General features: G+C 69.1%; 39 protein-coding genes, 1 tRNA gene and 1 other RNA gene (1 of these 41 running past the window's edge). 17 read left to right on the top strand and 24 right to left on the bottom strand.

Going from position 1 to position 42,730, the window contains the following annotated elements; all coding sequences use genetic code 11:
• The 3 genes from BLQ73_RS35070 to BLQ73_RS22010 form a co-directional block, all read right to left on the bottom strand.
• The coding region (locus tag BLQ73_RS35070) for a helix-turn-helix domain-containing protein (protein ID WP_143020371.1) at positions 1-265 on the bottom strand (265 nt) is incomplete at its 3' end.
• Between the two features lie 231 nt (positions 266-496).
• Positions 497-871, bottom strand: coding sequence for a VOC family protein (locus BLQ73_RS22015; RefSeq protein WP_093172867.1), 375 nt, complete (start codon positions 869-871; stop codon positions 497-499).
• 69 nt (positions 872-940) lie between these two features.
• A complete protein-coding gene (locus tag BLQ73_RS22010) occupies positions 941-1,243 on the bottom strand; it encodes a hypothetical protein (RefSeq protein WP_093172865.1) in 303 nt (100 codons plus the stop codon).
• A 184-nt stretch (positions 1,244-1,427) separates the two neighbouring features.
• Between BLQ73_RS22010 and BLQ73_RS22005 the strand changes: the two genes are divergently transcribed.
• Positions 1,428-2,105 carry a hypothetical protein gene (locus tag BLQ73_RS22005; RefSeq protein ID WP_093172863.1) on the top strand — a complete coding sequence of 226 codons (678 nt, stop codon included), beginning with the start codon at positions 1,428-1,430 and terminating at the stop codon, positions 2,103-2,105.
• A 78-nt stretch (positions 2,106-2,183) separates the two neighbouring features.
• Here the strand turns inward: BLQ73_RS22005 and BLQ73_RS22000 are convergent, their stop codons facing one another.
• From BLQ73_RS22000 to BLQ73_RS21990, 3 genes are all read right to left on the bottom strand, one after another.
• Positions 2,184-2,498, bottom strand: a complete 315-nt coding sequence (locus BLQ73_RS22000) for a type II toxin-antitoxin system VapB family antitoxin (RefSeq protein ID WP_093172861.1) — start codon at positions 2,496-2,498, stop codon at positions 2,184-2,186.
• Between the two features lie 77 nt (positions 2,499-2,575).
• The gene (gene ypfJ, locus BLQ73_RS21995) at positions 2,576-3,505 is read right to left on the bottom strand and encodes a KPN_02809 family neutral zinc metallopeptidase (protein ID WP_093172859.1); all 930 of its coding nucleotides are present in this window, start codon (positions 3,503-3,505) and stop codon (positions 2,576-2,578) included.
• 261 nt (positions 3,506-3,766) lie between these two features.
• Positions 3,767-3,852 (bottom strand) — tRNA-Ser (locus BLQ73_RS21990).
• Between the two features lie 83 nt (positions 3,853-3,935).
• On the opposite strand from BLQ73_RS21990, the gene ffs reads away from it, so the two are divergent.
• An RNA gene (ffs, locus tag BLQ73_RS21985) (signal recognition particle sRNA small type) lies at positions 3,936-4,031 on the top strand.
• A 15-nt stretch (positions 4,032-4,046) separates the two neighbouring features.
• Positions 4,047-6,260: a DNA polymerase III subunit gamma and tau gene (locus tag BLQ73_RS21980; RefSeq protein ID WP_093172857.1), complete on the top strand. Its 2,214-nt coding sequence runs from the start codon at positions 4,047-4,049 to the stop codon at positions 6,258-6,260.
• Between the two features lie 98 nt (positions 6,261-6,358).
• Here BLQ73_RS21980 and BLQ73_RS21975 read toward each other — a convergent pair whose 3' ends face one another.
• Positions 6,359-7,840 (bottom strand): GAF domain-containing protein, encoded by a 1,482-nt coding sequence (locus BLQ73_RS21975; protein WP_093172855.1) that lies wholly within the window; start codon positions 7,838-7,840, stop codon positions 6,359-6,361.
• Positions 7,841-8,231: 391 nt separating this feature from the next.
• Between BLQ73_RS21975 and BLQ73_RS21970 the strand changes: the two genes are divergently transcribed.
• The 5 genes from BLQ73_RS21970 (at position 8,232) to BLQ73_RS21950 (ending at position 12,180) form a co-directional block, all read left to right on the top strand.
• Complete coding sequence (locus BLQ73_RS21970; RefSeq protein WP_093172853.1) at positions 8,232-8,579, top strand: YbaB/EbfC family nucleoid-associated protein; 348 nt, start codon at positions 8,232-8,234, stop codon at positions 8,577-8,579.
• Positions 8,580-9,179 carry a recombination mediator RecR gene (recR, locus tag BLQ73_RS21965; protein ID WP_093172851.1) on the top strand — a complete coding sequence of 200 codons (600 nt, stop codon included), beginning with the start codon at positions 8,580-8,582 and terminating at the stop codon, positions 9,177-9,179.
• Positions 9,172-9,702, top strand: a complete 531-nt coding sequence (locus tag BLQ73_RS21960) for a DUF5063 domain-containing protein (protein ID WP_093172849.1) — start codon at positions 9,172-9,174, stop codon at positions 9,700-9,702. The genes recR and BLQ73_RS21960 overlap by 8 nt, the downstream gene beginning before the upstream one ends.
• 133 nt (positions 9,703-9,835) lie before the next feature.
• Entirely contained in the window at positions 9,836-11,125 is a 1,290-nt protein-coding gene (locus BLQ73_RS21955) for an aspartate kinase (RefSeq protein ID WP_093172847.1), read from the top strand.
• Positions 11,122-12,180 carry an aspartate-semialdehyde dehydrogenase gene (locus BLQ73_RS21950; protein ID WP_093172845.1) on the top strand — a complete coding sequence of 353 codons (1,059 nt, stop codon included), beginning with the start codon at positions 11,122-11,124 and terminating at the stop codon, positions 12,178-12,180. Before BLQ73_RS21955 ends, BLQ73_RS21950 begins: the two co-directional genes overlap by 4 nt.
• Before the next feature lie 51 nt (positions 12,181-12,231).
• Here the strand turns inward: BLQ73_RS21950 and BLQ73_RS21945 are convergent, their stop codons facing one another.
• Positions 12,232-13,125 carry a hypothetical protein gene (locus BLQ73_RS21945; RefSeq protein WP_143020370.1) on the bottom strand — a complete coding sequence of 298 codons (894 nt, stop codon included), beginning with the start codon at positions 13,123-13,125 and terminating at the stop codon, positions 12,232-12,234.
• 680 nt (positions 13,126-13,805) lie between these two features.
• Between BLQ73_RS21945 and BLQ73_RS21940 the strand changes: the two genes are divergently transcribed.
• Positions 13,806-14,552 carry a bestrophin-like domain gene (locus tag BLQ73_RS21940; protein WP_176955592.1) on the top strand — a complete coding sequence of 249 codons (747 nt, stop codon included), beginning with the start codon at positions 13,806-13,808 and terminating at the stop codon, positions 14,550-14,552.
• 77 nt (positions 14,553-14,629) lie between these two features.
• Here the strand turns inward: BLQ73_RS21940 and BLQ73_RS34685 are convergent, their stop codons facing one another.
• Entirely contained in the window at positions 14,630-14,761 is a 132-nt protein-coding gene (locus BLQ73_RS34685) for a hypothetical protein (protein WP_275936310.1), read from the bottom strand.
• A 151-nt stretch (positions 14,762-14,912) separates the two neighbouring features.
• Positions 14,913-15,218 (bottom strand): hypothetical protein, encoded by a 306-nt coding sequence (locus tag BLQ73_RS32610; protein ID WP_176955590.1) that lies wholly within the window; start codon positions 15,216-15,218, stop codon positions 14,913-14,915.
• Between the two features lie 636 nt (positions 15,219-15,854).
• Here BLQ73_RS32610 and BLQ73_RS21930 point away from each other — a divergent pair.
• Together BLQ73_RS21930 and BLQ73_RS21925 are read left to right on the top strand one after the other, a co-directional pair.
• Positions 15,855-16,145, top strand: coding sequence for a hypothetical protein (locus BLQ73_RS21930; protein WP_143020369.1), 291 nt, complete (start codon positions 15,855-15,857; stop codon positions 16,143-16,145).
• A 727-nt stretch (positions 16,146-16,872) separates the two neighbouring features.
• Complete coding sequence (locus tag BLQ73_RS21925) at positions 16,873-17,295, top strand: YkvA family protein (protein WP_093172884.1); 423 nt, start codon at positions 16,873-16,875, stop codon at positions 17,293-17,295.
• 49 nt (positions 17,296-17,344) lie between these two features.
• Here BLQ73_RS21925 and BLQ73_RS21920 read toward each other — a convergent pair whose 3' ends face one another.
• From BLQ73_RS21920 to BLQ73_RS21910, 3 genes are all read right to left on the bottom strand, one after another.
• Positions 17,345-18,541, bottom strand: a complete 1,197-nt coding sequence (locus BLQ73_RS21920; protein WP_093172835.1) for an amidohydrolase family protein — start codon at positions 18,539-18,541, stop codon at positions 17,345-17,347.
• Positions 18,542-18,630: 89 nt separating this feature from the next.
• Positions 18,631-19,200 carry a putative glycolipid-binding domain-containing protein gene (locus BLQ73_RS21915; RefSeq protein ID WP_093172833.1) on the bottom strand — a complete coding sequence of 190 codons (570 nt, stop codon included), beginning with the start codon at positions 19,198-19,200 and terminating at the stop codon, positions 18,631-18,633.
• 69 nt (positions 19,201-19,269) lie between these two features.
• Positions 19,270-20,193 carry an SURF1 family cytochrome oxidase biogenesis protein gene (locus tag BLQ73_RS21910; protein WP_093172831.1) on the bottom strand — a complete coding sequence of 308 codons (924 nt, stop codon included), beginning with the start codon at positions 20,191-20,193 and terminating at the stop codon, positions 19,270-19,272.
• Positions 20,194-20,809: 616 nt separating this feature from the next.
• On the opposite strand from BLQ73_RS21910, the gene BLQ73_RS21905 reads away from it, so the two are divergent.
• The 3 genes from BLQ73_RS21905 to BLQ73_RS21895 all read left to right on the top strand — a co-directional run bounded on the left by BLQ73_RS21905 (position 20,810) and on the right by BLQ73_RS21895 (position 23,258).
• On the top strand, positions 20,810-21,415 hold the full coding sequence (locus tag BLQ73_RS21905) for a TetR/AcrR family transcriptional regulator (RefSeq protein ID WP_093172829.1): 606 nt from the start codon (positions 20,810-20,812) through the stop codon (positions 21,413-21,415).
• A 377-nt stretch (positions 21,416-21,792) separates the two neighbouring features.
• Positions 21,793-22,755, top strand: a complete 963-nt coding sequence (locus BLQ73_RS21900) for an ATP-binding protein (protein ID WP_093172827.1) — start codon at positions 21,793-21,795, stop codon at positions 22,753-22,755.
• Positions 22,756-22,871: 116 nt separating this feature from the next.
• Complete coding sequence (locus BLQ73_RS21895) at positions 22,872-23,258, top strand: SCO5389 family protein (protein ID WP_093172825.1); 387 nt, start codon at positions 22,872-22,874, stop codon at positions 23,256-23,258.
• A 224-nt stretch (positions 23,259-23,482) separates the two neighbouring features.
• On the opposite strand, the gene BLQ73_RS21890 is transcribed toward BLQ73_RS21895, so the two are convergent.
• Positions 23,483-24,151 carry a ribonuclease HII gene (locus BLQ73_RS21890; protein ID WP_093172823.1) on the bottom strand — a complete coding sequence of 223 codons (669 nt, stop codon included), beginning with the start codon at positions 24,149-24,151 and terminating at the stop codon, positions 23,483-23,485.
• Positions 24,152-24,162: 11 nt separating this feature from the next.
• Positions 24,163-25,110 carry a LysR family transcriptional regulator gene (locus tag BLQ73_RS21885; protein WP_093172821.1) on the bottom strand — a complete coding sequence of 316 codons (948 nt, stop codon included), beginning with the start codon at positions 25,108-25,110 and terminating at the stop codon, positions 24,163-24,165.
• Positions 25,111-25,422: 312 nt separating this feature from the next.
• Between BLQ73_RS21885 and BLQ73_RS21880 the strand changes: the two genes are divergently transcribed.
• The gene (locus tag BLQ73_RS21880) at positions 25,423-26,721 is read left to right on the top strand and encodes a pyridoxal phosphate-dependent aminotransferase (protein ID WP_093172819.1); all 1,299 of its coding nucleotides are present in this window, start codon (positions 25,423-25,425) and stop codon (positions 26,719-26,721) included.
• 485 nt (positions 26,722-27,206) lie between these two features.
• A complete protein-coding gene (locus BLQ73_RS21875; RefSeq protein WP_093172817.1) occupies positions 27,207-30,305 on the top strand; it encodes an AfsR/SARP family transcriptional regulator in 3,099 nt (1,032 codons plus the stop codon).
• Between the two features lie 360 nt (positions 30,306-30,665).
• Here BLQ73_RS21875 and BLQ73_RS21870 read toward each other — a convergent pair whose 3' ends face one another.
• Complete coding sequence (locus tag BLQ73_RS21870) at positions 30,666-32,096, bottom strand: DUF7059 domain-containing protein (protein ID WP_093172815.1); 1,431 nt, start codon at positions 32,094-32,096, stop codon at positions 30,666-30,668.
• Between the two features lie 410 nt (positions 32,097-32,506).
• Here BLQ73_RS21870 and BLQ73_RS21865 point away from each other — a divergent pair, with 410 nt between their 5' ends.
• Positions 32,507-32,737 carry a hypothetical protein gene (locus tag BLQ73_RS21865; protein WP_245691262.1) on the top strand — a complete coding sequence of 77 codons (231 nt, stop codon included), beginning with the start codon at positions 32,507-32,509 and terminating at the stop codon, positions 32,735-32,737.
• Between the two features lie 58 nt (positions 32,738-32,795).
• Here BLQ73_RS21865 and BLQ73_RS21860 read toward each other — a convergent pair whose 3' ends face one another.
• From BLQ73_RS21860 to BLQ73_RS21825, 8 genes are all read right to left on the bottom strand, one after another.
• On the bottom strand, positions 32,796-35,003 hold the full coding sequence (locus BLQ73_RS21860; protein WP_176955589.1) for a tetratricopeptide repeat protein: 2,208 nt from the start codon (positions 35,001-35,003) through the stop codon (positions 32,796-32,798).
• Positions 35,004-35,875: 872 nt separating this feature from the next.
• Positions 35,876-36,292, bottom strand: coding sequence for an RrF2 family transcriptional regulator (locus tag BLQ73_RS21855; RefSeq protein WP_093172809.1), 417 nt, complete (start codon positions 36,290-36,292; stop codon positions 35,876-35,878).
• A 9-nt stretch (positions 36,293-36,301) separates the two neighbouring features.
• On the bottom strand, positions 36,302-37,183 hold the full coding sequence (locus tag BLQ73_RS21850) for an ABC transporter permease (RefSeq protein WP_093172807.1): 882 nt from the start codon (positions 37,181-37,183) through the stop codon (positions 36,302-36,304).
• 26 nt (positions 37,184-37,209) lie between these two features.
• On the bottom strand, positions 37,210-38,001 hold the full coding sequence (locus BLQ73_RS21845) for an ABC transporter ATP-binding protein (RefSeq protein WP_093172805.1): 792 nt from the start codon (positions 37,999-38,001) through the stop codon (positions 37,210-37,212).
• Entirely contained in the window at positions 37,998-39,071 is a 1,074-nt protein-coding gene (locus tag BLQ73_RS21840) for an ABC transporter substrate-binding protein (protein ID WP_093172803.1), read from the bottom strand. The genes BLQ73_RS21845 and BLQ73_RS21840 overlap by 4 nt, the downstream gene beginning before the upstream one ends.
• Before the next feature lie 278 nt (positions 39,072-39,349).
• On the bottom strand, positions 39,350-40,720 hold the full coding sequence (locus tag BLQ73_RS21835) for an LCP family protein (protein WP_093172801.1): 1,371 nt from the start codon (positions 40,718-40,720) through the stop codon (positions 39,350-39,352).
• A gap of 111 nt (positions 40,721-40,831) precedes the next feature.
• Entirely contained in the window at positions 40,832-41,752 is a 921-nt protein-coding gene (locus BLQ73_RS21830; RefSeq protein WP_093172799.1) for an NAD-dependent epimerase/dehydratase family protein, read from the bottom strand.
• Positions 41,749-42,730, bottom strand: partial view of a class I adenylate-forming enzyme family protein gene (locus tag BLQ73_RS21825; protein ID WP_093172797.1) — the 3' portion only. The gene runs 488 nt beyond the window's last position; 982 of the gene's 1,470 nt are visible here — the last part of the coding sequence; its start codon lies beyond the right edge, outside the window; it ends in the stop codon at positions 41,749-41,751. The genes BLQ73_RS21830 and BLQ73_RS21825 overlap by 4 nt, the downstream gene beginning before the upstream one ends.

Here is a 42,730-nt window from a genome sequence, read left to right as displayed (position 1 = left end):
CGGCCTTCGGCCTGCCGATACGGCCGGTGTCGTCCAGGCCGGCCAGTCGCTGTCCGGCGAACTGGCGCCGCCACTTGGCCACCGTCTTGACCGCGACGCCGACCTCCCGCGCCGCACCCGCGTTCGACATGCCCTCAGTACAGGCCAGGACAATCCGGGCCCGCTCAGCCAGACGCCTATCCGATAAACCGGCCCGGCGAACCAACTCGGCACGCTCGTCCTCCGACAAGGCGATCTCGACTGCGGCAGGGCCTGGATGCGACATGGCAACAGGGTAGAGATTTACTGCCTAGATTTCAGGTGCGGGACACTAGTGCCGCAGCAGGCAACGTTCGCCCTGTTGTGATGTGATGCGCCGCCCGGACTCTGTATGTGATGCGCCGCCGGACTCTGTATGTGATGCGCTGCCGGACTCTGTCGCGCGCGGCGCGCGGCGCGCGGCCGTCATGCTGTGCGGGTGGCAGAGCTTAAACGGACCGAGGGTGGCATGGGTAGCTTACGCCTCAGCCCAGACGCCCAGTTCGTTCCCGCTCGGATCAGTGAAGTGGAACCGGCGTCCACCGGGGAACTCGTACGGCCCGTTCACCACCTGGCCGCCCGCGTTCTTCACAGCCTCCACAGACCGGTCCAGGTCGGTGGAATAGAGCAGCAGAAACGGGCCGCCTGCCCGCACCTCCTGGCCTGTGCGGAGACCGCCTACTTCGGGTGCGGCTTCCCCCTGCGGGCTCTGGATGCCGGCGTACCCTGGCCCATAGTCGTTGAATCGCCAGCCGAACGCTTTGGTGTAGAAGCGCTTGGCCTGCTCAAGGTCGGTGACCGTGAGCTCCACGTAGTCAATGGCATGGTGTCGGTGCGGAGATAGCTGAGTCATGTGCTGCATTATGTGCTTCGGCTACGACATCGTGCGCTGACAACGCCAGCTCGCGTCGCCGAGCGCCGGTCAGGCCAGGTCGGGCATCTGCCCGCTGCCCGCGCAGAGCAGACACGGCACGTTGACGTTGGTGACGACGGTGCTGCCGGAAGCGGACCTGCTCTCGCGCCGCTCGGTCCAGCCGCCGGTGCCATCGCACAGGTCGCACGGGCCGTTTTCGGGGCTTGTCCGGGGCGCCTCAGGCAGCATCGCGCGCATGTCGGCGAAATCCGCGTGGACGGCATCGGCCTGCTCACGCGTCAGGAAAGGCAGGGCGACCTTCGTGCCCGCCGCCGACTCGATGCCGACCACATGGATGCCCTGAGAGCTCATGCCTTCACGTTAATGCCTTCCCGAGGCGGACCGGTGTGCCCGCACCGAGAAGCACCCTTCATTACGTGATCATCCGGCAAAGCCCCCGGCGTGCCTGATTCCGTGTTTTCGCAGGTCAGCAAGGCTGGACGTGACCAGAACCGATGCTGGGCCGCATCCGGGCCAGACGAAGATCGGAGAGATCATGCAAGCTTCTCGTGCCCTCGTCGTCGCCGCTTTCGCCGGAACGATCGCCCTCGCGCCTGGGCTCGCCGCGGGTGCCGCGGGCGCCGAGTCCGCCAAGCCGCAGAAGACGTGTGCCGCCTCCCAGGTCGAGTGCACGGTGTTCGACCTGCTGAAGGAAGCCCTGCACTACCGCGTCGCCTTCAACCGGGCCTGCGCGGGAGTGAGAGGGGTCAAGGTGCCGACGGTCAGGCAGGTCCTCCGGTTCCGCAGCGACCTGCTCAACGTGTGGAAGGACAGCGTTCCGGCCGAGCTGAGCGAGACCGTGAACGACGCGCTCGTCGCGGCCGGCCAGAGGGTCCCGGCCGGAGGCGTCTGCAAGTCCCCGTCGTTCTGGGAGGTCGCCGCGCTGGAATGGCTCAAGATCTTCAACGACCGCCGCGAAGAGCTCGCTCCGCTCATCAGGGCCAACCTTTGCAAGCTGGTGGAGGCCGCGGGCAAGAACCGCGTCGCCACGACCCGCGTCCTGCAGGACTGGATCCGCAGCATCCCCTCCACCCCCGCTGCCGTGGCCACTGGCAGGATCGCTGGTACGGCGTCGGCCCCCATGAGCTTCACCACGACCAACCCGACGATCCACATCAAGATCGGTTCTCCCGGCAAGGAGATCACCGTGGTGACCGAGGCTTCCCGGGACTGAGCCCGCGCGTCCCCGCGACCATGCGAGTCGGCCCCGCGGCGTATGCGCGGGGCCGGGCTCGCGGCAGTCAGGAGCCGGTCAGGTGCCGGGCTGCGGTTCCTCCAGCAGGGACAGGACTCGGGCGTGAAGCACCGACCGCTGATGCAGCGCCGCGCGCAAGGCCCTGTGGAGCCCGTCCTCCAGGTAAAGCTCACCCCGCCACTCCACGACATGCGGGAACAGATCGCCGTAGAAGGTGGAGTCCGCGGCGAGGAGCGAGTGGAGGTCCAGCATCGCTTTCGTGGTGACCAGCGAGTCCAGCCTGACCTGGCGGGGCGGTATCTGAGCCCACTCACGATGGGTGAGGCCGTGTTCGGGATAAGGCCGTCCGTCGCCGACCAGCTTAAAGATCACCCTGAGAATTTTAGGAGAAAGACCGGAGTTTTGCCTTCTTCGCCACTCCCCGTCCTGGTCGGGATGGTCTGTCTGGTTCAGATCGCACCCGAGAACGTGTCGCAACGCCTGGGATCACCTGTCTGATATCCGGTGCCGAACCACCTTTCCCGCTGCACCGAGGTGCCGTGGGTGAAACCATCTGGGTTCACCCGGCCCTCTGTTCGGCGCTGGATCGTGTCGTCGCCGACCGCCGCAGCCGCGTTGAGCGCCTCGGTGATGTCCTCCTCGGTGAAGGGGCCCTGGTAGAAACCGGTGTCCACGGCGTTCTTCGCCCACACGCCGGCGAAACAGTCCGCCTGCAGCTCCAGCCGTACGGAACCGCTTGTCGCGCCATAGCGGTCACCGCCGACGCGGTTCAAGGTTCCGGTGAGATTCTGGACGTGATGGCCGTATTCATGGGCGATCACATAAGCCTGGGCGAAAGGCCCGCCCGCGGTGCCGAAGTCACGCTGCAGCGTGCTGAAGAACGTGAGGTCCAGATAGACCTTTTGCTCCATGGGGCAGTAGAACGGCCCCGCGGCGGTGTCGGCGTAGCCGCAGGCCGTATTCACCCCGAGTGAGAACAAGACCGTCTTTGCCTGCTCATACCGCTCCCCGCGCCGACGGAACTCCCGTGTCCAATAAGCCTGCACGCTGTTGACCACGCCCACGATGCGGCAGTCCTGCGACTGGTCGGCGTCCGCCCCCGTCCGGCACCGGGCGGCCAGATCGCTCGTCGTGCGCAGCGGCAGGCTCGGCTGCGGCCTCGCCGACGTCGGCCGAGGTTCGCCCTCGATGAACTGCAGCGGATTGGCCTCGAAGATGAACAACGCCCCGATCGCGAGCAGAGCCAACAGGCAGCCCCCGCCCGGCCCGCCGAACCACAGGCCCCGACACCCCGGCCCCCGGCCGTCCTGTTCAGAGCCCGCCGCCCGGATGTCCTCCACCTGCGAAGGATCGAGCTCCGCCTCGTCGTCGAACCGCATCGCCGCCTCCCGTGCCGTGTTACGGGTCATTCCCTGCGGCGAAAACGACTACGCTCCGTAGTCGCCTGTCTGAGGACTGCGTACGGCAAAAGACCTAGGCGCGGAGGCCCTGGGAGTGTGTGTCCCGTGCGGCCGGTGCGGGCTTCGGCGGCGTGCGGGGGCGGGTCGGAACGGCAACCGCGACCACGGAACGATGAAGGTCCGGACAGCAAGAAGCCCGGTCTGGATGGGACCGGGCTTCTGTGCTGCCTCAACCAAGCGCGGAGGATGCGAGATTCGAACTCGCGAGGGGTTGCCCCCAACACGCTTTCCAAGCGTGCGCCCTAGGCCAACTAGGCGAATCCTCCGCCGAGAAGCTTACCGGACTTCCGGGGTCGCTGTGACCGGTAATTCGTGGGACGCGGCGGTGCCGTACGGCGCTAGACTGTGTCAGGACCCCTCGCGCGGCGTCATCCTGTGAACCTCCCCAGGGCCGGAAGGCAGCAAGGATAAGCGGGCTCTGGCGGGTGTGCGGGGGGTCTCTTAGCTGGAGGGCAGCCCCATGAGCCTCGCGCTGTACCGCAAGTACCGGCCCGGGACGTTCGCAGAGGTCAAGGGCCAAGAGCATGTGACCGATCCGCTGCGGCAGGCGCTGCGGAGCGGGCGCATCAACCACGCATACCTGTTCAGCGGCCCGCGCGGGTGCGGAAAGACCTCCAGCGCGCGCATTCTGGCGCGTTCCCTCAACTGCGAGAAGGGGCCGACGCCCGATCCGTGTGGTGAGTGCGAGTCCTGCGTGGCCCTCGCGCCGACCGGGCCGGGGCACCTCGATGTGATCGAGATCGACGCCGCGTCGCACGGCGGCGTCGACGACGCGCGCGACCTGCGGGAAAGAGCGTTCTTCGCCCCCGTCTCGGCGCGCTACAAGATCTACATCATCGACGAGGCGCACATGGTGACCCGCGAGGGTTTCAACGCGCTGCTCAAACTCGTCGAAGAGCCTCCGCCGCACCTGAAGTTCGTGTTCGCGACGACCGAGCCGGAAAAGGTCATCGGCACGATCAAGTCGCGCACGCACCACTACCCGTTCCGGCTGATGCCGCCCGCGACCCTGCGGGCGCTGCTGGAGGAGATCCTGGTCTCGGAGAAGGTGCCGTTCGAGCCGGCGGCGCTGCCGCTCGTGGTTCGCGCCGGGGCCGGGTCCGCCCGTGACTCGCTGTCGATTCTCGACCAGTTGCTCGCGGGGGCCGACGAGCAGGGCATCACCTACGGCCGGGCGGTGTCGCTGCTCGGATACACCGATGGCGACCTGCTCGACGAGATGGTGGGGGCGTTCGCCTCCCGCGACGGCGGGGCGGTCTTCCAGGCGGTCAACCGCGTGATCGAGGGGGGCCACGACCCCCGCCGCTTCGCCATGGACATGCTTGAGCGGCTCCGCGACCTCGTGATCCTCGCCAATGTGCCGGAGGCGGCCTCAAGCGGGCTGCTCGACCGGCCGGGCGACGAGCTTGAGCGGCTGGTCGGCCAGGCGGCGTCGATGGGCCCGGCGGAGCTGACCCGGGCGGCCGAGCTGTTCAACGTCGGCCTGACGGAGATGCGGGGAGCGGCCTCGCCCCGGCTGGTGCTTGAGCTGACGTGTGCGCGGGCGCTTCTCCCCGCCGCCGAGCAGGGCGAGACGGCGCTGCTGGCCAGGCTCGAACGGCTTGAGCGCAGCGGTGTGTCCCCGGCCGCCGCGCAGATCGCGCACGTGCCGGTCCAGCCCGTGCCGACCCAGCCTGGGCAGCCCGTGGCGGCGCCGCCCGCGCCGCCCGCGCCTCCGGTCCACCAGGCCCCGGCGCCCCCAGCCCAGCCGTCTTCCCAGGCCGCCGCGCCGCAGGACGCGGCGCAGGAGCCCGCCAGGGCGGGCGGCGACTGGCCGGCCGCGGTGCGCCCCGGCGCAGACCCCAGGCCGCAGGCCGCCCCGGCGGCACCGTCCGCGCCGTCCACGCCGTCCGCGCCGCTTGCGACTCCCGCGGCGGCGGGCGGAGCGCCGGGCAGCCTGCAGCAGCGGTGGGCCGACGTGCTGGCCGAGCTCAAGCGGCGCAGCATCGTCGTCTGGGCCAACGTCAACACCAACGCCCAGGTCGTGGGCGTCGAAGGCAACACGGTGACGCTCGGCTTCGCGCAGGTCGGGGCCATGAAGAACTTCATGGGCGGCGGCAAGGACTCCGTGGTCGCCGCCGTGCTGGCCGACGTGCTCGGCGGTCGCTGGCGGGTGGAGGCCGTCGTGGGCGGATCGCCGGGAGGCGCTCCGCATGCGAGTGCCGTACGGCAGACGCCCGCCCCCCGAGGTCCCGCCCCCGCGGCCTCCCAGCCTGCCGCGTCCCAGCCCTCGGCCTCCCAGCCCGCTACGCCCTCGTCCCAACCCGCCGCGCCCCAGCCACGACCGGCCGCTTCGCAGGCCACCGACGAGTCCTGGCCTGACGCTCCGAGTCCAGACGACCCCGGCACCCCGCCGGCGAGTTCCCCGTCGACGAGTTCCCCACCGGCGAGTTCGGGGCTCGCGGCAGCGCGCTCGGCGGCCAAGGCCGCCGCGCAGAGCGGCCCCCGCCAGGGCGGCGCCTCGGCATGGCCGGACGCCGTCCCCTCCCGCCAGGCCCAGGGGCCGGAGTCCGACGAGGTCGACCCGCTCAACGACGCCGACGCCGACGCCGGCGACGTGGATTCCGTCACCGGCATGGCCCTGCTCCAACGCGAGCTCGGCGCGCAGGTCATCGGCGAGATCGACCACACCTAGCGCCTGCTCCCGCGCCGCCGCCGGACAAGGGCGGTGGAGGTGGGATTGCAACCCGCGGTCGAGCCTCTGAGCGCCACCCAGGCGGGCCGGGGGCGGGGTTAGGCGCGGAGGCGGATGCGGGCGGCGACGGCGCGGTGGTCGCCGGGGGGCAGCATGGCGTTGACGCGTTCCAGCACTTCGTAGTCCTCGCGCCCGCCTTCGGTCTGGGCGTAGGTCCACAGGTCGTCGGCGGCCCCGCTGAGGAGCAGACGTGCCCGCACCTGGCCTTCGAGCTCGTCGCGTTCCCTGCGGATCTCAGGGGCCTCGGAACGCGGCAGAAGCGGGCCGGTGTAGGCGCGGGCGACCGCGGTCGCGTCCTTGTCGGACAGGAGGCGCTGGAGGTCCAGGAAGTCGGCCTGTACGGATGTGGCGAGCCGGTACGGCTTGGCCGCGACCGCGCCGCCGAGCTGCGCCCGCAGGCGGTGGATCTCCGCGCGGATGGTGACGGGGTTGCCGTCGTCGCCGTACAGGTGGAAGGAGAGCTGTTCGGCCGTCATGCCGCGCGGGTTGAGCGCGAGCAGGGCGAGGATTTCGGCGTGGCGCAGCGACAGGATGACGCGGCGTCCGTCGATCCACGCCTGCGGGGGTTCGGTGCCGAGGAAGGCGAGGCGCAGCGATGGCGGCGCTCCGGTGCGGTCGGGGGTGCGCAGCAGGAAGCCCTCTCCGAGGGGTTCCAGGATGCCGATCTGCCCGTCGAGGCGGGTGACGCGGTCGCCGACGATGGGGAGGTGGATGCGGTCGCCCCAGTGTCCCGCTGGGTCGCCGGCGATGACCCGGCCGGTGCGGGTGACCAAGGCGAAGGGTTCGTCGCGCCGTGACCGTATTTGAGCCTCGTAGCGGGCACGTAGCCGGTCGTCCCGTTCGCGCATCCGGAGTTCGAGGTGGCTTTCCGCCAGGTGCGCCGCCGCGCTGACCAGGGCCACGGTGGCGGGGTGCAGGCTGCGTCGGGTGCCGCTGATGTCGATCGACCCGAGTAACTCGCCGGTGTCGGGGTCGGTGATGGGCGCCGCGCTGCACGACCACAGGTGGAGGGCGCGGATCAGGTGCTCGGTGGCGTAGACGTGGACGGGCCGGCGTACGGCGAGAGCCGTACCCATGCCGTTGGTCCCGATGGCGCGTTCCGCCCAGTTGAAGCCGTCCGTGAGGCCGACCTGGTCGGCGCGGCGCATGCTGTTGTGGTTGCCGTCGCGCCACAGGATGCGTCCCTCGGCGTCGGTCACGACCATGATGTGGCCGGTTTCGTCGGCCATGCCGAGCAGTGTGTGTGCCAGCACGGGCAGCAGCGGATGCAGGGGATGGGCCGCGCGGACGTCGCCGAGGTCGCCGTGGTCATAGACCAGCGACGCGGCACGGCTCTCCGGGTCGACTCCCGCGGCGAGGGAACGCCGCCACGAGGCCGAGATCAATCCGCGCGGCCCGTCGCCGGCCGCGCACATCTGCGTGGGGCCGTCCGCCACGGCTGACTCGTGCGCGGCGCGGACGCGCTCGCCGTACGCCTCAAGGTCGTGGCGGGTCCCGCTGTGCAGGTGGCCTGTGCTCACTCGCCACCCCCAATTCTTGACTTCTTGGGCGAAGCATCCGGGTTACGGACCCCTTCCCGCAACCGATTCGGCCGATCCGGGTGTGCGCGAAGGGTGATTGGATGGTCGCAACGTGTGTGCAACCCCGCCCCACGTAGATTTCTTTCCGACGCGCCGCCGTAGTGCGGCCGCTCCGGTGCGCGTCAAGGCCGGGTCCCGGACGTTGGAGGGGGGCCGGGACCCGGCCTGGGGGATCTTCGCCCGCGTTGATGCGCGCAGCCGTCCGCGGGCCCCGTCTCGCCGCGATTCACGAGGCTCGCGGGATCGCATGGGGACGCTCAGTGCAACTGCCGACCTGAACACCGTAGGCTCGGGAAAGTCACGGACGCGGAGTTATGAGGAGCGCACGACGGTGAACCCAGGGGATGTCAACCTGCAGCAGTTGCTGGAGCAGGCGCAGCTCATGCAGCAGCAGCTCGTCAGCGCCCAGCAGGAGCTCAACGACGCCGAGGTCGAGGGCAGGGCCGGTGGCGGCCTTGTCGTGGCCACGGTCAACGGCTCGGGCGAGCTGCTCGAACTCAAGATCAGTCCGGAGGTCGTCGACGCCGCCGACCCGGCCGAGACCGCGGACACCATCGCGGATCTGGTCATCGCCGCGGTGCGTGACGCGGTGCGCGCGGCGGCCGACCTTCAGCAGGAGAAACTCGGTCCGCTCGCGCAGGGGCTGGGCGGCGGACTCGGACAGCTGCCGGGATTCTAGATGTATGAAGGGGTCGTCCAAAATCTGATCGACGAGCTCGGGATGCTTCCCGGCGTCGGTCCCAAAAGCGCGCAGAGGATCGCGTTCCACCTGCTCGCGGCCGATCCCGCCGATGTCAAGCGGCTGGCTCACGTGCTGCTGGAGGTCAAGGCCAAGGTCCGGTTCTGCCAGGTGTGCGGCAATGTCGCGGCCGAGGAGCAGTGTCGGATCTGCCGTGACGCGCGTCGCGATCCTCACGTCATCTGCGTGGTGGAGGAGTCCAAGGACGTCGTCGCGATCGAGAAGACGCGGGAGTTCCGCGGGCGCTACCACGTGCTCGGCGGTGCGATCAGCCCGATCGACGGCATCGGCCCGGACGACCTGCGGGTGCGTGAACTCATGACCCGCCTGGCCGACGGGGTGGTGACCGAGCTGATCCTCGCCACCGACCCCAACCTGGAAGGGGAGGCCACGGCGACCTACCTCGCCAGGCTTGTCAAGCCGATGGGGTTGAAAGTGACGAGGCTCGCCAGCGGTCTGCCTGTGGGCGGTGATCTCGAATACGCCGACGAGGTCACCTTGGGCCGCGCGTTCGAAGGACGGAGGCTGCTGGATGTCTGATGAGTGGGATGCCCTCGCCGAACGGGTGGCCGGGCACGCGCGGAACTATCTCGACGGGCTGACCCGCCTCGCCAGAGGCGAGGGGGGCGACGCCACCTTGCCCTTGCTGCTCATGGAGGTCTCCCAGGTCAGCCTGGCCGGTGCGCAGCTCGGCGCCAGCCGGGACGTGATCCTGTCCGGCAACTGGGAGCCGCACCTCAGCGAGGACCCGGACCTCGATGAGATCCGTACGGCTCTCGCCGAGCGGCTCGGCCCGGTCGACGACTACGCCGAGGTGTTCGATCCGTACAAGGACACCTCGGTCACGCCGTACCGGCTGTCGGATGATCTCGCGGCGGTGGCGGCCGACCTGATCCACGGGCTGCGGCACTACCAGGCGGGACGCCCTCTTGAGGCGTTGTGGTGGTGGCAATACTCGTATTTCAACACCTGGGGCAATCACGCCGGGGCCGCGCTCCGGGCGCTCCAGGCTCTGGTCGCGCACACCAGACTCGACGTCGTGGAGGAGCGCACGACCGCGTGACACGGGGCGGGGCGGTCGCCTGGATGTACCGCCTGGTAGTACGCCGATGTCCACATGCTGGTATCCCCAGAGGGGTCATAAACGAGCGCCACTAGACTGTGGGCTCCACATCTCTGAGTGGGGAGACAATCTCGTGGCGCTCGTTGTGCAGAAATACGGTGGTTCGTCCGTCGCCGACGCGACCAGCATCAAGCGGGTCGCGCAGCGGATTGTCACGACGAAAAAAGCCGGCAACGACGTCGTCGTGGTCGTTTCAGCCATGGGTGACACGACCGACGAGCTGCTCGACCTCGCGCAGCAGGTGTCTCCATTGCCGCCGGGGCGCGAGCTCGACATGCTGCTGACCTCGGGTGAGCGCATCTCAATGGCGCTGCTCGCGATGGCGATCGCCAACCTCGGCCACGAGGCGCGCTCGTTCACCGGCTCCCAGGCCGGTGTGATCACCGACTCCAGCCACGGCCGCGCCCGCATCATCGACGTCACCCCCGGGCGCATCCAGGGGGCTGTCGACAACGGCCAGATCGCGATCGTGGCGGGTTTCCAGGGGGTGTCCCAGGACACCAAGGACATCACCACGCTCGGTCGGGGCGGGTCCGACACCACGGCCGTCGCGCTGGCCGCCGCCCTCAACGCCGACGTCTGTGAGATCTACACCGACGTGGACGGCATCTTCACCGCCGACCCGCGCATCGTGCCGACCGCCAGGAAGATTCCGCGGATCTCCTACGAGGAGACGCTGGAGATGGCGGCCTGCGGCGCGAAGATCCTTCACCTGCGCTGCGTCGAATACGCGCGCAGGTTCAACCTGCCGATTCACGTCAGAAGCTCGTTCAGCCACAAGGAAGGCACGTGGGTGGTCTCCGGCGCCGCGACACGTGACGAAAACAGCGAAGGAATCGAGATGGAGCAGCCCATCATCTCCGGTGTCGCCCACGACAGGAGCGAAGCCAAGATCACTGTTGTCGGGGTCCCCGACAAGGTCGGAGAGGCTGCCGCGATCTTCAAAACACTGGCCGAGGCCGGTGTCAACATCGACATGATCGTGCAGAACGTCTCCGCCGCCGCCACTGGACGCACCGACATCTCCTTCACCCTCCCGGTGACCGACGGGTCGGCCGCGCTGACCTCGCTGAAGAAGATCCAAGACCGCGTCGGCTTCGAGTCGCTGCTCTTCGACGACCAGATCGGCAAGGTGTCGCTGATCGGTGCCGGCATGCGGTCGCACCCCGGTGTGACGGCCAAGTTCTTCGCGGCGCTCGCCGACGCGGGGGTCAACATCGAGATGATCTCCACCTCGGAGATCCGTATTTCGGTCATCGTGGGACAAGACGAGGTCGATACCGCGGTCACCGCCGCGCACCGGGCGTTCGACCTCGACGCCGACCAGGTCGAGGCAGTGGTTTACGGAGGTACTGGACGATGAGCAAGCCCACCCTGGCGGTCGTCGGAGCAACCGGTGCGGTCGGCACCGTCATGCTCGACATCCTGACCAACCGGCCCGACGTCTGGGGTGAGATCCGCCTGATCGCCTCACCGCGGTCGGCGGGCAAGGTCCTTCGGGTCCGCGGCGAGGACGTGGTCGTGCAGGCCCTGTCGCCCGAGGCCTTCGACGGGGTCGACGTCGCGATGTTCGACGTCCCCGACGAGGTGTCGGCCGAGTGGGCGCCCATCGCGGTGTCCCGGGGCGCCGTCGCCGTCGACAACTCCGGAGCCTTCCGGATGGATCCCGACGTTCCGCTCGTGGTGCCCGAGTGCAACCCCGAGCAGGTGCGCAACCGCCCCAAGGGCATCATCTCCAACCCCAACTGCACGACCCTCTCGATGATGGCCGCGATGGGAGCTCTCCACCGCGAATACGGCCTGCGCGAGCTTGTCGTGGCCTCCTACCAGGCCGTGTCCGGGGCGGGCGTCGTCGGCAGCGACCGGCTCTACGACGAGGTCCAGGCCCTCGCGGGTGACCGTACGATCGGCACCGTCGCCGGTGACGTGCGCAAGGCCGTGCCCGACCTTTCCGAGTCGCCGTTCCCGGCGCCCATCGCGTTCAACGTCGTGCCGTGGGCCGGCTCGCTCAAGCAGGACGGCTGGGCCTCCGAAGAGCTCAAGGTGCGCGACGAGTCCCGCAAGATCCTCGGCATTCCCGACTTGAAGGTGTCGGCCACCTGCGTGCGGGTCCCCGTCATCACGACCCACTCGCTGGCCGTCCACGCGACCTTCGAGGGCGCCGTCACCGTCGAGGCCGCCCGGGCCATCCTGGAGGCCGCGCCTACGGTCGTCCTCCTCGACGACCCGGCCGAGGGCGTCTTCCCGACGCCGGCCGACGTCGTCGGCACCGACCCGACCTACGTCGGGCGGATCCGGCAGGCTCTCGACTTCCCCAACACGCTCGACCTCTTCGTGTGCGGCGACAACCTGCGCAAGGGTGCCGCCCTCAACACCGCGGAGATCGCCGAGCTGGTCGCGGTCGAGTTCACCGGCTGACCCGTTTCAGGCCCGGCGCCGCCGCCCCCCGTGGGCGGCGGCGCTTCGCTGTCACCAGACCAGGATGTCCCAGTGGGTCGGCTCGTTGGCGTACACGTGGCCCTCTCCGGTGCGGTACAGCTTCGCGCCATCCCCGCGGGTGCGGAAATACTTGAACTTCTTCTTGACGTAGCGGTCGACGCAGGCATTGTGGGCGATGTCGATTTTGTAGCCCGTACCGTGACTGTATGGCCCAGGCGCATGCCCCACCTCGGTTCCGCCGGTGACGACGACACGACAGCCGCTTCGCTTCTTCAGTTGGATGGCCTCCGACAGCGTGGCCGTGCGCATGGCCTCAAGCGATGTGCAATACCGCAACCACCGATGCGTACACCCTTGAGAGGAACGCCAGCCGAGCCCGGCCCGCTTCAGCTTGTACATCGCCGCGCTGTGCGCCAGCCGCCCGGCCGCAGCCTTCGCCGCTCGACGCGGGACCGCCCGCTTCAACACCACGGGTGTCGCTTTTCGTGCGGCACGGGCCTTCGCGGCCTTTTCCGCCTTCTTCGCGGTTTCTATCGCCACGACGTCGGCCTCGCTGGCGTAGGGAAGCACGTAGGCGTACTCGTCGGGGTGCTCTAGGTCGAGCTGTGCGACTTCGACGAGGTCACCGAGGTCGTAGGTCAGACTGATCAACGACCCTGCGGGCGCTGCACCCTTATGGGCACGAGGTAGGTACGGCGGGCTCACGCCGGGTTTTCGCTTTGTCCTGGCCTTGCCCTTCGCCTTGCTCTTGGTCTTGGCCTTGGCCTTGCTCTTGGCCTTGGCCTTGCTCGGGGGCGAGCCCGCGGGTGTCTTCGCGACAGCGGGCTCGCCGGTCGATGCGATGGTGATGATCGAAATCTGCATGGCGAACAGCGCGGCGATCGTCAGCCGAACTGACCCCCGACTGCAGGGACGTGTCCACATATGATCCCTTTTCACGGTTGCCCTTCCGCCAAGACGATCAATCCCACGATTTCGCGGGGATGATCCCTCTCGCGTAGCAGTCTTTACCGGGGCATGGGCATCACCGTGCGTATGGATGACCGAGGCTTTCGGTTTGGCTCGCGCGTCGCTTATTGACGGACGCTAATTGAGCGTCCTCGGTTCGCCGGCGGGTCGGTTGCCTGGGTCGTGCTCATGAGGGAGGCGGCCGGAGGCGGCGGCGAGGGGGGAAACATTTAGTTTTACGGCTATAGCGTGGTGTCGTAGGTTTTATAAGAGATGTGCTTTATGGGCTGGTTTGTGGCTACAGGGCGCTTCGTCCGGATGTGAGGTGGCGGGGGCTGTATCCGGGGTGAGGGAAGGGGGCGAGGCGGAGGTGAGGGCAGGGGTGGGGCTTGGGCCGTACGGGGGCATGGGCCGTACAGGGCGTTGTCACGAAATATCGGGATAAGGGTGGGCAAGGTTAATTTGGGGGTGCTTTTCGCGGGAGGTGTGGGGTGTCCGCAGGGTTTGGAGAGCCGGGCATCGTATAACGATTTTTGCCCGTAGCTGGGAGTTCCAGGGAAAGATTGAAGAACTATCGTTCTGGATGTGCCGATCCCCTTACTCTCGGTGATGACGAACCGAGGAGGGGACTAAGGGTGATAGGAATAATCATCGGAGTGACAGTGGTCGTGTTCCTGCTCGCGCTTCTGCTCCTCAGACGCAGAGGTCGAGAAAAGGATGAAAACGGCTCTGTCGCCCTTGACTTTGCCGCCAACCTGGCGCTTGCCGTCTATCTTCTCGTCCTCGCATACGCCGCCGTCCTGTGCCGCGACGCCATCACCGCGGCCGACACCGACGCGTCCGCCGAGGCCGAAACCCTGACCGAGCTCTACTGGTCGATCGCCCCCGTTCCGGAAACCGGGGACATCCGCGACCAGATCAAGCAGTACACCACGCAGAGCATCACCCTCGACTGGCCGCTCATGGCCGAGGACAAGCTCTCGCCGGTGCCCGGCGCAACCCTTGAGCACCTACGCGCGTCTCTGCTCAAGGTCAACCCCACCGACGAGATCGCGCGCAACCGCCACCAGGACGCCCTTGCGCGAGCCTCCGAAGTCAGCCACGCCCGAGTGATCCGTGCCGACGACGCGAGCACCCATCTGGAGAGCATCTTCTTCGTGGCGATGCTGGTGTCGGGGATGTTCGTCATCGCCCTGCCGTGGTTCAACGGCGCCAGGCCCACGATCGCGTCGATTATCGGCGACGTCGTCAGAATAGTCGTGGTGCTCTTCGGCGTTGTCTTCATCCAGCTGATCAGCCACCCCTACAGCGGTGCCAGCGCGGTCGAGCCCACCGCCTTCCAGGAGGCGATGGAGCAATACAGCCGGATCGACTCGCAATTCCCGGTGAAAATTAATCCGTGACGTAAATCACAGGCGGCTGCCCGGTCCGATCGGACCGGGCAGCCGTTTTCGCATGTATGCGGTGGTGTCTTCCCGTATCAGGGTCTGCCGATAGGGCCTCTAGCGGCGAAGGCGGACACGGTGAGGGCGACTACTGTGCCGGTGAAGACGACCACGACGGTGGTGCGGTCCGTGCCTTTCCGGCGTTCCTTGAATCGGTCCAGCACCACGTTGCCGTCCATCGCGCGGTAGGGCCGCGGCGTCGGCGTCGGGGCCTGCGTGGGAGTCGGCTTCGGTTGAGGGGGAGCCTTCACCCTCGGGGGAGCGACAGGTGCCGGCGGCGCAGGGCGCGGCACGGGCGGCGGCGCGATCCGCGGCGGATCAGGCATCCGCGGAGGAGGCGGCGGCGCCGGCGGAGCGGGCGGCTCGGGCGGATCCGGGATGTCCGGAGGCGGCGGTGGGTCCGGCGGAAGCGGTACGAGCGGAGCCACCGCGATCGGCAGTTCCGCCCGCCGGACAGGCTCCTGCGTCGGGGTGACCGAGGGCGTCGGGGTGGGTGTCGGCGTTGGCGTCGGCGTGGGTGTCGGCTCGGGTGTGGGTGTGGGTGTTGGTGTGGGTGTCGGCTCGGGCGTAGGGGTGGGTGTGGGTGTCGGCTCGGGCGTCGAGGACGGCTTCGGCCACGGCCAATGCGGGTGATGGTGATGTGGTTTGTTCGGTTGGTGAGCCAAGGTCGGCACATTCGCCTTGGCGTCCTTCACCGCCTGCACAAGCTGCCCGGCCAGGTCGCCGAGCACCGGCACACGCGGCGTGCCGTCGGCAGGGGACTGCCCCATCCGGCTGCCATCCCCGCCATTCCGGGCGCGGTCTCCGCCGGGGGAGCCGGCCTGGGCGGCGGAGGGCTGGTCTGCCCGGTCTATGCGGGGAGTCCCGTCATTGGGCGAGTGAGCTTGGTAGGTCCTGTTGAACCGGTTGGGGGAGTCGGCCTGCTGGGCTGGGGCAGCGGCACGGTTATCGGACCGGCTGGGCTGCGTGTCTCGTTTGTCGATGGTGTCGACCTGGCTTGCCCGGCGGAGGGCGGCGGTGGGAGGTTGGTCGGCTGTGCCGTACCGGAGGTCGCCCTTGTGGGGGGAGTCGGCCTGGCCTGTCCGAATGTCCTTGTTGTTAGGGCTGTCGGCTTGGTGGGCCGTGCTGGGCCGAGTGTCGTTGGGCCGACTGGGGGGCGCGTCGCGCTTGCCGGTGGGGTCGGCTGGGCCGGCCGGGGGTGTGTCGGGGCCGTTCGGGGTGGCCGGGGTGGCCGGGTCATTCGCAAGGGGAGCCGGATCTGTGGGGGGTTCGCCGGGGTCGGGAGGTGTGATCGCGGTCGGCGGCGCGGCCCGGGAGTGGTGTGCGGCGTCGAGCGACGGGTCGCTCGGGGTGAGTGGGGCCGCGGCGGGGAAGTTCGCCGGGATCACGGATCGCAGGGTGGCCGTGGTCGGCGGCTCTTCGGGTACGGCGACCGCGTCGGGATCGGGCGACTCCGCCAGGGAGGGGATCGGAGAGGTGGCGGAAGCGGGGGGTTCCGCCGGGCTCCGGCGTACGGCGGAGCCGGTGGCCGCGTCGCCCGGAAGCCCGTAACGGCGATCGCAGACATTTCCTGAAATAGGTGGAGAAATCCGGCTTTCCTCGGTGGCGCGGGCAAACCTTGCCCGCTCCGAATGGCCCGTCGAATCCTCCGGCGCCCCGGCGAGACCGCTTATCAATTGCGGGGAAAGCACCATGGGAAGCACGCCGGGAGGCCGGAGGGCGACGTCCCGGGATTCGGGGGGAGCCGCGCCGCGGGCTGTGCCGTACGAGGGGGAAGGGGTATGGCTGAAAGGCACCGGTGAAGTGCCTGATGGAAGACAGTTTTGGGGAATGTGAGGTATGTCGCTGGGGGGCGGACCGCCGAAGGCGTGCGCCGCGTTGATGACTCCGGTGAGCATGGGGGCCGCGAGGCTCCCTGTCAGCACCACCGCGCCCAGCAACCCCTTGCGCCGCGTCATGCGAAGAGTAATAGCACGTTACATATGGCCATCGGGGGCATCTTCAGAATGCGAGAGGAAACACTCAGGTAGCGCTTGTCGTATAGAGGAATGCCGCTTTGCGGAGACGTCATATGGGGAGATGCCGGGCCGGTGGATAAACATGTCTTTACGGTAAATGACCAATATGTCGGACCAGGTGCCACGCGCCCACGCCGGGCGGTGCAAGCCGGGCGTGTGGAACCAAAACCGACACCTCGCGCGTTGAGAGATTGCAACGGCCGGGTAGATCGCACTTGGACTGGGTTTCAGTCGACCGGACGTGGCAGAGAGGTGCCGTGATGGCGAAGACAGGTCGCGCCGCAGCGGTCTGGCGCGCATACCGCGATGTGAACAAGCCGGGGTCCCCCCCGATCGGTGCGCGTATCCGGGCGCTTCCACGACTGGTCAAGGGCGTGGCCCAGGGCCGGTATCCGCACATGGGCCGAGGCAGACTCGCAATGATGGCCCTCGGCGTGCTCTACATCATCTCCCCGATCGACCTGATCCCCGACTTCCTGGCACTTGTCGGGGTCGCCGATGACTTCGGTCTTTTCCTGTGGCTTGCCGGATCGCTCCTCGGCGAGAGCGGGCGCTACGTGCAGTGGGAGCAGCAGGCCCAGGCCCCTTACCCGGGAGCCCCGCGCATGGAGACCCCCTACCCGGGGAGCGCTTACCCGGGGAGCTCTGGCCCGGGCACGCCCTACCCGGGGGCACGGGACTAAAGCCGCCAACCTCGTTGTCGGCGGCGTCGTCGGCGGCCTTGAGCCGTGGTCAGATCTGCTCCATCCGGAGCCACGCCCGCGAGGGCAGGGGGTGGCCGAAGAGCCGGGCGGCGTTGCCGTACGCGACGCGGGCGATGTCGGCGGGTGGGAGAGTGCCGAGATTGCGGGCGATGGAGCGCTGCGTGTCGGGCCAGGTGGAGTCGGAGTGCGGGTAGCCGCTTTCCAGCAGGACCCGCTCCAGGCCGACGGCGAGACGCACGCCGGAGAGCGCGTGGTCGTTGAGCGTCCCGAAGTAGAAGTTGCGGCGCAGCACCTCGCTGGGCTTCAGCCCACCCTCCCAGGAGGTCTCCTGGGCCACGGGGTGGTCGAGGGCGTGGTCCGCCCGTTCGGCGAGCATGGGGAGCCAGCCGACGCCGCCTTCGACGATGAGGATGCGCAGGTTCGGGAACCGCAGCGGCACGCCTGACCAGAGCCAGTCGGCGCAGGCGAACATGGCGCTGGCGGGGATGAGCGTCGTGATCGCCTCGATGGGGGTGTCGGGCGAGGGAACGGGGGCCCATGAGGCGGCGCCGGCGTGGAGGCAGACGACGGTGCCGGTCTCCTCGCAGGCGTCGAAGAACGGGTCCCAGTAATTCGTATGAATGGACGGCAGACGCAGCCGTGACGGAAACTCGGGGAACAGTACGGCCTTGAAGCCCCGTGAGGCGTTCTCCCGGATCTCCTTGGCGGCTATGTCCGGGTCCGAGAGCCAGGGGAGCTGCAGGGCGATGATGCGCTCGGGGTAGGTGCCCGCCCAGACATCGACATGCCAGTCGTTCCAGGCTTTAAGTACAGCAAGGCCGAGATCCTGGTCGCGCGTCTTGGAGAAGAGCATCCCGGCCTGCCCGGCGAGCATGCCGGGGAAGCAGAGTGAGGCCCAGACGCCGGCCCGGTCCATGTCCTCGATCCGGGCCTCGATGTCGTAGCAGCCTTGGCGCATGTCCTCGAAGCGCACCGGGTCGAGCGTGCGTTGTTCGCTGGGGAGTCCCGCGCCGACGTCGAGCCCGGCGCACGAGTAGGTCGCTCCGCCGTATCGCCACACCTGATGCCCGGACTCGGTTTCGACGACCTTTGGGGCCAGGTCAACATACTTTTCGGGCAGGCGATCGGTGAACATGTCCGGAGGCTCGATCAGGTGATCGTCAACCGAAATGATCACATAGTCCCGCCGCCTCGGTTCGGGGTCAGCGGGCAGCGGCGTAGTCACAGTAAAACCGTACGACGCTGGCATAACACCTAACAACCTGCGAGGTCTCCGGTTGGTATCCGTTACCTCACCCTAGTGGGCCCTCTCGCTCAAGGGACGCACCTCGCCAAACCTGGGTAGTCAGCAACGAACCCATCCGAGCTGAAAGAGAGCTCGGCCTCGAAGCCTTCGCTCTCGTAGCGCACATGCCCCGGTCGGACGTGGGTATAGCGCTGTTCGTCCCGTACAACCGACAGGTACGGCATGCTCACCCAGGCCATGACGAAGTCGACCCTCCCCGGAACCTTCAGGAGGTGGTGGCGGAGCACAGGCATGGTGTTGGTGAGCGGCGAGAGACCGAGATCACAGTCGAGGGCGTCGGCGAAACGCCGGGGCTCGCCGCCGGGGAGCGGCTCCTCAAGCTCCCCGTCCGCCTGGGCCTCACACGACCACCGGCCGTCCGCCGACCGGCGCAACTCCAGCGAACGCCACCAGCCCTCACCGGACGACCAGGCCGTGAGCGCCTCCGTCGTGAGATCGGGAAAGGTGCGCAGTGAGTACTCCAGGCGGTACGGCATGGGCTCGGCGCCGATGGCCACCCCTGTGGCCGACAGCCCCTCGATGAGCTCCACGTCCGCGTATTCCGCCCCTGCCTCCTTCATCCACACCAAAGACCGCATGTCCGCCTCCTCAGGCGTACGCCTCGTTACCTCCCAGCGTACGGAGCACCTGCGGGGCGCCCGGGGCGATCAGTGCGGGCTGGGTGAATCGCTCAAGGCGGGCGAGCCTGCCGAGTCCTCTGAGTCCTCTGAGTCCTCCGGGTCCTCTGAGTGCTTTGAGTCGGATGTGCCGGCCGAGTCCCGTACGGCCGAGTCCCGTACGGCCGAGTCCCCTGAGTCTGAGTTCAGGTCCGCTGCGGTGGCGCTCTGCTGTCTGTCGGCCGCCTCGCGGCGGATGAGCAGGATCCAGCCGCCGATGGCGACGCCGATGAAAAGCCACCACTGCACGCCGTACGCCAGGTTGAGCCCTCCCCCACCGCCGACATCGGGCGGGGGGACGGGGTCGGGCGCCGTGGCCGCGGGCGGTGTCTGCGAGGTCAGCTCGACGTATCCGCCGAGCAGCTTGTACGGCAGGCGCGCCCCGATCGCGGGCACGTCGATGAGCAGGACCTGGCCCGGCGGCAGCCCGGCGCGGTTTCTCACCCCGCTGCTCTCCTCGGTCTCGCTCAGCCGCAGGCGGCCGGTGACGTGGACCTGGCCGGAGGTGGGCGGGGGGACGTCGGGGACGGCGTCGGCGCTGGCCCCCGCCTTGACCCAGCCCCGATTGACCAGAACGGCCTGTCCCTCGCCGAGGACGAGGGGTGTGAGAACGTAGAAGCCGGTCTGCCCGTGCTGTGGGCGTCGCCGTACGAGCACCTGATTGCCCGCGTCGAAGCTGCCCGCCACGGTGACCGGGCGGTGTTTGTCCTCGGGGCGTGCCTGCGCGCCCGCCGGGAGCAGCGTGGTGACCGGGACCGGTTTGGCCGCGAGGTTGGTCGAGGCGAGGTCCGTGGCCGACGATTCCTCTTCGAACCGGCCGAACTGCCATTGACCGAGCAGCACGAAGGCCGGAATGACCAGCAGCACCACGACGTGGAGCACCAGCCAGCGCGGGGTCAAGAGGAACCGGTACACGTCCCAAGGTTAGGTGGCCAGGGGAGCGGTCCCGTCATCGCGTCGCCGAGTCGTCCACCAGGCGTCCACCGGCCGTCCCTCCGGAGGGGGCGGCCGGTGGACGGTCATCGCCCGGTCCGGACCTGCGTGGTCGCTCTGGAAAGGAAATCGAGCCCTCGTGGCCTTGGCATCGGTGTCCGTGGTTCGTTGAATACTCGGCGTGACTTCCCTCCAATGCCGTTTGCAGAAATGTACGGCCATTACCAGAAACATGCGGCCATTCGCTGTGATGGGCGGGGTACTGATGGGCGGGGTACTGATGGGCAGGGTAGTGATGGGCAGGGTGCTGATCGGCGGGGTGCTGATGGGTGCCATTGGTGCGGGTGAGTAAACTTGCGTGAGCTTTCCGGAAAGATGCTTCCGAATGCTTTCGTCCTCGCGGCCGAGAGCATCGGGGCAGGGGGATCCCGGCAGGTCGGGTGGTAGATCGGCTTTGTCGAGATGAGATGAAGAAAGCTCACGCTGCGTGATCCGGCCGGCCGCCCCTCAGGCTCAATGATCATGTGTTAGCCCTGTTCAGCAGGGAAAATCGCGGCGTATTTGCGGAACAACGTTCTGTTAGCTCACCATTGAGTACGTGAAGAGTGTCAAGAACGGACGCGACGGACGAACCCGGATCATTGAGGGTGCTCTCCGCAGGTTCAGCCAGGACGGGGTTTCGGCCACCACCTTGGCGAGCCTCCGCGAGGAGAGTGGTGTCAGCGTCGGCAGCTTCTATCACCACTTCGCCAGCAAGGAGCACGTCTACGGCGTGCTTTACGCGGAGACGCAGGCGATGTACCAGCAGGCTTTCATCACCGAGCTGGAGAAGCACACCCACGCCCGCGACGGCATCAGGGCCGTCGTGGTCAGGCACATGTCCTGGTGCGGAGAGCATCCTGAGCGGGCCCGCCTTCTGATCAGCGAACGTCCGCCCCGCAAGCAGGAGCCCGGTGGCGGTGAGGTGTCCGAGCAGCGCCGCACTTTCTCCCGGCAGGTGTCCGTGTGGTGGGAACCGCACCTGGAGGCAGGACTCCTTCCCTCCCTCCCCTCCGCCATGTGGTACTCGATCTGGCTCGGGCCGGCGAAGGAAATGTGTCGCATGTGGTTCGCGGGAGCCCACCAGCCGACTCCCGAAGAGATCGAGGCGCTGAGCGACGCGGCGTGGTTCAGCCTGCGTTGCCCTGGCGCCCCCGACGTCTGAGCGCGCCTCGCCGTTGATCTCAGGGGGCCGGCCGACGAGCCGGCCTCCGGCCGTACTGATGGCCTTGAGTAGTTTGCCCCCGCTTCGCCAATCGCGCGGGGGACACGCCGTGAACGCACGGCAGTGCACGCTTTGAGCCACACACCCCTTTAGAGCTGTTTGTCGGGTCGGGCGTCGGCCTCCCCGGTGGGGCTTTGTGCTGCTTGTCGGTGTTCGTACCCCATGGCACTCCCATGGCACCTCGCGCGAAGTGCCTAATTCACTACCGCCTCGTGCGAGGGATCCGCCAAACCTGCTCTGCCGCCGGTCTATGCGTGGCATGATTATCACTCTCAGCCGTAGGAATGATTTTCATAACCAGATTGGATCGATGTGTCGTGAGGGTTGCGTTCGTTGGCAAGGGCGGCAGCGGCAAGACGACCCTGTCCGCGCTCTTCGCGAGATACACGGCGGCCCACGGCGGCCCGGTCGTAGCGATCGACGCGGACATCAACCAGCACCTGGCCATGGTCCTCGGGCTCGGTGAGCACGAGCTGCCCAGGACACTCGGCGGACACCTGCCTGAGATCAAGGACTACCTGCGCGGCGACAATCCGCGCGTCGCCGACACCGCGTCCATGGTCAAGACCACGCCTCCGGGGCGCGGATCCCGCCTGCTCCGGCTCGACGGGGACGACCCGATCCACGAGGGGTTCGCCGTCACCACCGCCGAGGGCGTGCGGCTCATGGTCACCGGGCCCTTCACCGAGTCCGACCTCGGCGTGTCGTGCTACCACTCCAAGGTGGGGGCCGTCGAGCTCTACCTCAACCACCTGGTCGACGGCGCGGGCGAATACGCGGTGATCGACATGACGGCGGGCGCCGACTCGTTCGCCTCCGGGCTGTTCACCCGGTTCGACCTCACCGTGCTCGTCGCCGAGCCGACCCGGCAGGGCGTCGGTGTCTACCGGCAGTATCGCGACTACGCCGCCGACTTCGGCGTGTCCATCGCCGTCGTCGGCAACAAGGTGCACGGGCCCGGCGACGTGGACTTCCTCCGCGACCACGTGGGCGACGACCTGTTCGTCTGCTTCGAGCACTCGGCCGCCGTGCGCGCCATGGAGCAGGGCCGCCCGTTCACGCTCGCCGACCTGGAGCCGGCCAACCGCGACGGACTCGCCCGGCTGCTCGACCGGGTGGACGCGCAGCCCAAGGACTGGGAGAAGTTCGGGCGGCAGACCGTGGAGTTCCACCTGCGCAACGCCGAGGCGTGGGCCAACCGTGCGACGGGGGCCGACCTCAAGGCGCAGATCGACCCGGAGTTCGTGTACGGCCCGACCCCGTTGGCCGTCACCGGGTGACATGACGCTCGCCGCCGGGTCCCGTGGCGGCGCGAGCCGTACGGGACCCGTGTCGTCAACTACCGGAAGCCAGACACGCCAGATAAGCCAGACAAGCCAGAGAAGTAGGAGAAAGCATGTCGCTGACCGTTCCGAACACCCTGCTGGACCAAGCGAAGGCCGGCGAGGTGGACCACGAGGCGTTCGTGGCCTGCGTGCGTGATTCGCTCCCGTACGCGTGGGCCACCATCAGCGGCCTGGTCGCCGAGCGTGAGCGGACCGGCGCGTCCTTCGCCGACAACCAGGTGCCGCCGCCGGACGAACAGGCGCGGGGGGAGCTGCTCCGCTGCCTGGCCAGCGACGCCATGCGTTCGGCCCTGGAGCGGCATTTCGGGGTGCACTTGGCGTTCCAGAACTGCCATCGGGTCGCCGTCTTCGCTCCCGCGGCGACCGGCGAACTCCAGGAGTTCACCTCGCCGCGCGCTCAAATCCTGAACCAGAGCCCGGCGCTCGTGGACTGCTGAACCCCTGAGCCGCGCTGCCTGAGAAAGGGCTTCTCGGGCAGCACGGCCTTTTCCCGGAGGGTGACGCGCGTCGGGGAGGCACCGGGGGCCCAGGTGGTTTGTCTGCGTTCACCTATCCCCATGGCAGTGCTGCCGTTCTTCCGAATTCAGGTTGCCCCGTGGGAAAAGCGCTTATGCGCGCAGCCCGTCGCCTGCGAGACCCCGGTGCATATCCTTTCCGCCGACTAGCCGAAGAGCGATAGCTGTCCTTCACCGGCCAGGCTGTTGCGGTGTTTTTTCAGGTGCCGCCACCGCGGAAGGTCGTCCAGATAAGACCACGACAACCGGTGGTGCGCTGTTGGCCCGTGTTCGGCGAGGGCGGCCTGATGCGCCGGGGAGGGATAGCCGGCGTTGTCGGCGAAGCCGTATTCCTCGTGCCCGAGCGCGGCCATGTGGGCATCGCGCCGCACCTTGGCGATGACGGAGGCGGCGGCCACGGACACGCAGGTGAGGTCGCCCTTGACCTCGGTGCGCACGGGCCACGGCGAGCCGAGGTAGTCGTGTTTGCCGTCGAGGATGACCACGTCGGGGCGCACCGGCAGGGCGTCGAGGGCGCGCCGGGCGGCGCGGCGGAGAGCCTCGGTCATGCCGAGCTCGTCGATCTCGGCGGTGTCGGCGTCGCCGCAGGCATGGGCGGTCGCCCAGGCGGCGACCTCGCCGGCGAGCGCGACGCGGCGGGCGGGTGACAGCAGCTTGGAGTCGGTGAGCCCGTCCGGCGGCTCGGACAGGTCGGTCACGACCGCGCACACGGTGACGGGACCGGCCCAGGCGCCTCGGCCGACCTCGTCGACTCCGGCGATCACCGCGGATCCGGCGGCGCGCAGCAGATGCTCGATGGCGTAGGTGGGTGCCACAGGCCATGACCTTAGTAGCGGTAGGCGAGACTCACCGACTCGATCTCCCCGGCGAGCTCTCGGGCGGCGCCGTGCAGGGCTTTGAGGGTGACCGAGACCGCCGGCCTTTTGATGCTGGCGCGCCGGACGACGGCCAGGACGACGCGGCCGGTGTGGCTGGTCGGCAGGTGCCGTACGGCGATGCCGCCCACGCCGGCGGCGAGGGTCAGGCCGGGGACGACGGCGATGCCGAGTCCTTCGGAGACGAGCACGAGCAGGGCGCCGAGCCCTTCGAACTCCCACAGGATGTCGGGGGGCTCCCCGTCGACCGCGCCGATGAGCCGGTCGAAGTGGATGCGGGAGGGTTCACCCGCGGGCGCGGCCATCCAGTTCTCGTTGCGCAGGGTGGCGACGTCGATGATGTTCGTGCTTTCGGCCAGGGCGTGGTCGCTGGGGAGCACGAGCACCAGCGGGTCGTGGAGCAGGGGGAAGAACCGCAGCGTGCTGGAATTCCGCTCCACGGCGTCGTTGTCCCAGATGTCGATGAGGGCGATGTCGGCGTCGCCTGACTGCACGTCCCGTATGGCGTTCTGGGCGTGACCTTGGCGCATCCGCAAGGTGAGCTGTTCGTATCTGCGCAGCGCCCGGGCCAGGATCGGTGCGAAGGCGATGGCGCCGGTGGGAAACGCGGTGACGACAACGCGCCCGCTGGGGATGTTGCCATGCGAAGATAGGTCGGACTTCGCCTCTTCGACCAATGACAGGATTTGTTCGGCGTGGCCGACAAGTCGTCGGCCCGCGTCGGTGAGTTCCGCGCTCCGCGCGGTGCGGTCCAGAAGAGCTGTGCCGGCCTCACGTTCAAGCTCGGCGAGCTGCTGGGAAACGGCCGAGGCACTATACCCGAGATAAGTGGCCGTCGCCGCGATACTGCCCCGTCTTGCAAACTCGCAGAGCAGGACAAGTCTTCGTAAATCAAGCATCGGTCCTCCTTAACCTACCCCCGAAAACTTCCGCTTGCGGTGATGCACGAACACCTACACCCTTGAACCTGTCCGACGCAAACAATGCACTGCGCAGCGAGGTCCAAGCGGCTGTTTCTTCGCAGCGGTCGTGACGTGTGAGCCATGGGTCTTTGCTCGTGAGGATGAGTCATATCCAGCAGTGGGCATTTTCCGTGAAAGTGCTGGTTCGCGGAGCTCAGCGCCGCAACGGTTGACCAGTGAACTCACATCACAAACGAGAAGGCTTATTGGAGACATAGGCGCTCCTTGGCAAAATCGGAGGGTTGACCGATGAACGTGCCCCTCTCCGCGACTCTCGCGGCGAATGAGGAACTCCAACGAAGACGACATGCCGGGGAACGGGTGCTCCACCTCGCGTTCGGAGAGGCCGGTCTGCCCGTCCACCCCGCGCTCAGCGAACGGCTCTCGGCCGCGTCCGGGCACAACGGCTACGGGCAGGTCGCCGGGGTCCCCGTGCTGCGGGAGGCCGCGGCGGGTTACTGGGAGCGGCGCGGACTGCGCACCGACCCCGACCTCGTGGTGTGCGGCCCCGGAAGCAAGTCCCTGCTCTACGGGCTCCTTCTCGCGATCGGCGGCGACGTGGTGCTGCCCAAGCCGAGCTGGGTCAGCTACGCGGCCCAGGCCGAGCTGGTGGGCGTACGTCCGATCATGCTTCCAGCGCCTCCCGGCGAGGGTGGGGCGCCGGACCCCGATCTTGTGGCCGAGGCGGTGCTGACGGCGCGGGCCGAGGGACGCACTGTCGGCTCGATGCTGATCACCCTGCCCGACAACCCCAGCGGCACGCTCGTACGGCCCGGCACCGTCAAGCGACTGGTCCAGACGGCCCGCGACCTCGACCTGGTGATCATCTCCGACGAGATCTACCGCGACCTCGTCCACGACAACCTCGCGGGTTACCTCAGCCCCGCCGACCTCGCGCCGGAACGCACCGTGATCACCACGGGCCTGAGCAAGAACCTCGCGCTCGGCGGCTGGCGCATCGGCGTGGCGCGGCTGCCGGACGAGGCGCACGAACTGCGCGCGCTGCTGCTCGCCATCGCCAGTGAGATCTGGTCGTGCCCGGCGGTGCCGGTGCAGCAGGCCGCCGCCTACGCGTTCACCGAACCCGAGGAGCTCAGGGACCGGGTGGTGGCGAGCCGCAAACTGCACGGGGCGGTCGCCCGCGCGGTTCACGCGAGGTTCATCCGAGCGGGGGCCGCGGTGTCGCCGCCCCAGGGGGGCTTCTATCTCTATCCGGACCTTGGACATCTGCGCAGCAGGCTGGGGATACGCACGGGTGCGGAACTCGCGGCCCTGCTACTTGATCAATACGGGGTCGGGGTGCTGCCCGGAGAGGTCTTCGGCGATGACCCGGCCGCGATCCGCGTGCGGGTGGCCACCAGTCTGCTCTACGGGGACACCAGCGAGCGCCGCCTGACCGCGCTCGCCGCCGCGGATCCGCTTTCACTCCCATGGATCGCAGGCGCACTCGACCACCTGACAGAGGCACTGTCGGACTTGGCCGCACCAAGATCGGTGACAAACCTGCGTAGGCGCCGCTCGCTGGTGCCTGATCCCGTCACCGGCTGATCGGGGGCCCACCCGGCGTCAAGGCGTTGTTCTGAGGGGGAGCTTCGCTCTCGGCGCCGGGTGGCCTACGAGGTGCTCGCGGGCGACGCGACAGCCCGGCTGGATGATCCGGCCGGGCTGTTCGTCGTGACGTCAGGTCCCTGTGGTGTGACTGCCGCGCCTGCGTCTGCTCGTGATTCACTAAGGGCGTGCTTGTCGTGCTGTGCCGTACGCCGGGTACGACCGCCCCCGCTGTCCTGGGGCCATACCCATTGGTTATGGCAAGCATCCCGTTGTCCGTTTAACGCCCGATCAATGCTCAATCAACGGTCCGTCGTGTGAGGCGAAGACGCCCGGCGGGGATGTGACCGGGGGTGTCCGGATGTGGACGCCGTCCGGTTGTCGGAGGATACGGCGGGCAGCGCGGGGGGCGCTGCCTGTGGAGGAACGGTGGTTCGATCTATCATTTGTCCATAAAATTTCCCTTAGCGCTGGAGAACGTTGGCATGGCTGGTCAGGGCAGCGAGGAGGGTTTGCGCTTCGCCGTCCTAGGCCCCGTCCAGGCATGGCGCGACGGCACCGAACTCGACCTCGGCACCCCGTTGCAGCGTTCGATCCTCGCCATGCTGTTGCTGAGGGAAGGGCGTGCGGTCACCCCGTCGGAGATGATCGACGCGGTGTGGGGGGAGGAGGCGCCCCCGCGTGCGCTCGGGGCGCTGCGGACCTACGTTTCCCGGCTCCGTGCCGTACTCGAACCCGACAGATCCCCCCGCTCCCGGCCCGAGCTGCTCACGTCAGTGGGAAGGGGATACGCGCTCCGCGTCGCGGAGGGTTCCCTCGACCTCGCCCGTTTCGAACGCTCGGTCGGCACCGCCGAACTCGCCCGGCGCGGCGGCGACCTCGTCAGCGCGGCGGCCAGCCTGCGCCGGGCGCTGGACCTCTGCGGCGGTGAGCCGCTGGCCGGAGCCGTCGGCCCCTACGCCGACCACCAGCGCGACCGGCTGGTCGAACGGCGCATCAGCGTCGTCGAAACGCTGATGGACATCGACCTCGAACTCGGCCGCCACACCGAGGTCGTCTCTGAACTCCTGATGCTCACCGCCGAGCATCCGCTGCGCGAACGGCTGCGCGCCCAGCTCATGCGGGCGCTGTACCGCTGCGGCCGGCAGGCCGAGGCCCTCGCCGTCTTCACCGACACCCGCCAGGCGCTCATCGAGGAGCTCGGCATCGAGCCCGGCCCCGAACTCACCTCACTCCACCAGCGCATCCTGTCCGCCGACCCCACGCTCACCCCCCGGGAGCCCGTACGGCAGGAGCCCCCCGAGCCGCCCACCCCGCACGCCTCGACCGCCCCGCCCGCGGCCGGGCAGGGGGCGCAGCCGCCGCGCGGCGAGACCGACGGCTTGGGCATGCCGGACATGCCCAAGCCCGCCCAGTTGCCGGCGGCGGTCAATGACTTCACCGGCCGGCAGACACTGATCAACCGCCTGCGCGCGATGCTGTCGTCGGGCGGCGCCGAAGGGGTGCCGATCGCGGCCATCTCCGGGATCGGCGGGGTGGGGAAGACCACGCTCGCCGTCCACGTGGCGCACATGGTGCACAGCCTGTTCCCCGACGGCCAGTTATACGCGGACCTGCGGGGCTACACCCCCGAGCCCGCCGCCCCCGAGTCGGTGCTCGGGGGGTTCCTGCGCGCGCTCGGCATGCCCGCCGACCTGGTGCCCGACGGCCCGGCCGAACGGTCGGCGCTGTTCCGTTCGCTGCTCGCCGACCGGCGCATGCTGCTGCTCCTGGACAACGCCCAGGATGCCGCGCAGGTCGGCATGCTGCTCCCCGGCACACCCGGGTGCGCGGCGATCGTCACGAGCCGCGGCAAACTCGCCGACCTGACCTCCGCGCGGCTTGTCGACCTGGACGTGATGGAGTCGGAGGAGGCGCTGGCGCTCTTCTCGGCCGTGGCCGGCCCCGAACGCGTCGCCGCCGAGCAGGCCGCCGCGATGGACGCCGTCGCGGCGTGCGGTTTTCTGCCGCTCGCCGTACGCATCCTGGCGGCCAGGCTGGCCGCCCGGCCCTCGTGGACGGTGGCGTCGCTGCTCGGCCGGCTCGCCGACGAGCGGCGACGGCTGGACGAGTTCAGGGTCGGCAACCTCGCGGTCGACGCCACGTTCGCCCTCGGGTACGGCCAGCTCGACGCCGTGCAGGCGCGCGCGTTCAGGCTGCTCTCCCTGCCGGACGGCCCCGACATCTCGGTGGCCGCCGCGGCGGCGGCCCTGTCGCTCAGCGAACTCGACGCCGAGGACGTGCTGGAGTCGCTGGTCGACACGAGCCTCCTCGAAGCGCCGGCGCCGGGGCGCTACCGGTTTCACGACCTGCTGAAGCTGTTCGCCCGCCGCAAGGCCGAGGACACCGAGACGCCCGAGGCCGTACGCCAGGCGATGGAGGGGCTGCTCGGCTACTACCTCGCCTCGGCGCGCTCGGCTCACCGCCTCGCCTACGAAGGCAGCATGATCGCCAGTCGGCTCGTCGCCACGGGCACCGGCCGCGCCTTCACCTCCGCCGACGAATCGGTCGCCTGGCTCACCGCCGAGTCGGATTCGCTGTTCGCCGCGATCGCCTACAGCGCCGCCGCGGCGACGATGTCGGAAGGGCTGCTCCCCACGGCCGACCTGCTGCTCGCTATGGAGCCGCTGCTGGAGTCCGGCACACATATGCATGAGTTCGACAAGCACGCCCGGCAGGTGCTCGCCGCCGCGTTACGCATCGGCGCACCGGCGAGCGAGCTGCGGACCCGCTATGTGCTCGGTCGGGTGCTGTTCGGGGCGAATCGCCTCGACGAGGCCGATGAGCAGTTCCAGGCCGCCTACGAGCTGTCCTTGACCACAGGCGGCCGAGGCGGCGGCGGCGATGACGGTGATGGCGGCGACGGCGATGGCGGCGGCGACGGCATCGTCCTCGGCGAGGTGCTCAGTGCGATGGCGGTGGTCGCCGGGCGGCAGCGGCGGCACAACGAGGCGCTCGGCCTGTTCGACCGGGCCGCCGCGGCCTACCGCGAGCAGGGCGCGCCCGCGGGCGAGGCGCTCGTGCTCAGCTACTCGGTGCGCGACCACCTCGGCCTCGGCCGCGCCGAGGAGGCCATCGCCGCGGCCGAACGCGGCCTTGCGATCTTCACCGAGTTGGGCAGCGGCGCGGGTACCGCTCGGGCCCGCTACCACCTCGGCATCGTGCTGTCCCGCGTCGGACGCCTCAACGAGGCCGTCCACCACCACGCCGAGTGCCTCGCCTTCTTCCGCGCCGGAAACCAGCGGGTCTGGGAGCAGCGGGTCTGCTTCCGCCTCGCCGAGACCTTCCTGGCCGCCGAACGCTACGGCGACGCCGTACGCCACGCCGAGGAGGCGCTCACCGTGAGCCGCGAGATCGGCCACCCGTACGGCGAGGCGCAGGCGTTAGGCGTGCTCGGCCGGGCCCTGGCCGGGCTGGGCAGCAGGTCGAGAAGCCGGGACTGCCTCCGGCGCGCGCATGACATATTCGCCCGCATCGGGGCCCCCGAGGCCGAAGACCTCAGCGTGCTGCTCAATCTGGGCGTAGGCGGTCGAGACCCGGTATGACCCGGGGATTTCCAATCCGGCGAACAGGTCATCGTCCAAACGCGTCATCCAAACGTGGTTGATCAACGCCACTTCCCCGTTCTGTCGGTGATCACCTGGCAGTGGAGATGCCGTCCGCGGGAGCGACGTGGGGGCGACCTCGCCTGATCCACGTGAAGGAGCGGCCTCGCGAACGGTGTCCGGCCGGCCGCCTGACCACCGCGTGGCGCTAGGGGGCCCGTGTTAACGGATGCGCCGTGCGGCGGCTAGCCGCCTCACAACGACGACCGGCCGGACTGCGGGGCGAGACCCCGAACCCCCCGGGCTCGCCGCCACACCCAGAGCTTCCCGGGGATCGTTCAACATTGGATTGATGCCTGATTAAAGGAAGAATCCCTCGGCGATCAACGGCCGGATCGAGGACGGAGACGCCGGCTCGCCGTCGGTGAGCTCGGCGATGGCCGACAGAAGCGGGGCGAGCGGGAGAGAGCCGTCGCACACCCCGGCGAGCGCGGCTGCAACGGTGCCGACCCGGCGCGTACGGCACAGCCCGCGCGTCTGCCGGAGCACGATGTGCGTCGGGTCGTCGGCGCCGGGCACGCCGATGCGCTCCTCAACGACGCCCTCCGCCACGCGCAGGCACGCGGCGAGAAGCTCGTCGTCGCTGAGCCGGTGGGCCGTCGTGACGGCGTCGAGCACCTCCTGCACATAGCCGCCGACCGGCAGTTCGACCCGCTGCGCCAGCTCTTCCACCCGGACGACCGGGTCGAGGGTGCCGGTGTTCTGGAGGACGATCCACCCGAACCCGATGGCCTCCACGCCGAGTTCCTCGAACCACCCGAGCCAGCGGTCGTAGCGCTCGCGGTAGGCGGGTGTGCCCTGTTCCGCCGAGTCGCGCAGCCACAGTTCGACGTATTCCGCGGGGTCCTGCACATCCCGCTGTACGGCCCAGCCGTCGCAGCCGGTCTCCGCCATCCAGCCGCCCACCCGGTCGTGCCAGTCCTCCCCGGCGACGTGGAGCCAGTTGGCCAGGATCGCGCAGTGGCCGTCCGGAGCCAGATGGCGCGGCGCGTCCCGGACGAGGGTGCGGCAGAAGTCGTCGGCCCGTTCCCCGGATTCGCGGTAGGTGAACCGCCCGGTGGGCGCGATCACGAAGGGCGGGTTGGAGACCACGAGGTCGAACAGTTCGCCGTCGACGGGGTCGAACCCGGAGCCGAGCCGGGTCTCGGCGTTGGTCACCTCCGACAGCCCGAAGCTCAGCCGGGCGAGCTCCAAGGCGCGCGGGTTGACGTCGGTGGCCACCACGTGGGTGCTGCGCCCGGCCAGGTGGAGCACTTGGACGCCGCAGCCGGTGCCGAGGTCGAGGGCCCGGTCGGCCCGCCGGGCCGGGATCAGTTGGGCGAGGTTGGCGGAGGCGCCGCCCGCGCCCACCACGTGGTCGTCGCGCAGGCCGGGGTCGCCGGGCCGTACTTTGCGGTCCGACACCACGTAGCCGGTCTCCCAGGGTTGCAGGTGGACCGTGGCCCGCACGTCGGCTCCGTCGGCCGCGAGCAGGCCGGCCGCGAGCAGGTCGGGCAGGGGCAGCACGTCGCGGACGGCGGATTCGGGCACGGCCGTGCCCAGCCACCACAGGCGGATCAGCGTCGCGAGCGGATCGCCGTCGCGGGTGGCGCGCAGCGCGGGGACGAGTTCCTCGCGGGCGAGGGCGCCGCCCGCGACGGCGCCGAGGCGGTCGCGGACGCCGTCGAGGGTGTAGCCGGCGCGCAGGAAGCTCTCGCGCAGCCGTACGAGCAGGGAGTTCACCGGGCCCATCCTGGCATCCTCGACGGGGCGCCCGCGCCGTGCGGCCTGCCTGGGTGGCTGTCCCCGCAGGCCAGGATTTTTGTCATTCTTAATGATTCTCTGCGTGCATTGTCGGATAGTGAGTGAATGGACTTTCCTTGAGTGACGTGACAACCCCGTAGTGTCACTACGGACCCGGATAAGTCCGACCTCTTATTGTCACGTTCCAGCGCCGTACCGGTAAGCAGATAGTAGTGAGCCTGTTACATGTCGGGGTAAGCATTCTGCAAGCGGCACTCAAGTGAGTGGCACACAATCTCAGGTGTGCCGCCCCGTCCCCCCTGAGGAGCGGATCCACCGTGTTGATCCCCTGTCTGGCCTGTGAAACAAGATTTCGGCCTGATGAATATTTCCGTGCCTGCCACGACTACAACCGCGGCATGGACCTGGTCGCCTGGACGTGTCCGAGGTGCGGCAATCGCGATGACCTGAGAGTCCTGCCGGGAGAGCTGGGTTTCGGCTATCCGCGGCGCGGGCGCTTCGCCGTAGACGACCGCATCCGCGTGCCCGGCCTCCGTCGGCAGCGAGGCGACCTGCGGCTCGACATCACCCTCGACACGAAGGTGTGGCGCGTCCACTCCCGGCTGCGCCACCTGGCGGCCGTCGGCTGAAAACGTGGCCACCTGACCCGGGTCATGCCCCCGAACCTCGGGTCAGGTGGCCATCCCGTTAGGGGGGCGTCCAGATCTTGATCAGCCGCCGCCACCACGAGGCGCTGTAGTACACCTGCATGTCGCGACGGAGCGCCGCGAGCGTGGCGCGCACGTTGAGCGTCTGCGGGTGCCCCGGGCTGAGCACCCGCTCGCAGTCGGAGAGGGTGCGCTCGTAGAGCGTCGCCGCGCGGTTGAGCCGGCCGACGGTCTGATACGCCGTGGCGAGGTTGTGGCGACTGGTGAACGTGTCGGGGTGGTCGGGACCAAGCACACGTTCGCGCTTGGACAGCGATGACTTGTACATCGCGATCGCCTCGTTCATACGCCCGATCAGCTGGTACATCGCGGCCAGGTTCGACATGCAGGTCAGGGTGTACGGATGGTCTTCGGCGAGCAGCCGCTGGCAGTCGGACAGCGCTTTCTCCAGCACCGTGACCGCCTCGTCCACGCGACCGGCCGCCTCGTAGGCCATCGCGAGGTTGTTGAGCCGGCTCAAGGTCTCCGGGTGGCCCTCGCCCAGCACGCGCTCGCTGTCGGCCACCGTGCGTTCGAGCAGGGGAACGGCGTCCTTCGCGCGTCCGGCGTCGCGGTAGGCCGTGGCCAGGTTGTTGCGTCCCGACATGGTGTCGCGGTGGTCGGAGCCGCACAGCCGCTCGAAGTCCGCAAGGACGCTCTCGTAGAGCGCGATGGCCTTGTTCACGTCTCCCGCCGCCCGGTAGGCGTTGGCCAGGTTGTTCTGGGTGCGCAGTGTGTCGATGTGGTTGTCGCCGAGGACGCGTCGCCGCCCCGCGAGCGTGCTCTCGTGCAGGGGGATCGCCTGGTCCGGACGCCCGGCCTTGGCGTGCGCCGAGGCCAGGATGCTCCGGCTCATCAGCGAGTCCGGGTGGTCGGGGCCGAGCAGCCGTACGCGCTGGGCGAGCGTCTCGGCGAGCAGCGGAAGCGCCCGGGAGAGGTCGGCGAGGTTGACCAGGTACTGCCCGCACCAGTGTTGTAAGTCCAGCACGTCGAGGTAGCGAGGGTGGTGCGGGGGCACGTTCGCGGATAACGCCATGCACTGGTCGACCAGCTCCTCCACATCCGCCCGAGCCGACCACGTCTCCGCACCTTGCGGGATGATCGCGTTGAACCTCTTCAGGTGGGCGAGTGCCCCCATGATCGCCGATTCCGATTCGCCGAGCCGCTCGGCGCGGTCGCGCAGGACACGTTGTACGAGCCGGTGCATCAGGATGGTCGCGTCGTCCTCGCTGCACGTGATCAGGGAGGCGTCGGCCAGCGCCGACAGCAGGTCGTCGATCCGGGTGCGGCGCGTCGGGTCCGGTACGGCGCCGCCGTACAGCAGCCTGCGCCTCACCCCGGCGGGCGAGAGCACCGCGAGCACGTTCAGCAGGTCGTGGGCGTCCGGCCCGATGTGGGCCACGGCCTCGGCGGACAGGAGGATGGCCTGTGCCGTACCGGTGGGGTGGCCGTCGCCGGGGGGAGGGTGGTCGGCGAGGGGCACGGCGCTCAGCAGGTCGAGGTATTCCTCGTAGCCGATGCCGCGCCCGGCCACCACCGCCGCGGCCTGCGCGAGGGCGAGGGGCAGGTAGCCGAGTTCTTCGGCGATGAGCGACGCCCCCACCTCATCGGTGGATCCGGTGCGGGCCTGGAGGAACGCCACGGCCTCGGCCGGGGTGAACACCTCGACGTCGACCGGCGGATAGAGGCGTTGGAACGCCCGGTTCCGTGAGGTGATGACCACGTGGGCCGGTCCGGTCGGCGGGCACCAGCGGTGGATGTGCTCGACGTCGACCGCATTGTCGAAGACGAGCAGCGACGGCCGTGAGGAGTCCGCCAGCCACTTCTTGGCCTTCTGCGCCGCGGCCGTGGACCCGTCGTCGGCTCCGCGCAGGCCCAGGCGGCCGGCGAGGCTCGCAAGTCCCGCGATGATCTGCCCCTCGGTCTCCGCGGGCACCCACACCACCGCCTGCCAGCCCGCGGCGTGGCAGGCCCAGGCGTAAGAGGCGGCCAAGACGGTCTTGCCCACACCAGGTGTGCCCGTCAGCGCGCTGACGACCGCCGATCCCCGGCCCGCCACCTGGTTGTGGAGCAGGTGGAGCAGGGCCTCGCGGGGTTGGAAACCCGGCGGCTGCCGAGGGATATCACCCTCGATGATTTGCAGCGTTTTAACGGGAGATGTTCGGCGCCTGGATATCGGCATATCACCAGCGACATGGGCAATCTTCATGAGATCCCCATGAATCACGGACTCCGCGACGCATTGGAGCGTGGGATACCTAAACCTAGAAGTCGACATCGCAACCTAACGTGGTTGAGCCGGACAGTGGGACCCCTCAACCGCTCAGGCGCTGCCGCGGGCTGCGCCTGAACTGCCGAGGGCAGTGACGCGGACACAACCCGACGATGGGAGGTGAATAGGCTGTAAGGCCCTGCTATCCTCCACGTGGCATCGCGCATCTTTCCTCATCCCCGGAATACTATCGTCCGTTTTAATGGCTGCGCTTGGCTTAAATATATAAAAGTGCAATGAATGCCAGCATTTCATTTGAAATGTTCAAGAAACTGGTGTCAGATCCCCTGTCAAGGGGCAGATTCGGCCCTGGCGCGAGGGGGACGGATCGCGGAAGCGGGAGACGAGCCACGACGTGAACGAGGCGGTGACGACGCCGAACGGAGCTGGTTCCGGTGACCACGAGGACACCGCCTACCAGGCGGCCCTGCCGGGAGGGCGTCACCACAGGGCGTCACCACAGGGCGTCACCACAGGGCGTCACCACAAGGCGTCACCACAAGGCGTCACCGAAGGGCGTCACCGTAGGTCGCGATGGTGCTTCCGGATGCGCCGCGCTCGACGGAGAGCACTGATAGGGCGGAGCACACCGGCAGGGCGGCGGAAAAGCCGAGCAGGATATCTGCGGAACGTTCCCATTCTGCCGCTCGCTCGGCCCGAGACTCGGCCCGAGCCCCGGCCTAAGCCCCGGCCTGAACGGGGGAGCGGCATGTCCCCCTTCTCCGCAGGGCGGCGTCGCGCCGCAGCCGTGTTACGGAGAGTGGGATCGGGCGGTCAGGCGGGCGGCGATGCGCCGGTCGGTCGCGTGATCACGGCCGTGTCTCCGGCCGGCCGCCGCTCACCGTCCCCGCCGCGATGTGGGCCAGGGTGATCTCGGTGAGCAGGGTCTCCTCATGCTCGCGCAGTGCGCTCCACACATCGGCCAGAGGGCGGGCCACACCCGGATAGCCGCCGTGCTCGGCATGCTCCGGGGCGCCTTCGACGACGGCGATGACATCCGCCAATGTGATCTGATCGGCCGGCCTGGCCAGCCAGTATCCCCCGTCGGGCCCCCGCTGGCTGTGAATCAGTCCGGCCCGGCGCAACTGGAGCAGGATGTTGTCCAGGAAACGCCGGGGGATGTTCTGAGCGGAGGCGATCTTCTCTGCGGGCACCGGCCCGGGCGGTGCGACCGCGAGTTCGGTGACCGCCCGGAGCGCGTATTGAGTTCTCGCGGAGATCCGCATGACCGCCTTTCAGTTGCGGGCCTGGTGGAGGCCCCAGCGGCGGCGGAGCGAGGTGTCGGCCGCCTCGAAGACCATGTCCACCACGATCCCGATGAACAAGATGATGATCATCGTGGCCAGCAGTCCCGCGGAGTCGGCGAGTTCACGGGCATAGTGAAGCTGCTCCCCGATGGACGCCTGATTGGCGATGATGACCAGGAGTTCGCCCGCCATGAGCGAGCGCCACGCGAACGCCCAGCCCTGCTTGAGCCCCGCGAGGAACGACGGGAGCGAGGCGGGCAGGATGACGAGCCTGTAGAGCTGAAGCCGCCGGAAGCCCAGCATGTGGCCGGCGCGGAGCAGGATCGGCGGCGTGTAGTCGACTCCGGCGATGAGCCCGTTGGCGATGGAGGGGGCCGCGCCGAGGATCACGACGAACAGGATCGCGGTCTCGGTGAGACCGAACAGCAGGATGGACAGCGGGAACCACGCGATCGACGGCATCGTCTGCAGACCCGTGATCAGCGAGCCGACCCCGGCCCGCAGCGGCCGGATGCGGGAGACGAGCGCGCCGATGATCAGGCCGATCAGCATCGCGAGGGCGAAGCCGACCAGGGCGCGGCGCATGGTGACGGCGACGGCGCTGTAGAACTCGGGGTCGGCCAGCCGGGCGCCCAGCTCCGGGATGACCGTGGTCGGCCCGGCGAGCACGTACTCCGGCCAGCGTCCGCTGAGCACGACGATCTCCCAGACGGCCAGGACGAGGAGCACCGCGATGCCCATGGGCCACAGCCGGCCCCATAAGCGGCCCGCGATGCTCCCTCTCTGCTTGCCGCCCAGTTCGAGGGCGTCGAGCCCGGCGATTTCCGCCGACAGCCGGTCGGAGGCGTTGTTCTGCGTTTCAACGGCCATGGCGGGCCACCTCTCCGGCGGTTGGTTCAACGTGCATGCCGTACCACTTCTGTGCGCAGGTGGTCGGTGATCTCGGCGGCGATGCGGGCGACCTCCGTGGAGTCGGTACGGCGGGGCCGCGCGAGCGTGACGGGGAAGTCCTGGACGACCTTGCCGGGCCGGCTGCTGAGGAGGACGACGCGGTCGCCGAGCCGTACGGCTTCGCGCACGTTGTGCGTGACGAAGAGCACGGCCAGGGTGCGTTCCCGCCAGATGCGTTCGAGCTCGTCGTGGAGCAGGTCGCGGGTCATGGCGTCGAGCGCGCCGAACGGCTCGTCCATGAGGAGCACGTCGGAGTCTTGGGCGAGGGACCGGGCCAGGGCGACGCGCTGGCGCATGCCGCCCGACAGCTCGTGGGGGCGCTTGTCGCCGAACCCGCCGAGGTGGACCATGTCCAGGAACTCCAGGGCGCTGGCGCGTCGCTGGCGTTTGTCGAGCTTTTTGGCCCGGAGGGCCATTTCGACGTTCGCGGAGACGGTCAGCCAGGGGAACAGCGCGGGCTCCTGGAACATGAGGGAGACCCGGCGCCCGTCGAGGTCGATCTTGCCGGCACTCGGCGCGTCGAGGCCGGCGACGAGCGAGAGCATGGTGCTTTTGCCGCAGCCGGAGGCGCCGAGCAGGCAGACGAACTCGCCCTGCGCGACGGTGAGGTCGACGTTGTCGAGGGCGAGGATGCCGGCCTTGCCCGTGCCGTACATCTTGGAGACACCGGCAAGCCGGACCGCGGGCGTGGCGCCCTCGGGCCGGCTTTCGGTGTGCTCTGTGAGCGGAGCTGTCATTTGTCGGCGACTCCCTGCTGTCCCTTGGCGGTGAGGATCTCGTTGAGAACCTTGAGGTCGTAGATCCCGTTCAGGTCGACCGGTTCGAGCAGGCCCACCTTGACGGCGTGGTCGGCGCTTCCCACGAGGGAGGAGGCGATCGGGTCGTTGGTGAAGGTGATGTTCTTGAAGGCAGGGTCGAGGACCTCGGGCTTGAGCGGCTTGCCGGTGAGCTTCTCCAGGGCCGCGTTCACGGTCTGCGCGGAGCCCGCCGGGTCGGAGGCGATCTGGGCGTTGGCCTCCACGTGGGCCTCAAGCAGCTTTTTGACGGTGTCGGGGTGCTGCTTGGCGAACTCCTGCCGGACGATCAGGTGCGTGATCACGAACTGCTTGTTCGGCCAGAGGTCCCGCTCGTCGACGAGCACCTTGGCGCCGCTCTCCTTGATCAGGCGGCTGGCGAACGGCTCGGGCACCCACGCGCCGTCGATGTCGCCGGTCGCGAAGGTCTGGAGGGTCTGGGAGTTCTCCTGCGGAATGATCGAGACGTCGCCGCCGCCCTGGGTGTTGGTCTTGAAGCCCTTCTCCTGGAGGAGGTAGCGCAGCGCCACGTCCTGGGTGTTGCCGAGCTGCGGGGTCGCGATCTTCTTGCCCTTGAGGTCCTCGATGGACTTGATCTCGGGCTTGACGACCAGGTAGACGCCGCCGGAGGCCGAACCGGCGATGATCTTGATGGCCTGGCCCTTGGAGCGGGCCCAGGCGTTGATCGCGGGGTTGGGGCCGATGTAGGTCGCGTCGATGGCGCCGGAGAACACCGCCTCGATGGCGGCGGGGCCGGCGTTGAAGGTGCTGGTCTTCAGGGCCGTGCCGCTGCCGAGGTGCTTGGCGAACAGCCCCTTCTCCACACCCACGAGCGCCGTCGAGTGCGTGATGTTGGGGAAGAAGCCGAGCCTGACCTCCTTGGGGGCGCCCGCTCCGGCGCCACTTGGTGACGTGGTGCTTGCGGTGTCGCCCCCGCCGCAGGCAGCCGCGAGGGCGGTCACCGCGATGGCGGCCAGCGCGGCTGCGATCCCGCGTACCCTGCGAGCTCTCATGAACTTCTCCCTTATTCCTACTTAATAAGTCGGTTATATGTGTATATACGCCGTCGGGAAGGGGGCGTCAACCGAAGAGATGGCGTCGTTACGCCTTCGTGGCCGGGGCTGGAGGAAGCGGCGATGAGGCGACCGGCAAGGGCTGGAGGAGGCCGGGAGAGCGAGGAAGTAGCGAGGGAGGGGGCCGCGAGGGAGGGGGGCGCGAGGGAGGGGGCCGTGAGGCGAGGAAGGGGCCGGGTGGCGGGCGGGCGCCTGGGGACGGGTGCCCGGAGGAGGGGTCAGCGGCAGGCGGCGTCGAGCGAGACCGGCTCGTGGGGGCTCGGGCTCACGCCGGGGGACTTGGGGGCGGACCGGGTGGCCAGCGCCGCCGCGACCTTGTCCTTGATCAGGTTGTAGTCGGGGTCCGCGGTGTTGATCAGCGGGGGCACGAACTGGAGGCTTTTGATCTTGGTCTCCTTCACCCGGTGGGCGAGGTCGACCAGGCCGGGGAGGAGCTCCTGCGGCAGGTCGGTGGAGATCGCGCCCTTGGCCGCCCCGGCGAGCCGGTCGAAGCTGCGCAGGACCGTCAGCGGTTCGGCCTGCTTGACCACCGCGTTGATCAGGCACTTCTGGCGGCCCATGCGCACGTAGTCATCGCCGTAGGTGCGGGACCTGCCGTACCAGAGGGCCTGCGCGCCGCTCAGCTTGCGCGTGCCGGCCGGGATCAGGCCCTCGTTGTACCGGCCGTACGTGATCGGCTCCTTCACCGTCACCGTGACGCCGCCCATCGCGTCGATGACCTTGGAGAACCCCTTCATGTCGATCATGGCGTAGTGGTCGACGTCGAGGCCGAGCATGTCACCGACCGTGCTCTTGAGCAGCGTCGTGCCGCGCCTGCCGTTGGCCACGCCGGGCACCACCTCGGGGTGGTCCTCGGCGAACTGGTAGATCTCGTTCAGCAGGCCGGGCGTCTGCGGCCCGTCGCCGGTGAAGCCGAACGGGAACCACTGCCGGGCCGGCCCGGCGGGCATGGGCACGCTCTGCAGGTTGCGCGGCAGGCCGAACAGCACCGTGTGGCCGCTTTCGATGTCGATGCTGGCCAGGGTGATGCTGTCGGTGCGCACGCCGTACCGGTTGGGGGCGGCGTCGGCTCCGATCAGCAGCAGGTTGAGGCGCGAGGTGCCCTTCCACGGGTCGCCGTCGCCGCCGCCCTCGCCGACCGGGCCGGCGGGGGCCGCGGTGAACAGCGTGGTCACAAGGTCGCGCGACACGTGGGCGAGGTGGGCCGCGTACGCCAGGGGCACCGTGATCGCCAGACACACCAGCCCGGCCACCGCGGCGGCGGCGCCCCTGGCGAACCGGCGGTGTACGGGCGGGCGCACGAGCTGGTAGGAGCGGACGATGACCGCGATCCAGCCCAGGGCCAGGGCGATCAGGACGGCCATCAGCACGATCAGCCAGCGGGGCTGCACGATGAGCGTGAGGAGCTCCGTGCGGAACAGCGTGATCACCGTGAGTGCGGCGACGTTCAGCGTGAGGAACAGCGCCATCAGCGTTAACCCGACCTTGGTGCGTCCCGTCCAGACGTGGGCGAACCCCCAGAGCAGGGCCGACCCCAGTGTGAGCGCCAGGCTCGCTGCGAGGCCATGGCCTGTGCTGTCGTCCCTCATCCTCGCGTCACTACCCCCGGTCCTAGGCACTTGTCACAGGTTAGTAACTTTTTCTGGATGATTGCCTAATAACCCAACTCGGGTCGCGCAAAGGGTTGATCAAGAAGGGGGTCACCAGTCGGCGGCCCCTGAGAAACAGGTGGGTTGCGGTGCGAAGCCCAGGTCGCGCCGCGCCGCCGAGATGTCGAGCGTGCGCTCCACCGCCAGATGCCCGACCGCATACCGCGTCAACCGCGGCGGCCTGTCCGCCCCGAACCCCGTGAAGACCGCCTCCGCCAGAGCCGCGAGCGGCTCGACCAGCCGCAGCGGCAGATAGCACGGCTCGGCGGGCACCCGCCGCTCGCGCAGGACCGCGCGCAGGGCGTCGTCGAGGACCACCGGCTCGGCGTCCGTCACGTTGTAGACGCCGCGCTCCACAGGGCCCGCCGCCGCCAGCAGACACGCCGCGACGAGGTTGCCGACCGACGTCAGGCTGATCCACTGGCGTCCGTCCCCCACCGCGAACAGCCTCCGACCCCGGACCGCGCCGAGCACACGGGGGAGCAGGGTGGTGTCGCCTTCGCCGTACACCGCATGCGGACGCAGCACGACACCACGCCCCGCGACCAGCCGCTCGGCGCACGCCTTCGAGGCGCCGTAAGCGTTGACGTAGCGCCCGACCGGTGCCTCGCGCTCGCGCGCCATCACCGTCGGGCGGAACGGGTCATAGACGCTCGCCGTACTCACATGCACGAACCTGGCCTCGGGGAAAGCGGCCAGGGCCGCGCGCGTGCCGTGGACGTTGGCGGCCCAGATCCGGCGCGGCGGCCCCCAGTCGGTCACGCTCCCCGCGCAGTGGATCACCGCGTCCACCTCGGGCAGCGCGCCCGGCCGCGCGCCCAGCAGATCCCACGAGCGGTACGCCGCGCCGGCCACATGGGCCGGAGCCGGGACGCGGCGGCCGAACGCGTGCACCGACCACCCCGCCGCGACGGCGGCACGGCACACCGCGCCCCCCACGAACCCCGACGCCCCCGTCACCGCCACCCTCATTCGGCCACCTCCGCCCGCAGCGCCGCACGGTCCACCTTGTCGGTACGGCCCGACCGCGGAAGGCCCGCCACGACCGCGATTCGATCGGGCAGCGCCCACGCGTCCACGAACGACGGCAGCGCCGCCCGCACCCGCTCCACGTCGAGGTCCTCGTCCGCGTCGGGCACAAGTGCCAGGACGACCTCCTCATCACCCGTCTCCTCATCGGCCAGGCCGACGATCGCCGCCTCGGCGACCCCGGGAAGCGCGGCGACGGCCGGCTCGTAGAGGCCCGGGTAGATGTTCACGCCGTCGCGGAGGATCATGTCCTTCTTCCGGCCGAGCAGCACCAGCCCGCCCTCGTCGTCGAAGCGGCCGAGGTCTCCGGTCGCCACCTCCCGCAGCCGCTTCCCGCCAAGGTAACCCCACGCCACATTCGGCCCGGACACCATCAGCTCACCGTCGGCGCCCACCCGCACCTTCACCAGCGGCGTGCCCACCGCGCCCGGGGACGCGAGCTTGTCCCGCGCGGAGATGACCGCGATGGGCAGCGCCTCGGTCATGGCGTACACCGACAGCACTTCGGCGTGCGGCGCGGACGCGATGGCCCGCCGCAGCACGGCGGGCGGGGCCGGGGCCGCGCCGAGCAGCAGGTAACGCAGCGTGTCCGGCAGCACAGGCGACTCGCGGAGCGCCGCGTCGAGCCTGACCGGCACGCCGAAGGCGTGGGTGGCGCGGCGCGCGGCCAGCTCGGCGGCCAGGCCGCCGCGCCCCGGCAGCGACCAGGTGGCCCCCGCCAGCAGCGCGGGCAGCCCCAGCATGAGCTGATCGGTGTGCACCACGTCCCCCGGCCGCATGGGCACGGCGGACAGGAACAGCTCGATCCCCGCGCCGAGGGACCTCCTCGTGTGCACGACCCCGCGCGGATGCCCGGTCGTCCCCGACGTGAAGACGACCAGGGCCGGGTCGTCGAGCGCCCCCGAGATCGCCCCCGTGCCG

The sequence above is a fragment of the Sinosporangium album genome (assembly GCF_900100605.1).
GTDB lineage: Bacteria > Actinomycetota > Actinomycetes > Streptosporangiales > Streptosporangiaceae > Sinosporangium > Sinosporangium album.
This window is presented reverse-complemented; position numbering and strand designations above follow the sequence as displayed.

Coding starts and splice junctions, on each gene's coding strand:
- BLQ73_RS21895 (WP_093172825.1), top strand. CDS start 22,872: ATGTCGCTGACCGTTCCGAACACCCTGCTGGACCAAGCGAAGGCCGGC.
- ypfJ (WP_093172859.1), bottom strand. CDS start 3,505: ATGCGGTTCGACGACGAGGCGGAGCTCGATCCTTCGCAGGTGGAGGAC.
- BLQ73_RS21945 (WP_143020370.1), bottom strand. CDS start 13,125: ATGTGGACACGTCCCTGCAGTCGGGGGTCAGTTCGGCTGACGATCGCC.
- BLQ73_RS22005 (WP_093172863.1), top strand. CDS start 1,428: ATGCAAGCTTCTCGTGCCCTCGTCGTCGCCGCTTTCGCCGGAACGATC.
- BLQ73_RS21960 (WP_093172849.1), top strand. CDS start 9,172: ATGTCTGATGAGTGGGATGCCCTCGCCGAACGGGTGGCCGGGCACGCG.
- BLQ73_RS21855 (WP_093172809.1), bottom strand. CDS start 36,292: ATGCGGATCTCCGCGAGAACTCAATACGCGCTCCGGGCGGTCACCGAA.
- BLQ73_RS21845 (WP_093172805.1), bottom strand. CDS start 38,001: ATGACAGCTCCGCTCACAGAGCACACCGAAAGCCGGCCCGAGGGCGCC.
- BLQ73_RS21950 (WP_093172845.1), top strand. CDS start 11,122: ATGAGCAAGCCCACCCTGGCGGTCGTCGGAGCAACCGGTGCGGTCGGC.
- BLQ73_RS21865 (WP_245691262.1), top strand. CDS start 32,507: ATGGACCTGGTCGCCTGGACGTGTCCGAGGTGCGGCAATCGCGATGAC.
- BLQ73_RS21835 (WP_093172801.1), bottom strand. CDS start 40,720: ATGAGGGACGACAGCACAGGCCATGGCCTCGCAGCGAGCCTGGCGCTC.
- BLQ73_RS22010 (WP_093172865.1), bottom strand. CDS start 1,243: ATGAGCTCTCAGGGCATCCATGTGGTCGGCATCGAGTCGGCGGCGGGC.
- BLQ73_RS21840 (WP_093172803.1), bottom strand. CDS start 39,071: ATGAGAGCTCGCAGGGTACGCGGGATCGCAGCCGCGCTGGCCGCCATC.
- BLQ73_RS21830 (WP_093172799.1), bottom strand. CDS start 41,752: ATGAGGGTGGCGGTGACGGGGGCGTCGGGGTTCGTGGGGGGCGCGGTG.
- BLQ73_RS21850 (WP_093172807.1), bottom strand. CDS start 37,183: ATGGCCGTTGAAACGCAGAACAACGCCTCCGACCGGCTGTCGGCGGAA.
- BLQ73_RS21885 (WP_093172821.1), bottom strand. CDS start 25,110: ATGCTTGATTTACGAAGACTTGTCCTGCTCTGCGAGTTTGCAAGACGG.
- BLQ73_RS22015 (WP_093172867.1), bottom strand. CDS start 871: ATGACTCAGCTATCTCCGCACCGACACCATGCCATTGACTACGTGGAG.
- BLQ73_RS21980 (WP_093172857.1), top strand. CDS start 4,047: ATGAGCCTCGCGCTGTACCGCAAGTACCGGCCCGGGACGTTCGCAGAG.
- BLQ73_RS21875 (WP_093172817.1), top strand. CDS start 27,207: ATGGCTGGTCAGGGCAGCGAGGAGGGTTTGCGCTTCGCCGTCCTAGGC.
- BLQ73_RS21860 (WP_176955589.1), bottom strand. CDS start 35,003: ATGAAGATTGCCCATGTCGCTGGTGATATGCCGATATCCAGGCGCCGA.
- BLQ73_RS21880 (WP_093172819.1), top strand. CDS start 25,423: ATGAACGTGCCCCTCTCCGCGACTCTCGCGGCGAATGAGGAACTCCAA.
- BLQ73_RS21925 (WP_093172884.1), top strand. CDS start 16,873: ATGGCGAAGACAGGTCGCGCCGCAGCGGTCTGGCGCGCATACCGCGAT.
- BLQ73_RS21870 (WP_093172815.1), bottom strand. CDS start 32,096: ATGGGCCCGGTGAACTCCCTGCTCGTACGGCTGCGCGAGAGCTTCCTG.
- BLQ73_RS21915 (WP_093172833.1), bottom strand. CDS start 19,200: ATGCGGTCTTTGGTGTGGATGAAGGAGGCAGGGGCGGAATACGCGGAC.
- recR (WP_093172851.1), top strand. CDS start 8,580: ATGTATGAAGGGGTCGTCCAAAATCTGATCGACGAGCTCGGGATGCTT.